This window comes from Pseudonocardia sp. ICBG601, from assembly GCF_020496245.1.
Genome location: NZ_JAHLJA010000148.1, coordinates 3,108,716 through 3,164,670, shown reverse-complemented (window position 1 = coordinate 3,164,670; position 55,955 = coordinate 3,108,716). Strand labels below are relative to the sequence as shown.

Genomic DNA, 55,955 nt, shown 5'->3' with positions numbered 1-55,955 from the left:
GGCGAGGTCGGAGACGCAGAGGTCCCCGGCGTGCTGCAGCGCGAGCAGCAGCGACAGGCGGTTGACCTCGCCCAGGACGTCCAGGACGGTTGCGACCTCGGCCACCTTGGTGGCGTCGGCGAGCACCGCGACGGCGTCGCAGACCTGGTCCGGGTCGATCACGCGTGCGCCGGCGAGCGCCTCCGGAACCTTGTGCACACCCGTGATGCTAGCCCTGCCGGCGGATCACTTCGCCGCAGCGGCCTTCTTCTCGCGCGCCGCGGCCTTGATCGCCTTCTTCGTGTCGCGCACCTCGAGCAGGGTCCGGGAATCGACGACGTCGGCCGCGGAGAGCCGGGTGCCGTCGGCGCCGTAGTCCCCGGCGGCCTCCCGCCAGCCGTCCGGGGTGACCCCGTACTGCTTGCCGAGGATCGCGACGAAGATCTTCGCCTTCTGCTCGCCGTAGCCGGGCAGCGCCTTGAGCCTGCGCAGCACCTCGCGCCCGTCGGGGTCGTCGCGGGTCCAGATCGCGGCCGGGTCCCCGTCCCAGTCCTCGACGATCGCGCGGCACATCTCCTGCACCCGCCGGGCCATCGAGCCGCCGTAGCGGTGGATGGCGGGCGGGGTGGTGGCCAGCGTCGCGAACTCCTCGGGGTCGTGGTCGGCGATGACGCGCACGTCGAGCCCGCCGAGGCGCTCGTGCAGCTTCAGCGGGCCGCGGAACGCGACCTCCATCTGGATCTGCTGGTCGAGCAGCATGCCGATCAGCAACGCGAGGGGCTCGCGTTCCAGCAGCGCGTCGGCCTCCGGTTCCTGGGCGATGCAGATCCCGCTCATGCCGCACAGGATGGCACGCGACAATGGCGGGGTGCTCCCCCATCTCGACGCCGGTGACACCGAACGCGTCCGCGGCTGTCTGCTCGACGCCGGCTACACCCCGGACGGCGTGCGCGCCCTGCTGGGCCGCTCCGCGCACGACGCGCTGACCCGCGGCGAGCCGGAGCCCGCCGCCCGTGCCAGCCGCGACGGCGGAGAGCTCGGCACCCTGGTGCGGCTGTTCCTGCTGGAGGACACCGAGCCCGAGCCGGCGGTGACCGCGGCGCTCGGCGACCTGGACCCGCTGCTGGAGGGCCGGATCCTGCGCCGCACCCCGGAGGGCATCCGGGCCGCGCTGGACGTGCGCCCCTACGGCGAGGGCCCCGGCGCGGAGGGCGAGCCGGGCACCGACTGGTGGGTGGTGTCCGACATCGACACCCCGGCCGCGCGGCAGGACCGCGAGCACGTCACCGGCGTCGGCGGGGCGTCGCTGACGCTGGCCGCGGCGACCGTCCGCCGTCCGGTCGGCACCCTGCTCGACCTGGGCACCGGCTGCGGGGTGCAGGCGCTGCACGGCTCCCGGCACGCGCTGCGGGTCACCGCGACCGACGTGCTGCCGCGCGCGCTGGCCCTGGCCCGGCTGTCGCTGGGGCTGTCCGGGGTGGAGGTCGACCTGCGGGAGGGCCCGTGGTTCGCCCCGGTGGCCGGGGAGCGCTTCGACCAGGTGGTGTCCAACCCGCCGTTCGTGCCGGGCCCGCCGCGGGTGGACTACGTCTACCGCGACTCCGGTGCGGCCGGGGACTCCGCGCTGGCCGGGCTGCTGGGTGAGCTGCCGGGCCTGCTCAACCCGGGCGGGGTCGCGCAGCTGCTGGGGTCGTGGCTGCACGTGCGCGGCGAGGACTGGCCGGACCGGGTGCGGTCCTGGCTGCCCGACGGCGTCGACGCCTGGGTCCTGCAGCGCGAGGTCGTCGACCCGGGCCTGCACGTCGGCACCTGGCAGCGCGACGCCGGGCTGGTCCCGACCTCCCGGGCGGCCCGCGAGCAGGCCGGTGCCTGGCTGGACTGGATGGCCGCCGAGCGGGTGGAGGGGGTCGGGTTCGGCTTCCTCATGCTGCGCCGCACCGACAGCGAGCCGACCGTCGTGGTCGAGGACCTGCCCGGCGAGCTGGGCGAGGGCCTGGGCCGGGAGATGACCGGCTGGCTCGACCGGGTGGACTGGTTGCGCGCCCACACCCGCGACGAGGACCTGCTCGGCGCACGGCTGCTGCTCGCCCCGGAGACGGTGCTGGAGTCGGCCTCGTCGGTCGACCCGGACGGCGGCTGGGCCGAGCTGTCGACGACCGTGCGCCGCTGGGGCGGACCCGGCTGGGAGCACCCCGTCGACGCCCCGGCCGCGGCGCTGCTGGCCGGCTGCCGCGGTGACCTGCCGCTGTCCGAGCTGCTCGCGCTGCTGTCCTACGCCCACGACCTGCCGGTCGACGCGCTGGTCGCGGCGACGCTGCCCGCGGTGCGGGAGTTCGTCCGGCACGGCCTGCTCCAGCCGGTCGACGGCTGGCCGCACCCGGTGCCCGCGCGGACCGCGGCCGCGTCGCCGTCGGGGCCGGTCGGGTGAGGGCCGTCGTCGCCCGCGTACGACGGGCGTCGGTGACGGTCGAGGCACCCGACGGCACACCGCTGCGGGTGTCCGGGGAGATCGGGCCCGGGCTGCTGGTGCTGCTCGGCGTGCACGCCGACGACGTCGGCACCGACCCCGCCGCGACCGCGCGGAAGGTCGACACGATGGCCCGCAAGCTGCACGAGCTGCGCATCCTGCGCGACGAGCTCTCGTGCGCGGACGCCGGCGCCCCGCTGCTCGTGGTCAGCCAGTTCACCCTGTACGGCGAGACCCGCAAGGGCCGGCGGCCGTCCTGGTCGGCGGCGGCCCGCCCGCAGGACGCCGAGCCGGTCGTCGACGCGGTGGTGGCCGCGCTGCGCGGGCGCGGCGCCACCGTCGGAACCGGGGAGTTCGGCGCGCAGATGGCCGTGGAGTCGGTCAACGACGGCCCGTTCACGGTCCTGGTCGAGGTCTGAGCCCGGTACCGGGCCCAGGTCTCAGCCGTCTCTCACCGGACTCTCAGCCGGAAAGGGGACGATGGAGACATGGTCGCCTACCTGCTGTCCTGGCTGTTGGGGCTGTTCCAGCTCGTGCTGGTCGCCCGGGTCGTCGTGGACTGGATCGACGTGCTCGGCTCCGGGCGCGGCGGCGCCGTGCTCGACACCGCCCGCCGCATCACCCACGGGCTGACCGAGCCGGTCGTCGCCCCGATCCGCCGTCGCGTCCAGCCGGTCCGGATGGGCGCGGTCGGGCTCGACCTGTCGGTGCTGATCGTGTTCGTGGCCGTGCTGCTGGCCCGGCTGGTCGTGGTGCCGCTGATCCCGTTCTGATCCTGTGAGCCCCGAGCCCGGGGTCAGGGGCGTGGCCCGAGCCGCAGCGCGGTGACCCGGCCGTCGTCGTCGAGGTCGGCCTCGGCCGACCCGTCGGTGACACCGCCGTCGCGGCGCACCCGCACGGCCCACTCCGCGGTGTCGCGGGCGACCTGCTTGCGGGTCGGGTCGACGGTGAACTCCCCGTCGAGCAGCTCGCCGAGGTGGGCGAGCAGCGGCACCGGGGACGGCCGCTCCCGGAACGGGGCGGTCGAGGTCAGGGTCGCGTCCGGGGTGACGGCGGCCGCGAGCGCGACCGGGTCGCCGTCGCGCACCGCCCGTTCGAAGGCCAGCGCGCCGAGGAACCGGTCGGCCGCGGCGGCGCCCCGGCGCTGCAGGTGGTCGAGGAACGCGACGTCGCGGTCGATCTTCGAGGCGGCACCGAGCAGCCGGGACCGCACCGTGCTGGCCGGCATCTCCAGCACCCGGACGGTCACCTGCCGGTAGCCCGAGTCCGGGCCGAGGCTCCCGTCGGCGAGCAGCCGGTCGATCGTCTCGATGAACCCGAGCTCCTGGTTGAGCGACAGGTTGCCGGCCAGTGCGTTGCGCCGGTCGGCGATCTCGATCGGGCTGCGCGGCTCGCTGTCGATCTCCGACGGGTTGATCTGCACGACCCACAGCTCGTCGGGGTCGGTGTCGAGCAGGTCGCGGGTGGGCGGGTTCTGCGAGAACAGCCCGTCCCAGTAGACGCCGCCCGCGGTGTGCACCGCGCGGAACAGGGTGGGGATCGCGGCCGAGGCGAGCACGGTCTCGGCGGTCAGGGTGTCGGTGCGGCTGGAGAACGCCCGGAACTCCCCCGTCAGCACGTCGACGGCGCCGAGCAGCAGCAGCGGCGCGGTGCCCGCCGGGTCCGGACCGATGGCGGCGAAGTCCACGTGCCGCGAGACCAGGTCGAGGAACTGGCGGGTGCCGTCGAACGGGCGCGGCACCAGGTACGGGGTGCCCGCCGGGACGAGCCCGAGCCCCTGCAGCGCGCCCGCCGTCACCACGCCCAGGTTGGTGAGGCGCTCCAGCGGGGTGCGGGCGGCGTTGTCGGCCCAGAACTCCTCCAGCGCCGTCGCCGCGGCCTCGCGCCGGTCGGGGGTCTGGCCCTCGCGCAGCCGGTCCCAGGCGACGAGTGCGCAGATCGCGCCGCCCGAGGTGCCCGAGATCGCGACGACCTCGGCCGGGTCCGCGGCGGAGCCGAGCGCGTCCGAGCGCAGCAGCCGGGCCAGGACGCCCGCGGTGAACGCGGTGTGACTGCCCCCGCCCTGGCAGGCGATCGCGATGCGGCGGGGCCGGGTGCGGGGGCTCATGGGGCCACCCTCGCGCGGACCGGCGGGTAGGGACAGCGCGACCCGGTCACACGACGACGGCCCCCACCCGGAGCCGGGTGGGGGCCGTCGTCGGGCGGGGTCACTTGCCGGCGGCGCTCCGGGTGGCGCGCGCGGTCTTCTCCGCGGCGGCCTCGGTGCTGCGCCCGGCGTGCTCGGTCACGGCCTCGGCGGCCTTGGTCGCCTGCTCGGTGACCTGGTCGAACACCGAGGTGCCCGCGCCGACGACGGTACGGGCGAACTCGCGCTGGTGGCCGAGCACCTGCTCGTAGAAGTCGAAGACGCGCTCGACGGCGGCACCCGCGTCGGGCAGCTGCGGGCGGTCACCGGCGCCGAACTGGCGGGCCAGGCCGCTCGCGGCCTCGGTCCACCCGCGGACGGACTCGGTGACCAGGTCCTGGCCTCGCTTGGCGATGTCGACGAACTGCTCGGTGGAGGCGGTCATCGGTGCTTCCCTCCCGGGAGACGTTTCTCGGCGTGGACGGGGCGCGGATGAGCACCCCGGCATGCCAAGAAAACTACGCACGACCGTTAAGTATGTCAAGCACGCCTGCTCAGTCCCGCTGCACGAAGCTCCGGTACACCCCCAGCAGGGCCGCCTTCTGCTCGCCGGACAGCCGCGCGTCGGCCTCGATCGCGGCCTCGACACCCGGCGGCGGCGTGGCCGCGGGGGCGGCCTCCTCGGCCGGGGCGGCGTCGCCCGCGGTGTCCGGGTCGCCGACCGACCAGCCGGCCCGGCTGAGCATCTGGTCGGTGTTGAGGTGCAGCGCGTCGGCGATCGAGCGCAGCACCTTCAGCGACGGCTGGTGCAGCCCCCGCTCGACCTGGCTGAGGTAGGCGTTGGACACCTTGGTCATCGCCGCCATCTCCCGCAGCGAGAGCTTGGCCATCTGGCGCTGCGCCCGGATGAACCCGCCCAGGGCGTTCACCTGCGCACTCCAGGCGTCCTCGGCGGCCCGGCGGCCGTTCTCGCGCAGCTCGTCGGCGGCGGTCTCCCCGGCGCTCCGCGGCCGGCGCCCGCCGTGCGTGCGGGTCTCCCCCGCGCGGCTCACGGCGTCCCCGCCCGGAGGGGCCCGCGCGGCGGTCGCCGGCGCGCGGGCACAGAACGTACGCGGTCCATGGCGACGCATTCTCCCCGCCGGACGGCGGTTGCGCACGCATCCGATGCAGTGTCGACAGTGGACAGTACGGATCACCGTCCATCGTGGACACGACGCCGCCCCGGTGACCAGCGGTGATCACCGGGGCGGCGGCGGGGTCCGGCCGGCGGCTCAGCCGCGCAGCACGTAACGGCCGGGAGCGGGCTCCAGCGGCGGGTGCGCGTCCGACCCGATCTTCTTCGGCGCCGCGACCTCCTTGCCCGCGCGCTCGGCGATCCACGGCGTCCAGTCCTCCCACCAGGAGGCCTTGCGCTCGGTGGCGTCGTCGCGCCAGTCCTCGGCGCGGGCCGGGAGGTCGTCGCTCTCGCCGAACCAGTGCCGCGACTTCGGCGACGGCGGGTTGACCACGCCGGCGATGTGCCCGGAGTTCGACAGCACGAACCGCACCGTGCCGCCGAGCTTCGACGCCCCGGTGTAGACCGACTTCCAGGGCGCGATGTGGTCGGACTCGGCGGTGACGATGTAGCTGTCGGGCCGGATGTCGGCCACGTCGAGCCGCTCCCCCGCCAGCTCCAGCTTGCCCTCGGCGAAGCGGTTCTCCATGTACAGCGTGCGCAGGTACTCGGTCTGCATCGCGGCCGGCATGCGGGTGGAGTCGGAGTTCCAGGTCAGCATGTCGAACGGCTTCGGGTCCTCACCGAGCATCCAGTCGTTGACGACGTAGTTCCAGACCAGGTCGGTGGACCGCAGCAGGTCGAAGGTCGTCTTCATGCTGGTGGCGGGCAGGTACCCGTCCTTGCGCATGCTCCGCTCGAGCCGGTTCACCGTCTTCTCGTCGGTGAACACGCCCAGCTGGCCCGGGCCGGAGTAGTCGAGCAGCGTGTTCATCAGGGTCAGCGAGTTGACGCGCTGGTCGCCCTTGGCCTCCAGCCACGCCGTCATCGCGGCGGACAGCGCGCCGCCCAGGCAGAGCCCGGCGACGTTCACCTTGTCCCGGCCGGTGATCTCGCGGACGACCTCCAGGGCCGTGACCGGGCCCTCCTGCAGGTAGTCGCTCATCGTCACGTCGGCCAGCGACGAGTCCGGGTTGCGGTAGCTGATCATGAAGACGGTGTGGCCGTGCTGCACCGCCCACTCCACCAGCGACTTCTGCGGCGCGAGGTCCATGATGTAGTACTTGTTGATCCACGGCGGGCTCATGAGCAGCGGGATCTCGTGGACCTTGTCGGTCTGCGGCTCGTACTGGATGAGCTCGATCAGCCGGTTGCGGAAGACCACGTGGCCCGGGGTGACCGCGAGGTCCTTGCCCACCTGGAAGGCGCCGGGGGTGACCTGGCGCGGCATCCCCTGGTTCTGCACGGCGTCGCGCAGCATGTTGCGCGCGCCCCGCACGATGTTCAGCCCGCCGGTCTCGACGATCTTCTTCGGCCAGGCCGGGTTGGTGACGACCGTGTTCGGCGGGGCCAGCGCCTCGACGATCTGGCCGACCAGCCAGTCCAGCTTGCGGCGCGCGGTCGGCGAGACGCGGGCGGCCTGCGACAGCTCGGTCAGCCGGTCGGCGAGCAGGGCGTGCTCCTGGCGGGCCAGGTAGTACCAGGCGTTGCCCTCCCAGGCCGGGTCGGCGTAGCGCTTGTCCTTCTCGGGCAGCGACGCCGGACCGGTGGTCGTCCCGCCGACGGCGCGCGCGGCCGCGGCGGACACGGCCTTGGCCGAGTCGACGCCGAAGCCCAGACCGGTGCGCAGCACCGCGCCGGGCCGGGTGACCAGCGAGCGGGCGGCCTCGCCGAGCGCCCCGCCGAAGCCGACCGGGTCGACCTTCGCGGCGAGCCCCTCGGGGCTGGCGAGCTCGCGCAGGTCCCGCACGAGACCCGCCGCCTGCCGTCGCAGCACCTCCGCGGCCTGGTTCGACGCGGCGGCGCTGCCGTTCTCGGACTCGGGCTGGGGTACGGGCTGCGTGGTCACTGTTCGTCACTCCTGACGGCCGGTTCGGTCTCCGTGCCTGGGTTCCCGCGCTCCCTCAGGGAACGGGAGGCGCAACGGGATGGACTCATGGTGACCGCGTACTCACCGGTAGGCAGCCCCGGATTGCTGTAAGGCCTCTCACCTGCGCTAAGCGAAGCAAGCACTACTCCGGAGTAGGCCAGCGCTTGCTTGACATACCGATCGCGTTTTACCGTTCGGTAACCCGGATAGCCCCCGGTCATCAGAGTTGATGGGAGAGGCCCATGAGCACGGCGATCACCCGACGGTCCGCACCCTCCAGGGAGCACGGACCGCGTGCCCTTCCCGACACCCCCGTGGCCGCGGCCACCGGGAGCGACGACCGGCCGGACCCCCTCCGGTACCTCGTGTCGTACAACACCCGGAACCTGACCAAGGTGGTGGCCGAGGTCGGCCGGGCCACCGGTGCCTACTGGATCGACGCGGTCCAGCGGATCGCCCGGCCCGGCGACGCCGCCCGCCGCGGGCTGCTGTGGATCTCGGCGATGGCCGACCGGCGCGAGCCGACCTGGCACCTGGCCAACGAGGTCGTGCTGTCGACGCCGTTCGCGTCGCTGCGCGACTTCACCGCCGCCGAGCACCGCGACGACGACGTGGTCCCCACCCTGGTGCTGCCGCCCCAGGCCGGGCACTCCTCGACCGTCGTGGACTACTCGCCGCAGCAGAGCCAGATCGCCATGATCCGCGCCTCGGGCCTGACGAGGGTCTACGCGCTGGACTGGCGGCCCGCCACGACCGCGACGAAGAACGTCACGATCACCGACTACCTCGAGGTGATCGACCGGTCCATCCGGCGGATGGGCGGGAAGGCGAACCTGGTGGGCGACTGCCAGGGCGGCTGGCTGGCGACGATCTACGCCGCGCTGCACCCGGACCGGGTGAACACCCTGACCCTGGCCGGGGCGCCGATCGACTTCCACGCCGGCGAGTCGGTGATCGCCGCCTCGACGCGGCTGATGGCGGGGACGATGGGGATGGCGCCGTACAAGGCGCTGGTCGCCGCGGGCGGCGGCAACATGCCGGGCTCGGCGGTCCTGTCGAACTTCATCTCGATCCAGCCGCAGTCGGAGATCTCGCGGCAGCTGCAGCTGCTGGAGAACATCGACGACCCCACCCACGTCGAGCGCTACCGGGTGTTCGAGGACTGGTTCAAGTACACCCAGGACATCCCCGGCGCGTTCTACCTGTGGCTGGTGGAGAACCTGTTCTGGAAGAACCGGCTGATCAAGGGCACGCTCACCGTCGACGGCCGGACCGTCGACATGGGGGCGATCGACTGCCCGCTGCTGCTGCTGGCGGGCTCCGCGGACCACATCACCCCGGCCCCGCAGCTGTTCGCCGCGGCGGAGAAGGTCGGGACCCCGGCCGCGGACGTCACCTACCGGACGGCGACCGCCGGCCACCTGGGGCTGTTCATGGGCCGCGACGCGCTGCGCCACGACTGGCCGGTGCTGATGGAGACCGTCTACGGCCACTCGGTGCCGTCGAAGAAGGACACCGGGGCCGGCAAGGCGTCGCGGCGGCGCAGCAGCGTCCGCGCCGTGGCCGACCCGCGGGACACCCCGCGGGTGCCCGCACCCTGACCGGCACGCCCGGCCGGGTCGCTCTCTAAGAGGACCCTGAGAGAACCGCAACTGCATGTGACCGACGACACGGCCCCGCAGGCACATTTCCCGGCCTGCGGGGCCGCGTCGTGGGAACGATCCCCGGAACGGATGCGTTGACCCCGTACAGGGCAAGCGGTGAGGCCCATCAATCGCCCGCCGCAGCCCGCGCAGGGGAGGAAATGCACATGACGGTGACCACGACCGCTCCGGCCGTACCCGGCCCGCGCCTCACGACCGAGGCCCCCGCTCGCGCCACCGTGTCGTCGTCCGGCGCGAAGCGGACCGCCCCCAAGGTCGCTCGCAGCTCCCGCCGTCGCACCGACGGCGACGGAGGCACCGCACTGGAAGCCACCGTACCCGGTGCCGCGGCCGCGGTGGCGGAGGATCTCGACGCCCAGAGCCCCGCCGCGGACCTGGTGCGCGTCTACCTCAACGGGATCGGCAAGACCGCACTGCTGACCGCGGCGCAGGAGGTCGAGCTGGCCCGGCGCATCGAGGCCGGCGTGTTCGCCCAGCACCGGCTGGACACCGCCGCCGCCGACGGAACGCTGGACGGGCTGGACCTGCAGTACCGCCGCGACCTGCGCGCGGTCGTCCGCGACGGGCTGCTGGCCAAGAACCACCTGCTGGAGGCGAACCTCCGGCTGGTGGTCTCGCTGGCCAAGCGCTACACCGGGCGCGGGATGCCGCTGCTGGACCTGATCCAGGAGGGCAACCTCGGCCTGATCCGCGCGGTGGAGAAGTTCGACTACACCAAGGGCTTCAAGTTCTCGACCTACGCGACCTGGTGGATCCGGCAGGCCATCACGCGGGGCATGGCCGACCAGGCCCGCACCATCCGGCTGCCCGTGCACCTGGTGGAGCAGGTCAACAAGCTGGCCCGGATCAAGCGGGACATGCACCAGCGTCAGGGCCGCGAGCCCAGCGACGCCGAGCTGTCGGCCGAGTCGGGCATCCCGGAGCACAAGATCCAGGACCTGCTCGACCACGCCCGCGACCCGGTGAGCCTGGACATGCCGGTCGGGTCCGAGGAGGAGGCGCCGCTCGGTGACTTCATCGAGGACGCCGAGGCGACCGACGCCGAGAACACCGTGATCTCGAGCCTGCTGCACGACGACCTCCGCCGGGTGCTGTCGACCCTGGAGGACCGCGAGCAGAAGGTCATCCGGATGCGCTTCGGCCTCGACGACGGCCAGCCGCACACGCTCGACCAGATCGGGCGCGCCTTCAAGCTCTCCCGCGAGCGGGTGCGCCAGATCGAGCGCGAGGTCATGTCGAAGCTGCGGGTCGGCGAGCGCGCCGACAAGCTGCGCGCCTACGCGAGCTGACCCGGGTCCGGCCGGGCGTCCCCCCACCCGGCCCCCGGTGAAGGACGGCCGGCGGAGCGATCGCTCCGCCGGCCGTTGCCGTCTCGGGCACCCCGGGGCTCCCCACGAGTTCGGGGTGCACGGCACGGGGAGTTCTACCGGATCGATTCCGCGACGGATACGGCGACACGGTGGAGGCGGCACCCCGGCCCGGGGTGTTCCCCACCACCCGGGACCGGATCATTGGCCGAGCGCACCTTCCCCGCCTAGGGTCGGGTCATGTCGCGTTCCCTCCCCGGCCCGGTCACCCCCACTGTGACCCCGGAGTCCATGCGCGACGCACTGGGCGCGTTCGCGTCCGGCGTCGTCGTCGTCACCGCGATCGGCCCGGACGGGCCCATCGGGTTCACCTGTCAGTCCTTCGCGTCGCTGTCGCTGGACCCGCCGCTGGTGAGCTTCGCGCCCTCCCGCGGGTCCTCGACCTGGCCGCGCATCCGCGAGGTGGGCCGGTTCTGCGTGAACGTGCTGGCCGCGGACCACGAGCACCACAGCGCCGGGTTCGCCCGCTCCGGGGTCGACAAGTTCGCCGGGGTGACCTGGGCGGCGGCGCCGTCCGGCTCGCCGGTCCTCGAGGGCGTCGGCGCCTGGGTCGACTGCACCCTGTGGAACGAGTACGACGGCGGCGACCACACGATCGTCGTCGCCCGGGTCGACGCGCTCGGCGCGGACCCGGAGCGGCTGCCGCTGCTGTTCCACCGCGGCACCTACGCCCTCACCCCGCGGGCCGGCTCGTGAGCGGCACCGCGGGCCGGATCATCGGGGTCGTCGCGGGCCCGGAGCCGGGCGGGCGCACGGCCGCCGCCGTCGCCGGGATCCTCGCCGGCACCGGGGCCGACACCGCCCTGATCGAGCTATCGCAGACCCCCGTCGCCGAGGTCACCGCGGCCTTCGCCGACGCCGACGCCGTCGTGTTCGGCAGCCCGGTCTACCGGGCCGGGCACACGGCGTCGCTGCGGGCGCTGCTGGAGGCCACCGAACGCGGGAAGTGGGGCGAGAAGACCGCCCCGCTCCAGGGCAAGGCGGCCGCGGTCGTGCTGACCGGCGCGAGCGGGCACCACTTCCTCGCCGTCGACGGGCTCCGGTCGGTGCTGGCCGGGTTCTTCGCCGTCCAGGTCCTCTCCCCCGGGCTCTACCTCGACCACTCCGGCTACGTGGACCGCAACACCCTCACCGAGCAGTCCGCGGAGCTCGCGGCGGCCCACGGGCGGGCGCTGGCCGACCTGACCACGGCGGTGCGCGGCTCCGAGGCGCTGCGGTCCATCACGCCCGTCGTCTGAGGCGGCACCGGCGCGTCACCGCCCGGCCAGGGCGGTGGCGATCCGGGCGCCCAGCGCCACGTTGTGCCGGTACACCGCGACGTTGACCTCCAGGCTGGCGTCGCCGGTCGCGGCGCGGACCCGCGCCAGCAGGAACGGGGTCGCGTCCTGCCCGCCGATCCCGGCGTCGTCGAGGGCGGCGAGGGCGTCGGCCAGTGCGGCGTCGTGGAGCGCGGGCGGGAGCTGCTCGGCGGCCGGGACCGGGTTCGCCACCAGCAGGGCCCCGGGCAGGCCGAGGTCGCGGGCGGCCCGCCAGGCCGTGGCGACCTGCTCCGGGGAGTCCAGCCGCTGCCCGACCCGGTGCCCGGAGTCGGCCACGTAGAAGCCGGGGAAGGCGTGCGTGCGGTACCCGGCGACGGTCACGCCGAGGGTCTCCAGCCGCTCCAGGGTGGCCGGGACGTCGAGCACCGACTTCACCCCGGCGCTGACCACGACCAGCGGCAGCGCGGCGAGCGCGGGCAGGTCGGCCGACTCGTCGAAGGTGCGCGCGGCACCGCGGTGCACCCCGCCGAGCCCGCCGGTGGCGAACACCCGGATGCCGGCCCGGTGTGCGAGGTACGCGGTCGCGGCGACCGTCGTGCCCCCGCTCGCGCCGGTGGCGACGGCGACCGGGAGGTCCCGGGCGGACAGCTTCACCACGTCCGGGGCGGTCGCCAGCCGGGCCAGCTCGTCGTCGGTCAGCCCGACGACGACCTCGCCGTCGAGCACCCCGATGGTCGCCGGGACGACCCCGAGCGAGGCCACGAGCTCCTCGGCCTCCCGGGCGACGGCGAGGTTGCGCGGCGCGGGCAGGCCGTGGGTGACGATCGTCGACTCGCACGCCAGCACCGGGCGGCCGCCGGCCAGGGCGTCGGCGACCCGCTCCCCCACCCTCACGCGGAGGCCAGCGCGCGCAGGGCGGCCTTGGCGCCGTCGACGGGTGAGGTGCCGAACGCGATCACCGAGCCGGGCGCGTGCCGGTGCACCAGGTTCACCACCCGCTCGAACAGCTCCAGGCACTCCGGGGGCGTGCGGAGCCCACCGCCGACGAGCACGCAGTCGTAGCGGCGGGCGGTCAGCGCCGCGGTGATCCGCGGCAGCTCGCCGTCCGGGCCGACGAGGACCTCGGTCGCCTCGATCCCGGCCGCGCGGTAGCCGTCGCGGCCCCGTTCCAGGGCGGCGAGCACGGGCGCCGGATCGTACCCGGGGATCCGCGCCGGGTCGAAGCCGATCACCAGCAGGGTCGTCACGTCCCCGCACGCTGCTCGCCGCGGCACCGGCCGTCAACCCTGCGGCGCCGGCACCGGGGTGCGGGCGGCCGAGCGGGCACAGGCCAGCGCGACGAGGGCGCCGAGCAGGGTGAACCCGGTCGCGACCAGCACGGCGACGTGCCAGCCCGCCAGCAGCACCGGCACCGGCTCGTCGCCCGCCGGTGAGGTCAGCACCGAGGTCAGCGTGACGCCGACGGCGGCGCCCAGGTAGCGGGTGGTGTTGTTGATGCCGCTGCCGGTGCCCGCCCGGTCCGGTGGCACCGAGGCGACCGCCTCGCGGCCGAGCGTCGCGTTCACGACCCCGGTGCCGACGCCGACGACGACGAGCGCGGCCAGGACCGCCCCGGGGCCGGAGCCGGTCGCGAGCAGCCCGAGCTGGCCGGCCGTCATGACGAGCAGGCCGACGCCGAGGCGGACCCCGCCGGTGACCCGTTCGCTGATCCGGCGGGTGAGCAGCGCGGTCACGATGCTGGTGCCCGACCAGCCGAGCAGCAGCAGAGCCGCCGTCGCGGGGGCGGTGCCGTGCACCGGGGCGAGCAGCGCGGGCAGGTAGGAGCTCAGCGAGATGATGCCGAGCCCGGTGGCCAGGCTCGCGACCGTCGCCGCGACCAGCCCGGGGTGGCGGAACAGCTCCGGCCCCGCCATCGGGTGCGCGACGACGAACTGGACGACGACGAACCCCGCCAGCAGCACCGCCCCGGCGACCAGCAGCACGACGGTCGTGGTGGTGACCGGCAGCCGCCGGGCCTCGGTGAGGCCGGCGAGCAGCACCGCCAGCCCGGCGGCGAGCAGCACCATCCCGGCGACGTCGACCGGGCGCGGGCGCCCGGCGGTGGACTCGGTGAGCAGCGTGCGCCCGGCGACGGCGAGCGCCAGCCCGGCGACCGCGACGGCGAGGTAGAGCACCCGCCACGGCAGCAGGCCCGCGAGCAGCGGGCCCGCCGCGATCCCGGCGGCCAGCGCCGCGCCCCACAGCCCGGTCGCGGCCGAGCGGCGCGGGCCCGGCGGCAGCGCGTGCCCGATCAGCGCGAGGCTGCAGGCGACGACCGCGGCCGCCCCGACGCCCTGCCCGATCCGGCCGGCGACGAACCCGGCGGTGCCGGTGGCCAACGCCCCGCCCGCCGAGGCCAGGGCCAGCACGACCGCGCCGGTCGTGAACACCGCGCGCCGCCCCAGCCGGTCGGCCAGGGTCCCCGCGGTCAGCAGCACCGCGGTGAGCCCCAGGCTCATCGAGCTGAGGATCCAGGAGCGCCCCGACGGCGAGGAGCCCAGGTCGGCCGCGATCGGGGCCAGGGTGGCCAGCGGCGCGGTGTAGCTGACCAGGGCCAGCGTCGTGCCGAGCGACGCCACCGCCACCGTGCGTCGGGCCACGCCGCCACCCCCGTCGTCACCGCGGACCGGTCAAGATCGGGACGGACGCTACGCCGTGCGGGCTCAGCTGGGGAGGCCGAGCAGCGCGGGCAGGTCCGCGACCGAGTCGATGACGGCGTCGGCGCCCGCCGCGCGCAGCCGCGGCTCGCCGTGCGCCCCGCCCCGCACCCCGACGGCGAGCCCCGCCCCCGCCCGGACGGCGGCGTCGATGTCGGCGGTCGCGTCACCGGCCACCGCGACCTGGGAGGGCTCGGTCCCGGCCCGCCGGGCCGCGGCGTGGAGCAGGTCGGGCTCGGGCAGGCCGCGGCCGTCGACGTCGGCGGGCGACAGGACCATGTCCGCCCGCTCGGTGAACCCCAGCGCCGACACCAGCCGGTCCCGCAGCTCGGGATCGAACCCGCAGGTCAGGGCCACGCTCAGGCCGGCGTCGCGGAGCGCGTCGAGGGTCTGCGCGGCGCCGGGGACCGGGCGTACGCGGCCCGCGTCCAGCGCGGCGTGCAGGTGGTCGGCGAACGCGGAGTGCGCGCGGCGGGCCCGGTACATGTCGCCGTCGAGGAGCTCACCGAGCACCGTCATGACCGGGCGGTCCATCGTCGCGCGGGCCTGCCGGTCCAGCGCCGGGTAGCAGGGACCGTCGACGCGGACCCCGGCGGCGCGCAGGCCGGCCCGCAGCCCGGCGAGCACGAGCCCGTCGTCGGCCATCGTCGTACCCGCCAGGTCGAGCACCGCCAGTTGCACGGGTGAACTCCACCGGCGCCGGATGACGATCACCCGACTCCTGGCCGACATCCGGGTGAACCGGCCGCGTCACTCCGGGGCCGGCGTCCCGGGCGTCACCACAGCTCGCCGTCGCGCCAGTCGCAGACCAGCGCGCGGGCCGGGTCGAGCGGCGCGTCGACGGGCAGGACGTGCACGGCGCCGCGCTCGTCGGGGGTGTCGACGACGCCGTCCGGGGTGAGCGCGGCGAGCGGGCCGCACCACGGTTCCCAGCCGTGCCTGCGGTAGAGCCGCGCGGCGCGGGCGGCCGCGCCGAGCGCGCCGAGCCGGTACCCGCCGCGCACGATCCGGTCCACCTCGGCCATGAGCAGCCCGCCGAGCCCGCCGCCCTGGCTCCCGGGCCGCACGGCCACGGCCTCGACGTAGCCGGTGCGCAGCGCGACGCCGTCGTGCAGCAGCCGGCGGCCCACGACGGCCGCGTGCCCGACCGGGTCGTGCAGCGGACCGGCGAGCACGTGCACCCCGCCGAGCGCGTGGTCGAACGAGGCGTCGTCGAACCCGCCGGACCCGTCGGCGTCGGCGGGGAACGCGGCGTCGAGCAGGGCGCGCAGGGCCCGGAGCCCGTCGCGCCCGAGATCGGCGGTGGGCAGGACGGTCAGGCGCACCCGGGCGATCCTTCCGCAGCGCCCGGCGGTGTGCGTCAGAAGGTCGGGAGCATCCATCCGAGCACCGGGGTCGACTGCAGGAACACCAGCACGCACAACACCGCGAGCAGCCCGACGCTCCACAGGATCGTCCGCCGGAACAGCTCGGACTCCCGGCCCGCGATGCCCACGGCCGTCGCCGCGATGGTGAGGTTCTGCGGACTGATCATCTTCCCGACGACGCCGCCGGAGGTGTTCGCCGCGACCATCAGGTGCGGGTCCAGGCCCGCCTGCTCGGCCGCGGTCTGCTGCAGCGTCGCGAACAGGGCGTTGGCCGAGGTGTCCGAGCCGGTGACCGCGGTGCCGAGCCAGCCGAGGATCGGCGAGAGGAACGCGAACGCCGCGCCGGTCCCGGCGATCCAGGTGCCGATGGAGATCGTCTGCCCGGACAGGTTCATCACGTAGGCCAGCGCGAGGACGGTGGCCACGGTGAGGAAGGCGAACCGCAGCTTGTACGCGGTGGCGGCGAACTCCCGGACCGCCGTCGCGGGCGTGAGCCGGTACATCACCGCGACGCCGATGCCGCAGATCAGCAGCAGCGAGCCGGGCGAGGACAGCCACTGGAAGCTGTAGGTCGTGGTCGACACCGGGTCCCCGGACGCGCCGAGGACCTGTCCGTCGAGCCCCGGCCAGCCGATCTTGAGGTCGGTGCCGGTCAGGAAGGTCGACACCGGGCCGACCAGCTTCGCCACCGAGAACACCACGATGATCAGCAGGTACGGCGCGAAGGCCATGAACAGCCTGCCGACCGACAGCGCCTGCGAGCGCTCGGCGAGGGTGCGCTGCTCGGTCGCGACGGACCCGCCGCCGTCGCCGCCCGGGTCCTCGACGGGTGCGTCGGCGGTGCGCTCGATGCGCAGCGTCTCCATCGCCTCGGCGCCCCCGCGCGGCTGCCAGAAGCGCAGCAGGACCACGCCGGCCGCCAGCCCGGCCAGCGAGGCGACGATGTCGGTGAGCTCGACCGAGAGGTAGGTCGCGGCCAGCCACTGGGCGACGGCGAACGCGAGACCGATGACGAGCGCGACCGGCCAGACCTGGCGCACCCCGCGCTTCCCGTCGACGAGCAGCACCAGCAGCGTCGGGACGATGAACGCGAGCACCGGGGTCTGGTGTCCGACGACGGCGCCGATCTCGTTGTACGGGATCCCGGTGAGGGTGCCCGCGGTGATGATCGGGGTGCCGACCGCGCCGAACGCGACGGGGGCGGTGTTGGCCAGCAGCACGACGACCGCCGCCCGGACCGGGGAGAACCCGAGCGCCATCAGCATGACGCCGGTGATCGCCACCGGGGCTCCGAACCCGGCCAGCGCCTCGAGCAGCCCGCCGAAGCAGAACGCGATGATGATCGCCTGCACCCGGGGGTCGTCGGAGATCAGCCCGAAGGCGGCGCGCAGGTCCTCGAACCGGCCCGCGGCGACGGTGAGCTGGTAGAGCCAGATCGCGGTGAAGACGATCCACATGATCGGGAAGAGGCCGAACACCGCCCCCTCGGTGGCCGACAGCAGGGCCAGGTGCACCGGCATCCCGAAGGCCGCCACCGCGACCACGACCGCGACGACGAGCGCGGCCAGCCCGGCCCAGTGCGCCTTCCAGCGCAGGGCACCCAGCGTCACGAAGATCGCCACCAGCGGGAGGAGCGCGACGAGTGCGGACAGCCAGAGACTGCCGAGCGGTTCGGGATCTTGCTGGAACACAGGGCGCCCCCGGGCTGTCGTCGTCGTCGATGACGGTCGCAGCCTGTCACGGTTCGCCCGGTTTCACCGGTTCGGCGGTCATCCGGGGCGTACCGGACAGGCGACGCGAAACGAGAGCACACTGTCGTTTGAGCGGTTACCGTGGACTGCGACGCGCCCGCCGACCCTCCGGAGGCCAGCACCATGACCGACACCGCCACGGACTTCACGCTCCCGCTGCACATGCGCCGCGACCGGTTCCTGCCCGACGCCGAGCTGGAGCGCATCCGCGACTCCGGCGACATCCCACGGGTACGGACCGCCTTCGGCGCCGAGGCCTACCTCGTCACCCGCTACGACGACGTGCGGCACGTGCTCGGCGACGCCGCGACCTACTCCAACGCCGGGAGCGCCGAGCTGACCCGCCCGGACGCACCGCCGCTGTCCCAGCGCGAGCAGGAGCAGATGCGGGCCGGCCAGCTGCTGCTGCAGGACCCGCCGGAGCACACCCGGCTGCGCCGCTTCCTCACCCGCGAGTTCACCCAGCGCCGGATGGCCCGCCTGGAGCCGCGCATCACCGAGATCGTCGACGAGCACCTCGACGCGCTGGAGGCCGCCGGGCCGGGTGCCGACCTGGTCTCCCTGTTCGCCCTGCCGGTGCCGTCGATGGTCATCTGCGAGCTGCTCGGGGTGCCCTACACCGACCGCGACGAGTTCACCGCCCGCTCGACGCGCCTGCTCGACGTCTCCCTGCCCGCCGAGGAGCGGCTGGCCGTGGGCCGGGAGAACCGCGCCTACATGACCCGGCTCGTCGACGCGGCGCTGGCCGACCCGGGCGAGGACATCCTCGGCATGCTGATCCGCGAGCACGGCGAGGAGATCAGCCACGACGAGCTGGTCGGGATCGCGTCGCTGCTGCTGATCGCCGGGCACGAGACGACGTCGAACATGCTGTCGCTGGGCACCCTGGCGCTGCTGGAGGACCCGGAGCAGGCCGCGCTGCTGCGCAGCGACCCCGAGCTGGCCCGGCCCGCCGTGGAGGAGCTGCTCCGGTGGCTGTCGATCGTGCACACCGGGGTGGTCCGGGTGACGACGACCGACACCGTCCTGCGCGACACCCCGATCCCGGCGCGGTCGCTGGTGATGTGCTCCCTGCCCACCGCCAACCGCGACACCGGGTCCGGGTTCGACGACCCCGCCCGGCTCGACCTCACCCGCGGCGCGGCCGGGCACGTCGCGTTCGGGCACGGCGTGCACCACTGCCTGGGCGCCCCGCTGGCCCGGATGGAGATGGCGACGGCGTTCCCCGCCCTGCTCCGCCGCTTCCCCACGCTCGCACCGGCCGGACCGGTCCCGCCCGAGGCCTTCCGGGCCTACCACTTCGTCTACGGCATGCACACGCTGCCGGTGACCTGGTGAGGCCGGGCGATACCGTGCAGTGATGACCGCTTCGTCGCTCGACGGCTCCCCGGCGGGCCGTCCGCTGCGCGCCGACGCCGCCCGCAACCACCGCCGGATCGTCGACACGGCGGCCGCGGCGTTCGAGTCCGACGGAGCGGACGTCCCGCTGGAGGAGATCGCGCGCCGGGCCGGGGTCGGCGTCGCGACGCTGTACCGCCGGTTCCGGACCCGCGACGTGCTGGTGCGGGCGGTGCTGGACCAGGTGTTCGTCGCGGAGATCGAGCCGACCGCGGCCGCCGGGGACGGCGACCCCTGGGCCGACCTGGCCGGGTCCCTGGGCCGGGCGGTGGAGGCGATCGCCGGACGGCGGACGATCCTGCAGCTGGCCCGCGAAACCGGCGCGTTCGACGTCGAGTCCGCCGAGCGCTACGGCCGGACGCTGACCCGGCTGCTGGACCGGGCACGCGACGCGGGCGCGGTGCGCCCGGAGCTCACCCCGCGGGACCTGTCGGCGGTGCTGGTCATGGCGCTGGCCGTCGCCGAGGGGTCGGACGCGGCGGAGACGGCGTCGGGCGAGGACCGCGCCCGCTACCTGGCGCTGCTCCTCGACGGGCTGCGCCCGGGCAACCCGCCGCTGCCCCCGGGCTCGGAGGAGCCCTAGCAACGATCGGGGCACGGTCGCTGTCGCGGGCGGCGCGGACCCGCTACGGTTCCGGTCGTCCGCTCGGCAACGGCGCCGGGCGGATCCGCACTCCTCCCCCGACCCGCCCGCCGCCGGGACTCAGCCGCCGAACCGGTCGGGGTGCAGCCGCCGGGCGAGCGTCGCGACCGCGTCGGCGTTGCGGATGCCGGGGCTGATCTCGGCGAAGGTCGTGGTGAACACCTTGCCGTCGCGGACCGCGGGGACCGTCGCGAGCGCCGGGTCGTTACGCAGCCGCTCGGCCAGCGGCTCCGCACCCTCCGGGCCGACGTCGCGCCCGCAGCAGGCCGGGATCACGATCACGTCCGGGCTCGCCGCGACGATGCCCTCCAAGGACACGGTGCGCTGCCGGCCGGCGAGGGTGTCGAACGCCTGCCGCCCGCCCGCGGCCTCGATGATCGTCGTCGCGACGTCGCCGGTGCCGAAGACCCGCAGCTCACCGGTGCTGCCCGGGGAGTTCAGCATCGCCACCCGCGGACGGTCGGTGACGCCGTCGAGCCGGCCGGCGACGTCGGCGAGGGTGCTGCGCATGCCGGCGACGACCTGCGCGGCCCGGTCCTCGGCGCCCAGCAGCCGCCCGAGGTCGGTGAGGTCGTGCTCGACCCCGGCGAAGGACACGTCGTTGTCGCCGATGCTCTGCTGGTTGCCGCCGTCGGCGGTCGGGCAGTAGGCGCTGAACAGGAAGGTCTCCGTGCCGGTGGCGCCGAGCTCGGCGCGGGTGCCGAGGCCCTCCCGGGTGAAGGCGCCGGTGAAGCCGGAGACGACGAGGTCCGGGGCGACCCGCAGCACCTCCTCGCGCGACGGGTACTCCTCGGGCCAGTAGTCCTGCGGCCGGAAGTCCGGGTCGAGCTGCGCCGGCAGCGGGTTGTCCAGGTAGGCCGCGCCGACCAGGCGGTCCCCCGCCCCGAGCGCGAGGACGGCCTCGATGCCGTTCTGGAACATCGCGACGACCCGCTCCGGGCGCTGCACGGGCACGTCGAGGCCGCAGTTGACGACCGCGTCCGCCGCGGGATCCGTGCCGTGGTCGCCGTGCCCGGCCGGTGCCGTGACCGGGTCACCCGCGCCGCACCCCGCGAGGAGCACCAGTCCGGCGAGCAGCGGCGCCCAGCGGCGCGGGTTCCCGATCACCGCGACAGCATAGCCACGACATCTGAGTGGTTCTTCAGATGTGCGGCTCTCGTCACGGCACGGTCCCCGCGCCGCCCCGCGTCAGAGCGCGTGCTGCAGGCGCTCCGCGAGCAGCCCCACAAACCGGGACGGGTCGGCGAGCTCGCCGCCCTCGGCCAGCAGCGCCATGCCGTGCAGCAGCTCGACGGTCCCGCTCTCGTCCTTCCCCGCGGCGCGGGCGTCGCGCAGCCCGGTGACCAGCGGGTGCGACGGGTTGAGCTCGAGGATCCGCTTGACCTTCGGCGGCTCCTGCCCCATCGCCCGGTACATCTTCTCCAGGGTCGGGGTCATGTCGAACTCGTCGCCGACGAGGACGGCCGGGGAGGTGGTGAGCCGGGTGGAGAGCCGCACCTCCTTGACGTCGGAGGTCAGGACCTCGGCCATCCAGGTGCAGAGGTCGGCGAACTCGGTCTGCTTCGCCGCAGCCTCCTCCTTCTCCTCGTCGGTCTGCAGGTCCACCTGGCCCTTGGCGATGGAGCGCAGCGGGGTGCCGTCGAACCCGTCGACGGCGTCGACCCACACCTCGTCGACCGGGTCGGTCAGCAGCAGGACCTCGTAGCCCTTGTCCCGGAACGCCTCCATGTGCGGGGAGGCCTCGATCGCGGTCCGCGAGTCCCCGGTCATGTAGTAGATCGCGTCCTGGCCCTCGCGCATCCGCTCCGTGTAGGCGGCGAGCGAGGTCGGCGCGTCCGCGTCGTGGGTGGTCGCGAACGCCGAGACCCCGAGGATGGTGTCGCGGTTGTCGGCGTCGGACAGCAGGCCCTCCTTGAGCGCCCGGCCGCACTGCTCCCAGAAGGTCGCGTACTTCTCCGGCTCGTTGTCGCGCAGCGAGCCGAGCACCGACAGCACCTTCTTCACCAGGCGCCTGCGGATCGCCGAGATCTGGCGGTCCTGCTGCAGGATCTCCCGCGACACGTTCAGCGAGAGGTCCGCGGCGTCGACGACGCCCTTGACAAACCGCAGGTACTCGGGGACGAGCGCCTCGCAGTCGTCCATGATGAACACGCGCCGGACGTAGAGCTGCACGCCGCGGCGGGCGTCGCGCATGTAGAGGTCCATCGGCGCGACCTTGGGCAGGAACAGCAGCGCCTGGTACTCGAAGGTGCCCTCGGCGGCGAGCCGGATCGTCTCCAGCGGTTCCTGCCAGTCGTGGCTGACGTGCCGGTAGAACTCGGCGTACTCCTCCTCCGTCACGTCCTTCTGCGGGCGGGCCCACAACGCCTTCATCGAGTTCAGCGTCTCGGGGCCGGTCCCGGATTCCGGCTCCGACCCGGACTCCGGTTCCGCCGCCTCGGCCGCCATGCGGACCGGCCAGGTGATGAAGTCGGAGTAGGTCTTCACGATGCGGCGCAGCACCGCGGGGTCGGCGTAGTCGTGCAGCTGGTCCTCGGCGTCGGACGCCTTGAGGTGCAGGGTGACCGCGGTGCCCTGCGGGGCGTCGGCGACCGGCTCGATCGTGTAGGTGCCCTCGCCGTCGGAGGTCCAGCGCACGCCCTCGCCCGCGCCGGCCTTGCGGGTCACGAGCTCGACGCGGTCGGCGACCATGAACGAGGAGTAGAAGCCGACGCCGAACTGGCCGATCAGCTCCTGGCGGGCGTCGTCGCCGGCCTCCCGGAGCGTCGCGAGGAGCTCCGCGGTGCCCGACCGCGCGATGGTGCCGATCAGGTCGACGACCTCGTCGCGGGTCATGCCGATGCCGTTGTCGCGGACGGTGAGGGTGCGCGCCCCGGCGTCCGGCACGAGCTCGACGTGCAGGTCCTCGGTGTCGGCGCCCAGGTCCTTGTCCTGGTAGGCGGCGAGGCGGAGCTTGTCCAGCGCGTCGGAGGCGTTGGAGATCAGCTCGCGCAGGAAGACGTCCTTGTTCGAGTAGATCGAGTGGATCATCAACCGCAGCAGCTGCCGGGCCTCGGCTTGGAACTCGATCGTCTCCCCGCCCGTCGTCTCGGAGTCGATCTTCTCGCTGGTCGACGGATCCGTGCTCACGTCAGTCGTCCTCTCGGGGTCGTCACGCTGGTGCGGTCGCGATTGTGCCGAACGGCGAACGGCCGCGCGCCCGGTGCCCGACCCCTGCGGCGGCCCGGTGGTCGAGGTGACCGGTACCGTCGCCGCAGGAAACCCCCCGAACCGGACGGATCACCCTCGTGCGCACGACCCGCAGCCCGGCCCGCCGCCTCGTCGCGGTGCTGCTGCTGTCGCTGGTCGCGGCGCTCGCCCCGATCGCCGGGTCGCTGACCGCCGAGGCCGTCCCGGCCACGGCCGCGGCCTCGGTCGGGCAGGACGTCGCGCCCGCCGAGGCACCCCGGCCCGCGCTGCTGGGGCGCTCCGCGCACGACGGTCCGGTCGCCCCGGACGCGACCGGCCACCCCGGGCCCGCCCTGGACGTGCTGGTCCTCGACGCCGCCGGGCTCGGGCACGACGCGCCCGCGCCCGTCGACGACCGGACGACGGCCGCCGCCCCGGAGCCCGGGACCGGCGCGGACATCGGGTCGCGGGGACCGCCGCGGGCCTGACCGGACGACCCCGCCGGTCGCCACCGCCCGCCACTCCCCCGCACCACCCCGCCGTGCCCCGGTCCCGACCGGGGCGCCCGCCGCCGAGGATCCCTGTGAAGCCACGCCCCGTGCTCTGGCGGGCGCTCATCGCGCTCGCCGTGCTCGCCCTGTCCTCCGTCGTCGCGCTCACCACCGCCCCCACGCTGGGGCTGGACCTGCGCGGCGGCACCCAGATCGTCCTGGAGACCCGCGACACCCCCGAGGTCGCCGCCGACGGCGAGGCCACCGACCGCGTGCTGGAGGTGCTGCGCGGGCGCATCGACGGGCTCGGTGTCGCCGAGCCCAGCCTGGCCCGGTCCGGGGAGAACCGGATCATCGTCGAGCTCCCCGGGCTGACCGACCCCGCCGAGGCCGCCGAGACCCTCGGCCGCACCGCGCAGCTCACGATGCACCCGGTGCTCGGGATCGGTGACCCCGCCGCCGGGGGCGCCCCCGGCACCGACGAGCAGGGCCAGCCGCTGCAGCTCGGCCCACCGGCGCTGACCGGCGACATGGTGGGCTCGGCGATGTCCTCGCCCAACCCGCAGGGCGTCGGGCACATCGTGAACATCAGCTTCGACGGCGACGGCCCCGCCCGCTGGCAGGCCCTCACCGGCCAGGCCGCGTGCGCGCCGCCCGGCGACCCGCAGCGCCGGGTCGCGATCGTGCTCGACCAGCAGGTCATCTCCTCCCCGCAGGTCGTCGAGAACATCCCGTGCAACGTCGGCATGCTCGGCGGGCAGACCCAGATCACCGGCAACTTCTCCCCCGAGCAGGCCTCCGAGCTGGCCGTGCTGATCGAGGGCGGCGCCCTCCCGCTGCCGGTCGAGATCATCGAGCAGCGGACCGTCGGCCCGACCCTGGGTGCGGACGCGATCTCCGCGAGCGCCTGGGCCGCGATCATCGGCTCCGCGCTGGCCGGGGCGTTCCTCATCGTGGTGTACCGGCTCGTCGGGCTCGTGGCCGTCGTCGCGCTCGGCGGGTACGCGCTCGTCGCCTACTCGGTGCAGACCGGGCTCGGGGCCACGCTGACGCTGCCCGGCCTGGCCGCGTTCGTCCTGGCGGTCGGCATGGCCGTCGACGCGAACGTGCTGATCGCCGAACGCTCGCGTGAGGAGTACGCGGCGAAGCCACGCCTGGAACGCGCCTCGGAGATGGGCTACGCGAACTCGCTGTCCGCGGTCGGCGACGTCGCCGTGACCTCGCTGCTCGCCGCCGTGCTGCTGTTCGGGCTCGCCTCGGGCCCGGTCCGCGGGTTCGGCGTCACGCTGGTCATCGGTGTGGTCGTGTCGCTGTTCTCCGCGCTGGTGCTGTCCCGGCTGCTCACCCTCGCCGTCCTGAAGATCCCCGCGGTGAAGCGCAGGCCGAGGATCACCGGTATCACCGAGATCGGCCCGGTCCGGCGCAGGCTCGAGGCGAGCGACCCCGGGTTCCTGCGGCGCCCGGCGCGCTACCTCGCCGTCGCCGGGGTCGTCGTGGTCGTGATGGTGTCCGGGCTGTTCGTGCGCGGCCTGGAGCTCGGTGTCGAGTTCACCGGCGGCCGGCTGGTCGAGTTCACGACGTCGAACCCGGTGAGCGTGGAGCAGGTCCGCGACGCTGTCGGCGCCACCGGCATCGGCGGGCTCACCGTCACCGAGACCGGCGACGGCGCGGTCGCGCTGCGCTCCGGCGAGCTCACCGACGCCCAGGTCGGACAGCTGCGCGAGGTCGTCGGCGCGGCGGGCGGCGGCGCGAAGGTGCTGCGCGACGAGCTCATCGGCCCCAGCCTCGGTGCCGAGCTGGCCCGCGGCGGCATCATCGCGCTGGGTGTCGCGCTCGCCGCGCAGTTCCTCTACCTGGCGTTCCGGTTCCGCTGGACGCTCGGCGCCGGTGCGGTCGCGGCGCTGCTGACCAACGTGCTCGTGGTGGTCGGGGTGTTCGCCTGGACCGGGCGCACCGCCGACGGCGTGTTCCTCGCGGCGCTGCTCACCGTCATCGGCTACTCGGTCAACGACACCGTGGTCGTGTTCGACCGCGTGCGCGAGCACTGGGCACGCAACGCGAAGGTGCCGTTCCACAACGTCGTGGGGTCGGCGGTGCTCTCGACGCTGCCGCGGACGGTGAACACCGGCATCTCGACGCTGACGATCCTGGTCATGCTGCTGTTCCTCGGCGGGGCGACCCTCGGGGACTTCGCGCTGGCGCTGATCGTGGGCATCGTGGTCGGGACGGTGTCGACGATCGTCGTCGCCGGGCCGGTGGCGATCCTGCTGCAGCAGCGCTGGACCGGGCCCGCGCCGCGGACGTCCGGAGCGAAGCAGCCGGTCGGCAAGGCGGGACGACGGCACCCGTCGAAGGCCGACCGGGCACGGCGCCGCGCCGGCGACGGCGCGGTCGTCTGAGTGCGGCTCCCTCACGTGCGGTCCCCGAGGTCGAGGCGTTCGCCGCAGCGGTCGATCCCGGCGCGGATCATCGCGCCGTAGCCGTCGTCGGGCAGCGCCCCCACCCGGTCCCGGGCCCGGGTCAGGTGGTGGCGCGCCCGGTCGTCGTCGCCGAGGCGGCGGTTCACGTCGGCGAGGTTCAGGTGCAGCGACGGCAGGAACCCCCCGACGCTCAGCGACGCGTGGTGGCGCTGCGCCCGCTCGTCGGTCAGCTCGTCGGCGGCGGCCAGGGCGCGCTCGTCCCACAGCAGCTCGGCGTGCGGGTCGTCCTGGACGTCGGCGGCGTAGTGGGCCAGCGTGCACCGGTGGAAGGGGTCGCCGTCGGCGGTCACCTGCTCCCACAGGGCGTCGAACCGGGCGCGGGCCCCGGCCCGGTCACCGGCACGGCCCGCCCCGACGGCGGCGCCGACGGCGTCCATGACGGGGTCGGCGGTGACGGGCTGGTCCACGGGGGCCTCCGGGTGCTCGGGGGTGGGTCGGGACGCATGCTGCACCGGACCCCCGACAGTTCCGCTCAGCCGCGGGGCAGCTCCCGCCAGCGCGCCTCGACCGCGCGCCACTCGCGGTCCAGCCGTCCCGCCGCCCGTGCGCGGCCGGCGACGCCGGCGGCCGTGTACACCGCGACCAGGCCGGACCCGCCGACGCCCAGCACCGTCGCCGAGCGCAGGATCCCGGCCGTCCGGACCTCGGTCGGGTGCTCCGGGGCGGCCGGGACACCGTCGGGGCCGATCCACAGCCCGAGCGACCGGCCGGGCGCGACCCGCCCGCCGACGGTCACCGTGGCGGTCCGCACGACGCCGCGGCCGTCGGTCCAGCCGACGTCGACGGGCCCCGGTCCCGCGGTCGTCCCGAGCACGGTCGCGCTCACCCGGGTGGTCCCGGCCGCCTCGGCGGCGGCGGTCTCGGCGGCGTCGCCGACCGCGATCGCCAGCAGCAGGAGCAGCCCGGCCGCGACGGGCACGACGACCCGCCGCAGCCCGGTCAGGGCCCGTTCGACACCGTCGGGCTCGTCGGAGGGGTTCATGGGTCGAGGGTCGGCCCGTCCGGCTCACCGGACAATGCGGAAGTTCCGCTCTCAGCCTTCGGCTGTGACAGAGACAGCGTGGATGTGGTCCGCGAGTGCCAGCACCGCGGGCCATCCCGGCGAGCTCGGCTCCAGGGCCGCGCCCCAGCACAGCGACAGCCCGCGCCGGGCCCACTGCTCCCCCAGCGCGACCACCTGCAGACGCCTGGCACGGGCCGGGACGGCGGCCGCGCGACGGGGCACGACGGCGATCCCGGCCCCCGCCTCGGCCAGCGCGACCACCGTGCCCAGGTCCGCGGCGCGGGTGCGGTACCGCGGCGCGAGCCCGGCGTCGGCCGCCTGCGCGTCGAGCGAGAGCTGCAGCGGCGACGACGCGGCCAGCCCCACCATCGGGTGCTCGGCCGCCTCGGCGAACGCGATCACGTCGCGACCGTCGAGCACACCGTGCCCGGCGCCGACGACGACCAGCGAGTCGTCGCACAGCGGCTCTGCGGACAGCCCGTGGTCCGCCGCCACGTGGTCCAGGACGATCCCGAGGTCCGCACCGCCGTCGACCAGGGTCCGGGCGGTCTCGACGCTGCGCCGCAGCGTCACGTCGACGTCGGAGTGCGGCCGGGCCAGCAGGAACGCCGTCACCGCCCGCGGCACGAGGTCGTGCATCGCCGAGCTCCCGGCCAGCAGCGACAGCCGCGCGCTCGCCGGCCGGGAGTAGGAGGCGATCGCGCCGTCGAGGCGCGCCGCCCGGTCGAGGACCTCGCGGGCGTGCCGGGCCAGTGCCCGCCCGGCCGGGGTGGTGCGGACCCCGCGCCGCTCCCGGACCAGCAGCTCGACCCCCGCGTGGCGTTCCAGGGCCCGGACCCGTGCGCTCGCCGACGGCAGGCTCAGGTTGGCCCGCGCGGCACCGCCGGTGATGGAGCCCTCGGCGACGACGTGCAGGAACAGCCGCAGGTCGGTGAAGTCGTACTGCACCCGCAGAGCCTATGGCAGCTCCGTACCCTGGGTCGACACGTCCGATGCGGACGGGCGCTGTCCGCGTCGGGGGCCAGGATCGTCGCCGTGACCCCGACCCTGCAGATCGCGTTCGACGCCGCCGACCCGCACGCCCTCGCGCGGTTCTGGGCGGCCGCCCTCGGCTACGAGGTGGAGGACCACACCGCGGTCGTCGACGGCCTGCTGGCCGCCGGCCACCTCGGCGAGGCCGACGTGCTCGTCGACGGCGACCGCCGCGGGTTCCGCGACGTCGCCACCGCCCGCGGGCCGGGTCCGCGGCTGTTCGTGCAGCGGGTGCCGGAGCCGAAGTCGGCCAAGAACCGGGTGCACCTGGACCTGCAGGTCGGCCCGCAGGAGGCTCCCGCGGAGGTGGAGCGCCTGGTCGCGCTCGGCGCCCGGGTGCTGTGGACGACGGCCGACCGCGGGCCGCTCACCACCACCCTGTGCGACCCCGAGGGCAACGAGTTCTGCGTGACCTGAGTCGCCGCGACCGGCTCAGCCAGGCTCGAAGTCGTAGGTCCGCCCGCCGACCCGGAGCAGGTCGACGGCCGAGACCAGCCCGGCGTCGCCGCCGCCCTGGTTGAACCCGGCGGCGTAGGCGGTCATGTCCGGGTACGCGGCCATGATGTCGGACAGCGTGCGCTGCTCGCCGCCGTCGCGGCACTGCCGGTAGGCGTCGACCCGGCCGATCTGCTGTGTCGTGCAGTAGGTGCCGGACCCGACGTCGTAGCGGGTCCAGGTGCCGGCCGGGGCCCGGTCGGGCAGGTAGGTGAGGACGTACAGGTCGCCCGGCTCCAGGGTGCCGCCGTTCACGTCGACGGCGATCGCGAACGACGGCATCGCCCCGCTCGACGACGCCGGGTCGCGGTACGCCCAGTAGCTCGCGTCGGTGAACCGGGACAACGGGCCGGCGACCTCGTCGGTGACGTACTGGCGCTTGTCCCCGTCGCCCGGGGTGCGCAGCTCGAGGGCGCCGCTGCCGCCGTCGGGCGGGGCGCCGTGGCGGGCGGTGAACTCGCGGCTGCCGGAACCCTCGTCGAGGGTCCCGGCGAACTGGTTCGACGCCGCCGGGGTGACGGTCACCCGCCCCGAGGGGCCGAACGGGCCGATCGCGACGGCGGGCTGCAGCGACGCGAGCCCCACCAGCGCGACGACGGCCGCGGCCGTGGCGATCAGTCCGTTTCGTCGTCCTCGACGCATCCGTCCTCCCCCGAGCCGATCGTGGAGATCAACGACCGGGGACGCCCGGGGATACCGCCGGGCTCAGGCCAGCAGGGTGCCCGGCGCCGCCTCGTAGGGCTGGAAGAAGTCGTTGGCGGGCGCCCCGGCGAGGGTGAGCACCAGCGCGGGCACCGCGACGCCGTCGATCTGCTCGCGGAGGATGTCGGCGTGCCCCGCGTGCCGGGCGAACTCCTCGACCAGGTGCACCAGGTAGAAGCGGGCGTGGATCGGCCGCGCGTCGTAGATCCCGTCCCAGGGGGTGGGCGGGGCGGTCGAGTCGCCTGCCGGGTCGGTCTTCGCGACGGTGGCGAGCAGCTCGGCCCGGACCCGGTCGAACTCCTCGACGGTCGCGGCGACGGTCTCGTCGTCGCCGACGGTGAAGCTGCCGGTGAACCGGGCGAACGCGGCCGCGTCCAGCGGCTGCTCGGTGACGTCGCCGGTCAGCCGCTCCAGCGCGCCGCGCATGCAGTAGGCGGCGTGCTTGACCAGGCCACCGACGGACAGCGCGCTGCGGCACGGGGTCGCGCGCGCCTGGTCCTCGGTGAGGCCGAGGAGCGCGGAGCGGATCGCCGTGAGCTGCTGGTCGATGTAGTTGAGGAGACCGGTGATCTCGTCGTGGCGGGCGGGTGCGTACATGGGGTCCTCCGGGGTGCTCGGGAGCGGTTCGAGGACGACTGTGCCGCCCCATGCGGTCAGGTCCGGTCCTCGACGGCGGAGGAGCGCCGACGGATCCGTTACCGGGACGGGCCGATCCACGCCAACCACGCCGGCATCGCGAGCCGGGCGAGGCGGTCGTAGCCGTCGGCACCGGGGTGGGCGCCGTCGCCGTCGCGGACCCCGGTCGTCCACACCTCGTCGGCCGACAGCGCGTCGACCACGTCGACGAAGGGCACCCCGGCGGTGTCGCACACCCCGTGGAACCGCGCGGTCAGGTCCCGCACCCGCCGGTTCACCGCGGCGTCGGCGACCGGCGGGGGTCCGACGACGAAGGCCGGCAGGCCCGCAACATCGGCCCCGGCGAGCAACCGGGTCAGGTTCGCGACGGTGACGTCCGGCTCCACCCGGCACCGGCCGTCCTCCTCGACGCCGTCGTTCACGCCGAAGGACAGGACCAGGCGTTCGTCGCACCCGGGGGCACGGCGTGCGCCCGTCTCGCGCTCCCAGCGGGCGAGGACGTCGCTGCTGGTGTCGCGGCGGATCCCCAGATTGTAGGCGGTCGTCGGGACGCCCTGGCGGCCGACCGCCGCCACGAGGCGGCCGAACCACCCCCGGCAGTCGGGGTCGCCGACACCGGCGACGAAGGAGTCCCCCAGCGCGACGACGCGGAGGTCGCGGGTGCTGCTCACCGGCAGATCGTCACACGAACCCGGAGCGACGCAGCACACGTGGGAATCCACTGGTCCGCGGGCCGTCGCCGTGTTTCGCTCTCGATCACGAGCCATTCGGTGAGGAGCCGCCGTGATCGAACCGTCCGCAGCCCTGGGTGTCGTCGTGATCGCCCTCGGCATGGTCCTCACCCCGGGGCCGAACATGGTGTACCTGACCTCCCGGGCGATCTCGCAGGGCCGGCGCGCCGGACTCGTGTCGCTCGCCGGTACCGCGGTCGGCTTCCTCTGCTACCTCCTCGCCGCGACGGCCGGGCTCTCGGCGCTGTTCGTCGCCGTCCCCGCCGCCTACACCGCGGTCAAGATCGCGGGGGCGCTCTACCTCGCCTGGCTCGCCTGGGGCATGCTGCGCCCCGGCGGACGGTCGCCGTTCGAGGCCCGCGACCTCGCGCCTGAGCGCGACCGGCGCCTGTTCGGCATGGGGCTACTCACGAACCTGCTGAACCCGAAGATCGCGCTGATGTACGCCGCGCTGCTGCCCCAGTTCGTCGACCCCGCCGACGGCGCCACCGGGAGCCAGCTCCTGCAGCTCGGGTCGGTCCAGATCGTCGTCGCGGTGACCGTGAACGCGCTGATCGTCCTCACCGCCGCGTCCGTCTCCGGGTTCCTGGCCGCACGGCCGCGGGCGATGACGGTCCAGCGGTGGGTGGCCGGCACCGTGCTCGGCGGGTTCGCCGTCAGGACCGCGATGAGCCCCGGCCCGGCGACGAGCTGACCCGACCCACGCGGACCACGGGAGTCAGTCCATCCCGGTCCTCCCCGGCGCCCAGAACGGCTTGGTGACGACGTCGCGCCGGTGCCAGCCCCGGTCGCGGACCAGGTGCTCGCGCACCATCTGCACGGTCCCCGCCTCACCCGCCAGGTAGGCCGTCCCCGGTGTCTCCGGCAGGTCGAGGTTCGCCACCGCCGCGACGAGATCGGCGGACTTGACGGCCGATCGGCCGTGGCGGTGGATCCAGGTGACCTCGCCGGGGATCGGCAGCCGGTCCTCCTCGGTGTCGACCTCGATCGCCGCGTGCACCGGGGCGCCGTCGTCCAGCCCGCGGATCATCGCCCCGAACGCGACCGCGGCGGTCTCGTCCCCGGCGAAGAGGTGGTAGTCACTGGGCCGGCTGACGAACGAGCCCTCCGGCCCGAACACGCTGACCTCCTCGCCCGGACGGACCCGCCGGGCCCACTGCGCGCCCGGCCCCTCGCCGTGGTCGAGGATCCGCAGCTCCATGCGGGTCCCGTCGTACTCCCAGATCGAGTAGGTCCGCAGCGCGCCGACGAGCAGGTCGACGACCGGGTTGACCGCCCCGACCTGCACGCGGATCTGCTGACCGGGCTTCACCTCGAGGTCGCAGATCCCGGCGCCGGTCAGGGTGACCGCGCGGAAGCGGCCCGCGAGGGGCTCGACGCGCTCGACCGTCGCCGTCCGGAGCAGGGTGTCGAGGAGCCGTCTCATGCGGGCACCCCGACGTGCGCACGGGCCCGCCCGGCCTGGTGCGGCACCTGTTCGACGACGGCGGCGGGCACACTGGAAACTTCGAGCATGGTGAGCCTTCCCTGTTCTGTATCATCGCAGGTGAAAGCCCTATTCTAAGTAAATGCTCACTTTATGAGCTACTCGCTTTCGACGCGAGCACCCGGGAGGGACATGACCCCGCAGCAGCGCCGGATCGCCCCACGTCGGCGGCCGCGTCAGGTCCGGGCGGAACTCACCCGCGAGCGGATCCTCACCGCGGCTGCTCACGTTTTCGCCACGTACGGCTACGCCGCGGGCACCACGAACCGGATCGCCGACGAGGCCCGGTGCTCGATCGGCTCGCTGTACCAGTACTTCCCGAACAAGGACGCGATCCTGGCCGAGCTCCTAACCCGGCACCTGGACCAGGGCGCCGCGACTCTGCCGCCCGGCGAGGAGGCCGGTGATCAGCCACTGGAGGAGCTCGTGCGGGCGATGGTGCGCACCGCGATCACGAACCACCGCGACGACCCGCGGCTGCTGCGGCTGTTCATGGAGGAGGCGCCCCGCGAGGGCGCCGTCATGACGAAGATCGAGGTGTACCAGCGCGACCGGCTGCGCAGGTTCCGGGACTTCCTGGTCCGGCATCCCGACGCGGGCGTCGAGGACACGGAGGCCGCCGCGCAGATCGTCACGATCACCCTGGAGCTCGTGGTCCACGCGCTGTCGGCGGCGCCGGACCGGGTCCCCGCGCGACGGCTGGAGAACGAGCTGACCGCGATGATCAGCACCTATCTCAAGGGGCGGTAGTCGGCTCGTCGACGGGGGGTGCGGGAGCCCCGGCCGTCCGGCCGGGGCTCGACCGTCAGGTCGGGGAAGAGGTGCGGACGAGTCGGTCTGTAAGCCGGATCCTGTTCCCGGGCACCTCACGGTGCTCCGTTCGGCGACCATCCATCTCGGCCTGCCGTCGCCGGCAGGCTCCAGCGGTCCACCCGCAGGCTCGGGCGGGCAGCCCTCGAACGCCTGCGCAGCCGTACACGTACGGCCTCTCGACCTTGCTCCGGGTGGGGTTTACCGAGCCACCCCGGTCACCCGGGGTGCTGGTGGTCTCTTACACCACCGTTTCACCCTTACCCCGCGGCTCCGGGGAGCCGCGTGGCGGTCTGTTCTCTGTGGCACTGTCCCGCGGGTCGCCCCGGGTTGCCGTTGACAACCACCCTGCCCTGTGGAGTCCGGACTTTCCTCGGCGGAACCCGGAGGTCCCGCCGCGGCCGCCCGACCGACTCGTCCGCACTCACGAGGGTAGTCAGGACGCGGCGGTGCGCTGCAGCAGGGTGGCCAACTCCTCGCGGGTCGGCCCGGCGGCGGGAGCGGGGCGCCAGCCACCGGCGTAGACGGCGTGGGCGAGCGGCTCGACCTCGTCGAGGCTCGCCGGGCCCGCCAGCATCGCGAGGTAGGGCCCGAGCGCGGCCCCGATCCGGCCGTCGACCTCGGCGGCCGCCATGATCAGGGTCGACGGCAACGGGCCGGTGAGGTCCACGTCGCCACCCGCCCAGGCCCGGCGGGCGTGGTCGTCGGACCGCACGTGGTCCTCCACCCAGGGCCGCATCTCGGCGTCGCACCAGGCCCCGAAACCGCCGACCTCGCCGGTGTCGATGCGTCCCAGCAGGTCGCGGCACTGCATCATCGTGGTGGCGAGGCCGCGGCCGAACATCGGCGTCGTGGTGCAGACGGCGTCGCCGACGAGCACCAGCCCGTCGACGTCGGGCTGGGAGCGGTAGTGGTTGTACAGCCGCCCGCCGGGCAGCACCGGGGTGATCGGGGCGGCCCGCCCGGAGTCGGTCCACTCGTGCAGCCCGGGGATCGCCCGGCAGGCCGCGTCGAACACGGCCTCGTGCCGCAGCTCCCGCAGGGTGCCGGCCGGCCGGACCAGCAGCACCGAGAACACACCGGCCTCGTGCCGGAAGACGATGACCTGGTAGCCGTCGAGGTCGGCCTGCCAGGCCAGCGGGCTGGTCATCGGGCCGGGGTCGGCCGGGTCGCGCAGCCGGTACTGGCGGCTGACGTAGGCCGCACCGGTATCGCCCTCCACGGCCGGGCCGCCGGTGAGGTCGCGGGTGGACCGTCCGGACCGTCCGGAGGCGTCGACCACCAGGTCCGCCGGCTCGCCCACCCCGTCGACGACGAGTCCGCGGGCCCGGCCGCCGGAGACGACCACGCCGTCGACGTGTCCGCGGCGGATCTCCAGGCCCGGCTCGCGGGTCGCGACCTCGCGCAGTGCCCGTTCGAACGTCGCGCGGCGCGACCGCATCCCGCCCGCCATCCGCCGGCCGTCCGGGAGGACGAACACGATCGGTTCCGCGCCGGCGGCGACCCATGCCGCGTGGGCCTCGGGCAACTCGGCGAGCAGCCCCTCCCCCACCTGGGGACGGACCCCGTGCGGGTGGTGGAACTGCATCACCGCGCGGCGTGCCCACGTCCCGTCGGGGTCCGGGCCGGTGTCCCGGTCCACGGCGAGGACCGCGTGCCCGCGACGCGCGAGCGTCGCGCCGAGGAACAGCCCGGCCGGGCCCGCGCCGATGATGCCGATCCGCATGGTGGCCTCCGCACGCCGACAGCGCCGCCCAGGGTGCACCCGGAGCCGGGCGGAGTCCATCGCCCGGATGCCGGGGTCACGTCCCGCAGAACGTCGTGAACGGCGGCGAGTCCGGCCCCGCGGGCTGGGCGTAGCGCTCGTAGCCCTCGCGCTCGGTGAACGGGTCCGCGAGGACCTGCAGCAGCCACTGCACCGGCTCCAGGTCCCCCTCGACGGCGGCGCCCAGCGCCTCCTCGACCAGGTGGTTGCGCGGCACGTAGACCGGGTTGACCCGGTCCATCGCGTCGGCGTCCGGACCGGCGGCCCGCCAGGACTCCAGCCACGGGTCCAGCGCGGCCGGGTCGGAGAGCAGGGCGCGGACCGGCCCGGCGTCGCCCCGGGCGGCCTCGGACAGCCGTCGGAAGAACAGGGTGTGGTCGGGCTTCTGGTCCTCGATCACCGCGAACAGGTCGGCGAGCAGCTCCGGGGTCCCGACGCCGATCTTGGCGAGGTAGCCGCGGTCACGGGCGGCGAGGTAGGCGTCGGCGAAGCCCGCCAGCTCCTCGGTCGCGAGGCGCACCGCCTCCTCCTGGGAGTCGGCGAACAGCCCCAGCAGCGACTCGCCGAGCCTGGCGAGGTTCCACTGGGCGATGCCGGGCTGGTTGCCGTAGGCGTAGCGGCCACCGGAGTCGATCGAGGAGTACCAGGTCGCCGGGTCGTGGGCGTCGAGGAAGGCGCACGGGCCGTAGTCGATGGTCTCGCCGGAGATCGTCATGTTGTCGGTGTTCATGACGCCGTGCACGAACCCGATCTGCATCCAGCGCGCGACGAGCTCGGCCTGGACGGCGATCACCGCGCGGTAGAGCTCCAGCGGCGAGGACGCCTGCGGGTGGTGCCGGGCGATCGCGTACTCCGCGAGCCGGCGCAGCACGTCGGCCTCCCCCGTGGCGGCCGCGAACTGGAAGGTCCCCACCCGCAGGTGGCTGGCCGCGGTGCGGGCGAGCACGGCGCCCGGCTCCGGGCCGCGGTCGCGCAGCACGGGCTCACCGGTGGCGACGACGGCCAGCGACCGCGTGGTGGGCACCCCGAGCGCGTGCATCGCCTCGGAGATCACGTACTCGCGCAGCATCGGGCCGAGCGGCGCCTTCCCGTCGCCGCCGCGGGCGAACGGGGTGCGTCCGGACCCCTTGAGGTGCAGGTCGCGGCGGGCGCCGTCGGGGGTGACGAGCTCACCGACGAGCAGCGCCCGGCCGTCGCCGAGCCGCGGCGAGTAGTTGCCGAACTGGTGCCCGGCATAGGCCTGCGCGACGGTCGTCGCCGAGTCGGGCACGGTCGTGCCGGTGAGCAGCGCGACGCCCTCGGGGGTGCGCAGCTGCGCCGGGTCGAGGCCCAGCTCACCGGCCAGGGACTCGTTGAGCAGCACCAGCCGCGCGTCCGGCGCCGGGGCGGCCTGCCAGGGCAGGTAGAGCCCGTCCAGGTCGCGGACGAAGGTGTTCTCGAACGCGATCTCGGTGGCAGCGGTCATGGGTTCCAGGCTACGGACCCGCACGGTCGGCTGCCGGGGAGGACCGCGGCGTTGCACCGGGATACCGTCCGGTGGTGATCGACCTCTCCCAGCCGTGGGCGCTGGTGTTCCTGCTGGTGGCCGGGCTGCTCGCGGGTGCGGTGAACGCCGTCGCGGGCGGCGGGTCGCTGCTGGTGTTCCCGGCGCTGCTCGGGGTGGGGTTCCCGCCGCTGGCGGCGAACGTCACCAACTCGGTCGCCCAGTGGCCGGGCTACGCCGGGCTGGTGCTCGGGGCCCGCCGCGAGCTGCCCGGGCAGGGCAGGCGGATCGCGGTCACCGCGGTCGCCGCGGCGCTGGGCAGCGGGGTCGGCTGCACCCTGCTGCTGGTGCTGCCCAGCAGCGTGTTCGACGCCGTCGTGCCCGTCCTGGTGATCCTGGCCAGCCTGACGATGGCGGTCGGGCCGTGGCTCAAGCGCCGGATCGGCGACCCGGCCGCCCGGGGGCGGGACCGCACCCCGGCGCTGCTGGTCGCGGTGTTCCTCGCCGCGGTCTACGGCGGCTACTTCGGCGGCGCCCTGGGCGTGGTGCTGATCTCGACGCTGTCACTGTTCGCCCACGACGAGCTGCGCAGGCTCAACGCGCTCAAGGGCGTGCTGTCGCTGGTCGTCGCGACGGTGACGGTCGTCGTGTTCGCCCTCGGCGCCCCGGTCGACTGGCTCGCCGTCGCGCTGCTCGCCCCGACCACGCTGGTCGGCGGCTACGTCGGCGCCCTGGTCGCGCGGCGGATGCCGGAGACCCTGCTGCGCTGGGCGGTGGTCCTGCTGGGCCTGGCCGTCGGCGTCGCGCTGCTGTTCACGTGAGCCTCCTGCTGGCGGTCGCACTGCTGGCCGCGGTCCTGGCCGCCGCGACGCTGCGCCCGTTCGGGCTGCCCGAGGCCGTGGTCGCGGTCCCGGCGGCGCTGGTCGCCGTCGTCGCCGGGCTGGTGACCCCGGCGGGGGCGTGGACCGAGATCGGCGAGCTCGCCCCGACCGTCGGGTTCCTCGCCGCGATCCTGCTGCTCGGGCACCTCGCCGACGCCGAGGGCGTGTTCCGCTGGCTGGGCGCGCGGCTGGCGACGGCGTCGGCCGGGTCCCCGCGACGGCTGCTGGTCGCCGTCTTCGCCGCGGCGGCCGGGACGACCGCGGTGCTGAGCCTGGACGCGACGGTGGTCCTGCTGACCCCGGTGGTGCTGGCGACGGCGGCCCGGCTGGGGGTGGCGTCGCGGCCGCACTCGTTCGCCTGCGCGCACCTGTCGAACTCGGCGTCGGGGCTGCTGCCGGTGTCGAACCTGACGAACCTGCTGGCGTTCTCGGCGTCGGGGGTGGGGTTCCTGACCTTCGCCGGGCTGATGGTCGGACCGTGGGTGGCGGTGATCGTCGTCGAGTACCTGGTGCTGCGGTGGGTGTTCCGGCGCGACCTCGCCGCGGCGCCGGAGCCGGCCCCGGCCGATCCCGCGGTGCCCGCTCCGGCGGCGCCGGTCGTCGCGCTGGCGGTGCTCGGGCTGACCCTGGCCGGGTTCGCGGTGGCCTCGCCGCTGGGCGTCGAACCGGGCTGGGTCGCCGCGGCCGGGGCCGCGGTGCTGGCGGTGCGGGCGCTGGTGCGGCGCGAGACCGGGCCGCTGCGCCTGGTCGCCGCGGCCTCCCCCGGGTTCTGCCTGTTCGTGCTGGCCCTGGGCGTGGTCGTCGCCGGGCTCAGTGCGCAGGGGCTGTCCGGCTGGATCGGTGCGCTGCTGCCCGCCACCCCGGACCTGACCGGGCTGCTGGTCACCGCGGCCGTCGCGGCGGTGCTCGCGAACCTGGTGAACAACCTGCCCGCGACGCTGGTGCTGCTCACCGCGCTCGGCCCGGCCGCGCACCCCGGGCTGGTGCTGGCGATGCTGCTGGGCGTCAACATCGGGCCGAACCTGACCTACGCCGGGTCGCTGGCGACGCTGCTGTGGCGGCGCATCGCCACCGGCTACGGCGACCCGCCGCAGCTCGGCACGTTCCTGCGGCTGGGGGCGCTCACCGTCCCGCTGGGCCTGCTCGCCGCGACGACCGCGCTCTGGGCCGCGCTCGCGGTGCTGCCGCAGTAGCGGCACGGCCCGGACAGCACGACGGCCCCGCCCGGAAGGGGCGGGGCCGGTCGCGGACGGTGGGCAGGGATCAGAACTCGTGGGCCATGTCGTGGCCGAGGTCGGTGTCCGGGTCCATCTCGCGGGCCGGGACACCCATCGGGCGTGAGCTGCCGCGCCGCTGCTGCGGCAGCCGCGCGATCACCTTCATCTCGTGTGCCAGGTCGTAGCCGTAGTCGTGCTCGTGGATCTGCGACATCGCTGTCCTCACCGTCTCCCTGTTCCCCGCCGACACCGAGACTGTCGTTCACGCTCCGTAGGTTGACCACCCCGTACGGTGCACGCGAAGCATCGCTCAGGTGAGGAATGGGGACAACTGTCCGGAGTCGACACCGCCCGAACGGGTCAGGACGGTATCGATCCAGCAGGCGGTGACGGCCCGGTGACTACCGGAGGTCGTCCAGGTAGGACGTCTCGTTGACCAGACGCACCGAGGCGCCCCCGTCGGGGTAGAAGTCGGCGATGTTGAGGCAGGCCAGGTCCAGGTGCATGCGGTAGAGCACCTCGTCGCCGGCGCCGAGCGCGGTGCGCAGCAGCATCTTGATCGGCGTGACGTGGCTGACCAGGACCACCGTCCGGCCGGCGAACTCCTCGACGATCCGGGCCCGCTCGGCCTCGACCCGCTCCCCCACCGCGCGGAAGCTCTCCCCGCCCGGCGGTTCGACGTCGGCGGAGCCGATCCAGCGGCCGTGCAGCTCGGGGTCGCGCTCGCGGGCCTCGGTGAAGGTGAGGCCCTCCCAGCCGCCGAAGTCGGTCTCGATCAGGCCGTCGCGGACCTCCAGGTCCGCCCCGGTCGTCTCGGCGACGGCGGCCGCGGTCTGGCGGGCCCGGCGCAGCGGCGAGGACAGCACCACGGCCGGCTCGACGCCCTGGCCCGACAGCCGCGTCGCCAGCGCGCGGGCCGCGGCGGCGGCCTGCTTCTGGCCCAGCTCGGTCAGCTCCGGGTCGCCGTGTCCGGAGTAGCGGCGCTCGACCGACAGCTCGGTCTGGCCGTGGCGCAGCAGGATCAGCCGCGTCGGGGAGCCCGTCTGCCCGGTCCACGCGGCCGCGGCGGCCGCGGAGTCCGTCGACGCGGTCGCGCCCGCGGGCGGCTTCGGCGCCGGTCCCGCCGCCCCGGACGGGTCCAGGGTGGGGTTCGACTCCCCGTCCATCGCGCGGTTGGCGAGCGCGTCGGCGCGGGCGTTGTCCTTGCGCGGGATCCACACGAAGGTGACCGCGTCGAAGTCCGCGGCCAGCTCGCGGGCGGTGTCGGCGAGCTCCTGCAGCGGCGGGTGCTTGATCTTCCAGCGCCCGCTCATCTGCTCGACGACGAGCTTGGAGTCCATCCGCGCCTCGACCTCGGTGGCCCCCAGGTCGCGGGCGGCGGTCAACCCGGCGATCAGGCCGCGGTACTCGGCGACGTTGTTGGTGGTGGTACCGAGGCCGTCGTAGACCTCACCGAGCACCTGGCGGGCGCCGGCGTCGAGCACGACCGCGCCGTAGCCGGCGGGCCCGGGGTTGCCGCGGGAGCCGCCGTCCGCCTCGACGACCAGCTTCACCTGCCACGCACCAGGATCGCGCCGCACTCCTCGCAGTGGACGACCTCGTCGGCGGCCGCCGTGCGGACCTGCCCGAGGAAGGTCCGGTCGAGCTCGAGCCGGCAGGCGCCGCAGCGGGACTCGCGCAGCTGCCCGGCCGCGACCCGGCCGCCGGCGCGGATGCGCTCGTAGTCGGCGAGCAGGTCCGCGGGCAGCGCGGCGACGACCTCGGTGCGGGCACGGTCGCGCCCGGCGCGGGTGGCGTCGATGTCGCCCTCGGCGGACTCGCGCTTCGCGGTCACCTCGCCGACCGCGGTCTCGGCCTCGGACAGCTCGCCCCGGGCGTGGTCGAGCTCGATGCCGACGGCCTCGCGCTCCTCCATGATCCCCAGCTGCTCGTCCTCCAGGACGCCCTGGCGGCGGGCGAGGGTGTCGAGCTCGTGCTGCAGCTCGGTGGCCTGCTTCGCGGAGATGCCCGAGCCGGCGAGCAGGGTGTGGTCGCGCTCGGTGCGGGCACGGACACCGTCGATGTCGCGTTCGAGCCGGGCGATGTCGCGGTCGAGGTCACCGGCGCGGGTCTCGGCGCGGACCAGGGCGTCGCGCGCCGCACGGACCCGCTGCTCGGCCTCGTCCAGCTGCGCCAGCTCGGGCAGCGTCGAGCGCCGGTGGGTGAGCCGGCCGATCTCGGCGTCCACCTCGGCCAGCGTCACCAGCTTCGCCTGCGCGGTGGGATCGGCCTTCATGCACTCGCCTCCGGTTGTCCTGCTGTCGTGTCGGATCCGCTGCCCGGGGCGGCGGTGGTCCAGGGGTCGGTACGGGCCCGCGAGACCGCGACCGAGACGCTACCTGCGAGGGCCTCGGCCACGACCCCGGCCGCCTGCCCGCACCACGGCCACTCCGAGGCCCAGTGGGCGACGTCGACCAGCGCGGGGGTCGGGCCGCCGGGGCCGGTCCCGGCGAGCGCGTGCTCGGAGGCGGGGTGGTGGCGCAGGTCGGCGGTGACGAACGCGTCGACACCGGCCCGGGCGGCGGAGTCCAGTGCCGAGTCCCCGGCGCCGCCGCAGACCGCGACCCGGCGGATCGGGCGGTCCGGGTCCCCGGCACCGCGCACCCCCCATGCGGTGGCGGGCAGCGCCGCGGCGACCCGGCGGGTGAACGCCGCGAACGGCTCGGCGCCGGGGAGCTCGCCGACCCGGCCCAGCCCCAGCGACGACGGCAGCGGCGCCATCTCCAGCAGGTCGAAGGCCGGTTCCTCGTAGGGGTGCGCGGCCCGCAGCGCGGCGACGACGTCGCGGCGCCGCGACCGGGGCAGCACCATCTCCAGCCGGGTCTCCGCGACGCGCTCCAGGCGCCCGACCGACCCGATGACCGGGGCGGCGCCGTCGAGGGGAAGGAACTGGCCGGTCCCGGCGGTGGCGAACGAGCAGTGCGAGTAGTTGCCGATCGCGCCGGCACCGGCGTCGGACAGCGCGGTGTGCACGGCGGCGATCGACGGGCCGACCGGCACGAAGGTGACGATCTTGTCCAGGGCCGGGCCGGGTTCCGGTTCCAGCGGGCCGGACACGGTCAGCCCGAGGGCGGCGGCGAGCGCGTCGGAGACGCCCGGGTCGGCGACGTCGGCGTTGGTGTGCGCGGTGAACAGCGCGACCCCGGCCCGGATCAGCCGGTGCAGCAGGGCGCCCTTGGGGGTGTCGGCACCGACGCCGTGCACCCCGCGCAGCAGCAGCGGGTGGTGGGTGACCAGCAGCTGGGCGCCGGAGGAGATCGCCTCGTCGACGGTCTCCGGGGTGGGGTCGACGGCGAACAGCACCCGGGAGACGGTGTCGTCGGGGTCGCCGCAGACCAGGCCGACCGCGTCCCAGTCCATGGCGAGCCGGGGCGGGTAGGCGGCGTCGAGGGCGGCGATCACCTCGCGCAGCGTGCTCACGCCGACACCGCCAGCCGGCGCAGCGCCGCGTCGAGGGACTCGACGAGGCGGCGGACCGTCTCCGGCGGGCGGACCGCGACGCGCAGGTGGTCGGGCCCGAGACCGGGGAAGGTGTCGCCGCGGCGCACCGCGATCCCGGCCTCGCGCAGCAGGCGCCGCACCGCCTCGCCGGTGCCGTCGGGCAGGTGCAGCAGCAGGTACGGGGCGGGCCCCGCCGACACGCCGACGCCGTCGAGGCCCGACAGCGCCGCGGCCATCGAGACGCGGTGTGCGGCGAGCTCGCGGGCCTTCCGGTCCGCGGCGGAGACCGCATCGGGCTCGCAGCAGGCGATGACCGCCTCCAGGGCGGGGGTGGAGACCGGCCACAGTGGGCGGGTCGCGGCGAGCCGGGCCAGCAGCTCGGGGGCGCCGAGCGCGTAGCCGGCGCGCAGCCCGGCCAGCGCCCAGGTCTTGGTCAGCGAGCGGAACACCAGCAGGCCGGGCACGCCCGCGTCGCCGGCGAGTGTCTCCGGCTCGCCGGGGACGGCGTCGGCGAACGCCTCGTCGACGAGCAGGACCCTGTCCGGGCGGGCCAGTGCGCGCAGCGTGTCGGCCGGGTGCAGCACCCCGGTGGGGTTCGTCGGGTTCCCGACGACGACGAGGTCGGCCTCCTCGGGCACCGCGGACGGATCGAGCGCGTGCCCGGTCGCGGCGTCGGTCAGCACCCGCACCACGTCCACCCCGCCGCCGCGCAGCGCGGCCTCCGGCTCGGTGAACCCGGGGTGCACGACGGCAGCGAGCCGGGGGCGCAGCGTCGGGAGCAGCGCGAAGCCCTCCGCGCTGCCCGCGAGCACCAGCACCTCGTCCGCGTCGCGACCGTGCCGCGCCGCGACGGTGGCGCGGGCGCGGGCGTCGTGGTCGGCGCGCGGGTAGCGGCCGAGTCCGTCCAGGGTCGCGACGAGCCGGTCCCGCAGCCAGGGCGGGGGGCCGTCGCCGATCACGTTGACGGCGAAGTCGACGAGCCCGTCGGCGGCCTCGGCGTCGCCGTGGTGCCGCAGGTCGTGCCCGCCCGCGTGATCCGTCCCGGCCGCATGGTGATCGAACGGCATCAGGCCACCCTACGGCGCGCACCGGTGCGCGGTGGACAATGGCCCGGCCACCCCACCCGAGGCGTCAGGGTCGACGTCGGTACCCCCGCTCCCCGGAGGAACGTCGCAGTGAACGTCGTCTTCGTCTGTACCGGCAACATCTGCCGGTCCCCGATCGCCGAGAAGATCCTGGCCGCCGAGGTCGAGGCCGCCGGGCTGGCCGACCGGGTGCGCGTGACCAGCGCCGGGACCGGTCACTGGCACATCGGGCAGCCGATGGATGAGCGCGCCGCCCAGGTGCTGGCCGAGCACGGCTACGACACCGCCCACAGCGCCCGCCAGGTCGACTCGGAGATCCTCTCCGCGGACCTGCTGGTGGCGCTGGACATGGGGCACCTGCGGACCCTCGAGCAGTCGGTGCCCGATCCCAAGCGGGTCCGGCTGCTGCGCTCGTTCGACCCGGCGGCCCCCGCGGGCGCCGAGGTGCCCGACCCCTACTACGGCGGCCCGGACGGGTTCGCCGAGGTCCACGCCATGATCGTCGCGGCGGTGCCCGGCCTGGTCGAGTACGTCACCCGGAACGCATGAGGGACCGCGTCGCCCGGCTGACCGGCCGCGTGGTGCGGGACGGACCGGCCGGGCACCCGCCGCGCGCGACCCTGGACGACGGCACCGTCGTCGTGGTCAAGGACTCCTCGGCCGACCCGGGCGCGGCCACGGCCGAGGCCGCCGGGCTGCGCTGGATCGCGGTGCCGGGCGGGCCGCCGGTCCCGCGCGTGCTGGGCGCCGACGACGCGCTCCTGGTCACCGGGCTCGTCGCCCCCGGCCGGGCGACGCCGGCCGCCGCGGAGCGGTTCGGCCGGGGGCTGGCGACGCTGCACGCCGCCGGGGCCGACGCGTTCGGTGCCGCGCCGCCGGGCGGGCCGGCGCGGGCGTGGATCGGGCACACGCGGATGGAGAACCGTCCGCACGACGGCCCGTGGAGCGACTGGTTCGCCGCCGACCGCGTGCTGCCCTACCTGCGGGCCGCCCGGGACCGCGGCGCCCTCGACCCGGCCGGGGCCGCCGCCGTCGACGACGTGTGCGGGCGGATCGGCGCCCTGGCCGGTCCGGACGAGCCACCGGCCCGGCTGCACGGCGACCTGTGGTCGGGCAACGTTCTCTGGTCGGGCGACGGGGACGGCGACGGAGACGGGGCTGCGTGGCTGATCGACCCGGCCGCGCACGGCGGGCACCGCGAGTCCGACCTCGCGATGCTGGACCTGTTCGGGCTGCCGCACCTCGACGTCGTCCTCGCCGCCTACGACGAGCACTCCCCGCTCGCCGACGGGTGGCGCGAGCGGGTCGACCTGCACCAGCTGTTCCCGCTGCTGGTGCACGCCGTGCTGTTCGGGGGCGGGTACGGCGCGCAGGCCGTCGCGGCCGCGCGCCGTCTCCGCTGATCCCCCGGTCTCAGTACGCCCCGTGCTCCCCGCGCAGCGGGAACCCGGCGGCGCCGCCGTCGGCGAGCTTCACGCCCAGCACCTGGTGGAGCTGGATGTTGTTCAGATCGAAGCCCAGCCGGCACGCGGCCATGTAGAGCCGCCACACCCGGGCCCGGCCGACGCCGACCTCGGCGACGGCGTCGGTCCAGTTGCGCTCCAGGTTCGCGCCCCAGTCCCGCAGCGTCATGGCGTAGTGCTCGCGCAGGTTCTCCTCGTGCCGGATCTCGAACCCGGCCTCGTTCATCGCGTCCACCAGCGCCGCGACCGGCTCCAGCTCCCCGTCGGGGAACACGTAGCGGTGGATGAACGGGTCGGTGTGGCGGTGGTCGGGCCGGTGCGGCTGGGTGATGCAGTGGTTCAGCATCCGCCCGCCCGGCCGGAGCTTGGCGTACATCGACGCGAAGTAGGAGTCCAGGTTGGCCTTGCCGATGTGCTCGGTGAGGCCGATGGAGGACACCGCGTCGTAGACGCCGTCGGGGACGTCGCGGTAGTCGAGGTGGCGGACCTCGGCCAGGTCGGACAGCCCCTCGCGGGCGATCGCCTCCTGCGCCCAGGCGGCCTGCTCCTTCGACAGGGTCACCCCGAGCGCGCGGACGCCGTGCTCGCGGGCGGCGTGGCGGACCATGCCGCCCCAGCCGCAGCCGACGTCGAGCAGGCGCATCCCCGGCTTCAGGTCCAGCTTGGCCGCGACCAGTGAGTACTTGGTGGCCTGCGCGGTCTCCAGCGACGCGTCGGCGTCGGGGTAGGCCGCACAGGTGTAGGTCATCGACGGTCCGAGCACGAACTCGTAGAACCGGTTGGACACGTCGTAGTGGTGCGAGATGGCCTGCGAGTCGCGCCGCTTGGAGTGCAGCAGCCCCTTGGGACGGGCCTCCAGGTCGGGCGGCGGCATCCGGTGCTCGCGCCAGTAGGGCAGCAGCCGTCGCGCGAGCCACAGCTGCTCGCGGCGCGGGATCGAGTGCAGCGTGACCTCCGACATCGCGCGCAGCGCGGTGTAGAGGTCCCCGTCGACGTCGATCTCCTCGGTGACGTAGGCCCGGGCCAGCCCGAGCGATCCGGGGGCGCTCACCAGCCGGGCCAGTGCCCGGGGCGAGTTCACCCGCAATGTGACCGGGGCGTCGTCGGGTCCCGTCCGTGACCCGTCGAACGCCTCCACCCGCAGCTCACGCGTGGAGCCCAGGACGTGGGACAGGATCCCCGCCACCGGCTCGATCGTCGTGGTCCGCCGTTCCAGCACTCCTGTCATCGCCGATCCCTCCCCTGTCGATCCCCGCGGTGCCCCTCAGCGGCCGGTGACCTTCCGGAACAGGTCGGCTGCCCGACCGTCCGGGTCGTACCGCTGTTTCACCGCCCGGTAGGCCGCACCGTTGTAGTGCGACCAGAACTCGTCCTCGCCGTAGTGCACGGTCGAGTACAGCGACTTGTGCCCGCCCAGGTCGGCGACGCACTCCTCGATCAGCCGGTTGTGTGCCCACCGGTCACCCGGTTTCTCCGCCACCGACGACCAGAACCCGACGTTGACGTAGAGCCGGCCCGGCTCCATCGGGTACAGCGGCCAGGTCCGCTCGCCCCGCAGCTGCAGCGGGCACAGCCACACCGGCTCGATCGGGATCTCCCGGTGGAAGAACTCCAGGAACTCCGCGAGCCGCTCGACGGGGATCTCGACGTCCTGCACGACCATCTCCTCGGCCGTCCCGCCGAGGGCCTCGCGGACCCGGTTGGACGCGCCGTGGCGCTGGTCGAGGGCGACGAGGCGGCGGTAGACGTCCGAGCGGCGCCAGCGGGCCGGCCAGAACCGGCGCACCACCGGGTGCTGCACGCCGAACGCCCGCGAGCACCAGAACCAGTCGGTGTCCCAGCGCCAGATGTAGTCGTGCACGGTGAGGTGGTCGACCGGGCGACGCTGCAGCGACCGGTAGAACACCTCCTGGCCGGTGTAGTCGGAGATGCGCGCGCCCGGCATCGGGGCGTCGACGAACTCACCGGTGGTCAGGTACTGCTCGTCGGGTCCGAACACGACGCCGTCGAGGAAGTCGACCTCCCCCGCGGCGACGAACCGCTCGATCGCCGCCGACGCGGCGGACGCGCTCGCGTACCGGTGGTGGGTGAGCTTGACGAACGGCTTCACCGGGGCCAGCTCGACGACCAGGCGGACGGCGTAGCCGAGCGTCCCGTAGGAGTTGGGGAAGGCCGCGAACAGGTCGGCGTGCTCGCCGTCGGGGGTGACGTGCAGCAGCTCCCCGGCCGGGGTGAGCACGTCCATCTCGAGCACCGACTCGTGCGGCAGCCCGGCGCGGAACGACGTCGACTCGACCCCGAGCCCGGTGACCGCTCCCCCGAGGGTGATGGTCTTGAGCTGCGGGACGACCAGCGGCATCAGCCCGTGGACGAGGGTGGCGTCCACGATGGTCTCGTAGGTCGCCATCCCCTGGACCTCGGCGGTCCGCCGGTCCGGGTCCACACCGAGCACACCGTCCAGTGCGGAGGTGTCGAGGCGGCGCGCGGCGGCGCCGGTGTCGCGGTCGCCGAACCGGAACAGGTTCGACGACGGCTTCCCCAGCTGGACGGCGCCGGCTCCGGCGCGCGCCCGGCGCAGGTTCTCCACCGCGGCGTCGTGCGCGGTTCGGGTGGCGGTCCCGGCGAGCATGGCGGTGACGATAGACCCATATCGTTTGCGACGCTCATGATTAACGGAGGGTCCTCCGTCACACGGTGCAACGATCTTCCCGGCGGGCGGCACCGGCACCGTCGTGATGTCATCGCGCGCGTGGCACACACCAACGAGAACCCCGCGCAGAACGTCACCTTCCCCTCCGGCGGCGGCACCGCGCACGGCTACCTGGCCGTCCCCGAGTCCGGGCCCGGACCCGGCCTGATCGTCATCCAGGAGTGGTGGGGCCTGACCGACCACATCGTGGACATCACGAACCGGTTCGCCGCCGAGGGCTTCGTCGCGCTGGCGCCCGACCTCTACGGCGGGCGCACCACCCACGACTCCGACGAGGCCGGCAAGCTCATGGGCGAGCTGCCCGTGAACGGCGCGGCGACCGACCTGGCCGGGGCCGTGGAGTTCCTGCTCGGGCGCGACGACGTCACCTCCTCCGCCGTCGGCGCGGTCGGCTTCTGCATGGGCGGCGGCTTCGTGCTGGTCCTCGCCGCGCAGCAGGGTGACAAGGTCGCGGCCGCGGTGCCGTTCTACGGCGTGCTCAAGGAGGACTACCCGTCGTTCGCGGACCTGACCGCGGCCGTGCAGGGCCACTTCGGGTCCGAGGACACCATGGCCCCGCCGGACGCGGTGGAGGCGCTCGCCGACCGCATCCAGGCCGAGTCCGGAACCCGTCCCGAGTTCCTGCAGTACCCGGCCGGGCACGCCTTCTTCAACGACGAGAACCACATGGGGACCTACGACGCCGAGCAGGCGGAGATCGCGTGGGCCCGCGCGACGCAGTTCCTGCGCGAGCACGTCAAGTAGCGGCTCAGCGGGAGCGCAGCAGCTCCCGGGCCACGGCGGGCAGCGTGGCGGGTCCGGTGCGCAGCCGGACCCGCTGCGCGGCCGCGGTGAGACCGACGTACTCGTCGGAGGTCAGCACGATGTCCGCCGCGGCCACGTTGGACTCCAGCTGCGCCACGCTCGACGCACCGGGGATCGCCACCGTGTTCGGGTGGTACACCACCCACGCCAGCGCGACCTGCGACGGCGTCGCGTCGTGTGCGGAGGCGACGTCGCGCAGGGCGTCGGTGAGCGGGGCCAGCGCGGCCAGGTTCTCCGGCAGCCACTCCGGCTTGCTGCGGCGCACCGCGTTCGTGGGCCGGTGACCGGCGTCGTAGCGGCCGGTGAGCAGGCCCTGGGCCAGCGGGCTGTAGGCCATCACGATGCGGCCGTGCGCGGCGGCGTGCGGGACGAGGGCCGCGACGGGCCGGCGGCGCAGCAGGCTGAACTCGACCTGGTTGGACAGCACGGGTCCGCCCAGCGCCTCCTCCGCGGCCCGCCAGCGCTCCAGCGTGTACGACGAGACGCCGGCGTCGCGGACCAGCCCGGTCCGCTGCAGCTCGGCCATCCCGCGCATCGCCGAGGAGTCGCCGACCAGCGGGTGCGGCTTGTGCACCTGGTAGAGGTCGATCTCGGTCACCCCGAGCCGGGCGGCGGAGGCGGCCGCGCGGTGCCGCAGCACCGGGCCCAGGGGCAGGACCGGGAAGAACTTCGTCGCGATCACGACGTCGTCGCGCCACCCGGGGCCGCCGCAGGCGCGCAGCGCGTCGCCGAGGATCCGTTCGCTGCGCAGCGGGCCGTAGAGCTCCGCGGTGTCGAACACGGTGACGCCCAGCTCGCGGGCGCGGGCGACGATCCGCCCGGCCTCCAGCGCGTCGCCGTAGCCCCACTCGCTCGTGCCGAACTGCCAGGTGCCCAGGCCGATCACCGACCAGCGTCGTGGACCGGGACCGGGGCCGTCGAGGTAGCGCACCTGCGCCAGTGTCCCCGACCGCCCCGGTCCCCGCCCCGCGTCCGTCCCCTCAGCGGACCGGGGCCCCCGGGCCCAGCGGGATCCCCAGTGCCCACCAGGCGAAGAACAGCAGCGTCCAGACCGCCGTCATGGCGACGGCAAGCGGCAGCGTGTACGACGCGAGCGTCCCGATGCCCGCGTCCTTGCGGTAGCGCTGCAGGAACCCCAGCGCCATCACGAAGTACGGGCTCATCGGGGTGATCGCCGTCGAGCCGGAGTCGGCGATCCGGAACAGCGCCTGGGTGGTCTCCGGCGGCACCTCGACCAGCATCAGCATCGGCACGATCACCGGCGCCGCGATCGACCACATCGCCGTCCCGCTGGTGACCATCACGTTCACCACGGTGAGCACGGCCAGCACCATCAGGAACACGACCGGAATCGGGACGCCGGTGGTGCGCAGCGCGTCCGCGGCGACGACCGCGAGCACGTCCCCGACGTGGGTCCAGTCGAAGTAGGCCAGGAACTGGGCGATCGCGAAGAACAGCGCCAGCACGGGCGCCATCTGCCGGATCCCGTCGGCCATCAGCTTCGGGACGTCGGCGGCGGTGGTGATCGTCCCGACGGCGCGGCCGAAGACGGTGCCGAGCAGGCCGAACAGCAGCGCGATGACCGCGCCGATGCCCTCGACCAGCGGGGACTCGACGACCGAGCCGTTCTCGCCGCGCAGCGGGGACCACTCCGGGGCCATGACCGCGACGAGCAGGACGGCGCAGCCGAGCAGGACCCAGCCGGCGCGGCGCAGGCCGGTCCGCTCGGCCGGCGACAGGCTCAGCCCGGCGACGTCGTCGTCCGGGGCGTCGGGGTCGGGGTCCAGGTCGGGCCGCTTGGCCAGGACGACCCGGGTGACCAGCGTGATCACCAGGGCGAGCACGACCGACGAGGCGATGTTGAAGAACCAGTTGCCGACCGGGGTCACCACGACCGCCGGGTCGACGATCCGGGCCGCCGCGGTGGTGATGCCGGCGAAGATCGCGTCGTTCGGGGTGGGGACCGGGCTGGCGTCGTAGCCGGAGGCGATGGCGGTGTAGGCGACGACGATCCCGAGGATCGGCGAGCGCCCGACCGCGCGGAACGCGAGCCCGCCCAGCGGCACCAGGATCACGTACGCCGCGGCGGACGCGACGTGCGCGACGGTCCCGGCGAACGCGACCGCGAACACCACCAGCGACGCGGGCACCCGGGCGACCCCGGCCCGCATGGCCGCGGCGAGCAGCCCGCTGCGCTCGGCGACCGCGACGCCCATGATCACCGTGACGATGGTGGCCATCGGCGGGAACTGCGCGAAGTTGTCGATCATCGACGAGACGGCCATCGCGAGGCCGTCGCCGGAGAGCAGGTTCCGCACCGCGACGGGCTCGCCGTCGGGTGCGACGACCGCGACGCCCGCCGCCGCCAGCCCGGCGCTGACCACGGCGAGGATCGCCGACAGCACCCAGAACAGCCAGAACGGGTGCGGCAGCGCGTTCCCGACCCGTTCGACGACGGCCATCGCCCGCACCAGCCGGGGCAGCTCCCGGTCCTGGGTGGCGGCGGGCGTGCTCACCGCGGTCCCCCGAGGCCGAAGAAGTCCCCGACCAGCGCGGTGGCGCGGACCGTCTGCGTGGTGGCGCCGCCGCCGGAGTAGGCGGTCGCGCCCGGCCAGGTGTGGCCGCCGCCGTCGACGGCGACGTGCTGCACCCGGGCCCCGTCGCGGCAGCCGCGCCAGGTCGCGATGGTCACGTCGGGCTCGATCCGGCGGGTCTGCGGGCGGGCCCGGCAGCCGTCGCGGGCGACCCACTCGGCGACCTTCGCCGGGATCGCGGGCAAGCCCCGGTCGGCGTCGCCGGTGTAGGGGATGGTCGCGTCGCCGGCGCCGTGCACGAACAGCGCCGGGACCGGACGGCCGGGCCGGCACGGCGGTTCGCCGTCGCGGTAGTAGGCGCCCGCGACCGGGGCGATCGCGGCGATCCGGTCGGACATCCGGCAGGCCAGGATCTCGGTGAAGCCGCCGCCGTTGGACTTGCCGGTGGCGAAGACCCGGCCGGGGTCGACGCAGAGGCCGGCCTCGAGGTCGTCGAGGAGGTCACCGGTGAAGGCGACGTCGTCGACGCCCGGCGCCGAGTACGGGGCGCCCTGCCAGGAGCGCTTGCCCTCGCCGCCGGGGACCCCGTCGGGGTAGGCGACGACCGCGGGCAGCCCGGACAGGCCGGAGAAGTCCTCGGTGGTGGCGCCGTCGTTGCCGCGGCCGTGGAAGACCAGGACGACCGGGGTGGGCCGGTCGGGGCGGTAGCCGTCGGGCAGGTGGACGCGCACGGTGCGGGCCAGGCCGCCGCTGTCCACGGTGCGGACGGCGGTGGTGCCCGGTGCCTGCGGCGGGGTGACGCCGCAGCCGGGGCTCCGCGCTCCGGCCGGGCCGCCCGCCGGTCCGGCGGCCGCTTCGGGGCCGGCGGGTGCGACGGAACCGGCGGGTCCGGCCGGCGCCCCGGACGCGGTGGGGACCACGGCGGCGTCGGATGGTGTCGGGGCGACGGCGGCGCCGGTGGTCAGGGCGGCCGCGGCCAGGCAGGCCGCCGCCACGGCACGCAGTCGGCGTCCCCCGGGACGGCGCGTCGGGCCCACGGTCGGGCGTCCCGGAACGGACGGTGTCGCTGCGGACGGTCTCGGTGCGGACATGGGGTTCCCTTCGGACGGCGTCGTCGACGGCCGGTGCTGTGGCCCCGCCCGGGTCGCGGGCAGGGTCGTGCGACGGGGGCACCGGGTGGTGCCACCGCGGGAGTGCTGTGGGTCCGTGCGGGTCGGAGGGGGCGTCAGGCCTTGAGCCAGGCCGTGACGAAGTCGGTGATCCGGTCGGCGATCGCGGCGACGATCGCCTCGCCGTGCTCCGGATCGGCCCGGCGGGGGTCGCCGAGGACCCCGTTGCCGGACAGGCGGTCGTAGGGCGCGGTGAGCGTCGGACCACCGCGCCGCCGGGCCAGTGCGCCGAAGGAGTCGAGCTCGGCGAGCCGGGTGGTCCCGGCCGCGAGCCGGTCGGTGTGCACCAGGTGCGGTGCGACGGCGAGCATCTGCGCCGTCTCGGCCTGCCCGCTGTGCCCGCTGACCTCGGGCGGCCCGGCCGCGGCGACGACGTCGGCGGCCAGCGGGGTGAGCGGGCTCCAGGCGAACTGCAGGTCCGGACGGGCCGCGAGCAGGTCCTGCGCGACCGTCGCGAGGGTGGCGTCGTTCCCGCCGTGCCCCGTGACCACGCAGATCCGGCGCCAGCCGTGCCGGTACAGGCCGTCGACGTACTCGCGCACGAGCGTGGCGAACGTCGTGGTGGTCAGGCTGACCGTGCCGGCGAAGGCCAGGTGGTGCGGCGACACCCCGACCGGCAACGACGGTCCGACGACCGCGGTGCCGCCCAGTGCCTCCGCGACCCGGTCGCAGACCGCCTCGGCGCGGATCAGGTCCGTCGCGAGCGGCAGCCCCGGCCCGTGCTGTTCGAAGGCCCCGGCCGGCAGCAGCACGACCGGGCTGTCGACGACGGCGGCCGCGGCCTCGACCGTCGTCATCTCCCCCAGGCGCCGGGTGCTCACGCGCCCACCGCCGCGGCGATCGAGGCGAGGTGCTCGCGACACAGCCGCTCCGCCAGGTCCGGGTCGCCCCCGCGGACGGCGTCGAGCAGTGCGACGTGCTCGGCGTGGTCGCGCTCGCGGTCGTCGTAGCGGTGCCGGATCTCGACCTGGTCGCGTGCTCGGATGTGCAGCAGCGCCTCCACCGTCTCCCGGAGCAGCGCGTTGCCGCTGGTCGCGGCCAGTGCGACGTGGAAGTGCACCGCCGGACGGAGGTCACCGACCGGCGGGTGCAGGGCGTTGGTGACGCTCTCCGCGAGCATCGCCAGCCCCGCGGTGTCGCGCTCCCGGGCCGCGGCGGCCGCGATCGGCGGCTCCAGGACGAGCCGGGCGCGGATCAGCTCGTGCACGCCGTCGGGGGTCCGGGACGGCCGGTGCGGGTTGGCGAGCAGCCGCCGCCCGACCCCGGCGCCGACGTAGGTGCCCGAGCCGTGCCGGAACTCCACCGCACCGGTGGCCTCCAGGCGTCGCAGCGCCTCGCGGACGGTCGGGGTGGTGACCTCGAACCGTCGCGCCAGGTCGCGGGAGGACGCGAGCTGGTCCCCCGGGCCGAGGTTCCCGGTCCGGATGATGTCCATGATGTCGTCGGCCAGGCGCTCCGACAGCGTCTCCCCCGCGGTCATAAAGTGACTAAATCACTTAGAGACCTGACCGGTCAACCCTCCCCCGTCGCCCCAGCCCGCCGCCTCCGGACGCTGGTGATCGCGAATCCGCGCGCTGATCCGCTGGACGCGCGCGTCCGGACGCACGCGGACCGCGGATCACCGCGCGAACTCCGGATCTTCGTGCGGGCGGGCCGCGGACGGACCGGGGACGGTCAGGCCCCGGCGGCGGCGGACGGACCGGGCCGCGCAGGCGGCAGCGGTCGGGGCGGGCCGGTCAGGCCCCGGCGGCGGCGGTCGGGCCGTCGGCGTCGTCGGGGGTGTCCGCGGCGGCGTCCCAGTCGGCCAGGGCCCGGTCGAGCTCGGGCCAGGTCGTGTCCCGGGCCCGGCGCCCGGTCAGCACGCCCAGGTGCCCGCCCGGCGAGGTCGTGAACCGCACCTCCGGGCTGCCGGTCAGCAGCGGCACGCCGGCGCGCACCGCCCGCAGCGGGGCGATGACGTCGTCCCGCCCGGCGACGACGAGCACCGGCACCCCGACGTCGGACAGCTCCACGTCGCGCCCGCCCAGGCGCAGTCCGCCGTTGGCGAGGTCGTTGCTGCGCAGCAGCAGGTGGAAGATCTGCCCGAACACCCGGCCCGGGTAGCCGTGCATGTTGCTCATCAGGTGGTCGACGGCCTCGATCTGGGCCAGGCAGTCCCGGTCGTCGATCCGCGACGCGATCGCCAGCGGCTTGGTGACGAGCTTGTCCACCGCGGTCAGCTGGAACGCCCAGCTCACCATCGGCGCCGGGAAGCTGCCGACGCCCCGGTAGATCGAGGAGATCAGCCGGCCACCGGTGATCTGCGCGAGCGGCCGGATCGGCGCCACCAGCGGCACCCGGGAGATGTCGACCGGGGTGCCGATCGCGGCGACCGAGCGCACCGGCAGCGGGTCGCGGGCCTGCACCGCGGCGGCGACGGTGAGCAGGGCGAAGATCCCGCCGAGCGACCAGGCGACGAGGTGCACCTCGTCGTCGGTCTCCTCGGCGACCCGGCGGATCGTGTCGGGCAGCAGCTCGTCGACCCAGCTCTCGATGCCCAGGGTCCGGTCGGAGAACGACTTGGGGCCGTAGTCGATCAGGTAGACGGTCCGGCCCTGCTGCAGCAGGTGCTCCACCAGCGAGCAGCCGCGACGCAGGTCGTAGGCGAAGTCCGGGGCGCCCAGCGGCGGCACGAGCAGCACCGGTGCACCGCCTGCGGGGTCCACACCGGACAGCGGGCGGTACCGGAACAGGATGCCCTGCGGCGAGCCGACCACCGCGTCGCGCGGCATCCGTCGCAGATCGGCGAGGTGACCGACCACGGCCCGGTCCCACACGTTGGCGACGGCGTCCACGAGATCCACGGCCGCACCCTACCGGCACGCGCGGGTCACCGACGGCCCGTGAGGACGACCGGAGTTACCGGCGGGTATGTGAGACTGCCGGACATGCAGCGCGAGATCTTCGACGACGAACACGACGCGTTCCGTGACCTGTGCCGGACCTTCATCGCGAAGGAGGTCACCCCGCACCACGAGCAGTGGGAGGAGGACGGCCAGGTCGACCGGGCGGTATGGACCGCGGCCGGGGCGGCGGGCCTGCTCGGCACCGCGGTCCCCGAGGAGTACGGCGGCGGCGGGGTCGACGACTTCCGCTACAACGCGATCCTGGCCGAGGAGATCGTCGCCGCCGGGGCCAGCGGGATCGGCTTCCCGCTGCACAACGACGTGGTGCAGCCCTACCTGCTGCGGCTGTGCACCGAGGAGCAGAAGAAGCGCTGGCTGCCCGGGTTCTGCAGTGGCGAGCTGATCACCGCGATCGCCATGACCGAGCCCGGCACCGGGTCGGACCTGCAGGGCATCGCCACCAACGCCAAGCAGGACGCGAACGGCGACTGGATCCTCAACGGCTCCAAGACCTTCATCACCAACGGCATCCTCGCCGACCTGGTGGTCGTCGTCGCCAAGACCGACCCCGACGCCAAGCACCTCGGCTTCACCCTGTTCGTGGTGGAGCGCGGGATGGAGGGCTTCGAGCGCGGCCGCCGCCTGAAGAAGGTCGGCATGAAGGCCCAGGACACCGCAGAGCTGAGCTTCACCGACGTCCGGGTGCCCGACGCGAACCGGCTCGGCGAGGTCGGCCAGGGCTTCATCTACCTCATGCAGAACCTCGCCCAGGAGCGGCTGTCGATCGCCGTCGCCTCGGTGGCCGGCGCCGAGGCCGCGGTGAAGATGACGCTGGAGTACACCAAGGAGCGCAAAGCGTTCGGCCGCCCGGTGGCGAACTTCCAGAACACCCGCTTCGAGCTCGCCGAGATGGACACCGAGGTCTCCATCGCGCGGGTCTTCGTGGACCGCTGCATCACCGAGCACAACGGCGAGGGCGAGCTGTCGGTGCCCGACGCGGCCAAGGCCAAGTGGTGGTGCTCGGACCTGCAGAACCGGGTCGTCGACCGCTGCGTGCAGCTGCACGGCGGCTACGGCTACATGCTCGAGTACCCGATCGCCCGCGCGTTCGTGGACTCCCGCGTGCAGGCGATCTACGGCGGCACGAACGAGATCATGAAGGAGATCGTCGGCCGGTCGCTCATCGGCTGACGGGGGCCCCCGCATCGTCCAGGGCCCGCGCGATGTCGGCGACGAGATCGCGCGGGTCCTCCAGCCCCACCGACAGGCGCAGGTGCCCGAGACGGCGGAACTCCGGCGGGAAGTGCGCCGCCCGGCCGTCGCCACCGGCCCCGACGTGCACGATCAGCGACTCGTCGTGGCCCAGCGACACCGCCGAGGTGATCACCCGCAGGCCTGCGACGAAGCGGTTCTGCCGCTCCGGCGGCCCGTCGAGGGCGAAGGCGAGCATGCCGCCGTACCCGCCGTCGAGGGTGCGGGTCGCGAGCGCGTGCTGCGGGTGCGACGCCAGCCCCGGGTAGGCGACGTACGCGACCTCCGGGCGGGACTCCAGGTACTCCGCGACCTGCTGCGCGCCGGCGCAGTGCGCGCGCATCCGCATCGGCAGGGTCACCGCGCCGCGGGCGATCAGCCAGGCGTTGAACGGG

At 74.7% G+C, this 55,955-nt stretch carries 57 protein-coding genes and 1 other RNA gene (2 of these 58 running past the window's edge); 20 read left to right on the top strand and 38 right to left on the bottom strand.

What is annotated here, in order from left to right:
- Together KPL57_RS44485 and KPL57_RS44480 are read right to left on the bottom strand one after the other, a co-directional pair.
- Positions 1-198 carry the start of a helix-turn-helix transcriptional regulator gene (locus KPL57_RS44485; protein WP_100880326.1) on the bottom strand. Its footprint begins 210 nt before the window's first position, so only the first 198 of its 408 coding nucleotides appear in the window; it begins with the start codon at positions 196-198; its stop codon lies beyond the left edge, outside the window.
- Between the two features lie 27 nt (positions 199-225).
- The gene (locus KPL57_RS44480) at positions 226-816 is read right to left on the bottom strand and encodes an HhH-GPD-type base excision DNA repair protein (protein WP_226356383.1); all 591 of its coding nucleotides are present in this window, start codon (positions 814-816) and stop codon (positions 226-228) included.
- Between the two features lie 10 nt (positions 817-826).
- Between KPL57_RS44480 and KPL57_RS44475 the strand changes: the two genes are divergently transcribed.
- The 3 genes from KPL57_RS44475 (at position 827) to KPL57_RS44465 (ending at position 3,219) form a co-directional block, all read left to right on the top strand.
- A complete protein-coding gene (locus tag KPL57_RS44475) occupies positions 827-2,407 on the top strand; it encodes a methyltransferase (protein WP_226356382.1) in 1,581 nt (526 codons plus the stop codon).
- Complete coding sequence (dtd, locus tag KPL57_RS44470; protein WP_226356381.1) at positions 2,404-2,865, top strand: D-aminoacyl-tRNA deacylase; 462 nt, start codon at positions 2,404-2,406, stop codon at positions 2,863-2,865. The genes KPL57_RS44475 and dtd overlap by 4 nt, the downstream gene beginning before the upstream one ends.
- A 69-nt stretch (positions 2,866-2,934) precedes the next feature.
- The gene (locus tag KPL57_RS44465; protein WP_062402520.1) at positions 2,935-3,219 is read left to right on the top strand and encodes a YggT family protein; all 285 of its coding nucleotides are present in this window, start codon (positions 2,935-2,937) and stop codon (positions 3,217-3,219) included.
- A 23-nt stretch (positions 3,220-3,242) separates the two neighbouring features.
- Here the strand turns inward: KPL57_RS44465 and KPL57_RS44460 are convergent, their stop codons facing one another.
- The 4 genes from KPL57_RS44460 to KPL57_RS44445 all read right to left on the bottom strand — a co-directional run bounded on the left by KPL57_RS44460 (position 3,243) and on the right by KPL57_RS44445 (position 7,633).
- Positions 3,243-4,553, bottom strand: a complete 1,311-nt coding sequence (locus tag KPL57_RS44460) for a patatin-like phospholipase family protein (protein WP_226356380.1) — start codon at positions 4,551-4,553, stop codon at positions 3,243-3,245.
- A gap of 100 nt (positions 4,554-4,653) precedes the next feature.
- Entirely contained in the window at positions 4,654-5,016 is a 363-nt protein-coding gene (locus KPL57_RS44455; protein WP_062402515.1) for a hypothetical protein, read from the bottom strand.
- Between the two features lie 109 nt (positions 5,017-5,125).
- Entirely contained in the window at positions 5,126-5,623 is a 498-nt protein-coding gene (locus KPL57_RS44450; RefSeq protein WP_226356379.1) for a helix-turn-helix domain-containing protein, read from the bottom strand.
- A 219-nt stretch (positions 5,624-5,842) separates the two neighbouring features.
- The gene (locus KPL57_RS44445; RefSeq protein WP_226356378.1) at positions 5,843-7,633 is read right to left on the bottom strand and encodes an alpha/beta hydrolase; all 1,791 of its coding nucleotides are present in this window, start codon (positions 7,631-7,633) and stop codon (positions 5,843-5,845) included.
- Between the two features lie 263 nt (positions 7,634-7,896).
- Between KPL57_RS44445 and KPL57_RS44440 the strand changes: the two genes are divergently transcribed.
- The 4 genes from KPL57_RS44440 to KPL57_RS44425 all read left to right on the top strand — a co-directional run bounded on the left by KPL57_RS44440 (position 7,897) and on the right by KPL57_RS44425 (position 11,923).
- Entirely contained in the window at positions 7,897-9,255 is a 1,359-nt protein-coding gene (locus tag KPL57_RS44440) for an alpha/beta fold hydrolase (protein WP_226356377.1), read from the top strand.
- 203 nt (positions 9,256-9,458) lie between these two features.
- Positions 9,459-10,607, top strand: coding sequence for a sigma-70 family RNA polymerase sigma factor (locus KPL57_RS44435; RefSeq protein WP_226356376.1), 1,149 nt, complete (start codon positions 9,459-9,461; stop codon positions 10,605-10,607).
- A gap of 258 nt (positions 10,608-10,865) precedes the next feature.
- The gene (locus tag KPL57_RS44430; protein ID WP_226356375.1) at positions 10,866-11,381 is read left to right on the top strand and encodes a flavin reductase family protein; all 516 of its coding nucleotides are present in this window, start codon (positions 10,866-10,868) and stop codon (positions 11,379-11,381) included.
- The gene (locus tag KPL57_RS44425) at positions 11,378-11,923 is read left to right on the top strand and encodes an NAD(P)H-dependent oxidoreductase (RefSeq protein ID WP_226356374.1); all 546 of its coding nucleotides are present in this window, start codon (positions 11,378-11,380) and stop codon (positions 11,921-11,923) included. The genes KPL57_RS44430 and KPL57_RS44425 overlap by 4 nt, the downstream gene beginning before the upstream one ends.
- A 15-nt stretch (positions 11,924-11,938) precedes the next feature.
- On the opposite strand, the gene KPL57_RS44420 is transcribed toward KPL57_RS44425, so the two are convergent.
- The 6 genes from KPL57_RS44420 to KPL57_RS44395 form a co-directional block, all read right to left on the bottom strand.
- Positions 11,939-12,838: a pseudouridine-5'-phosphate glycosidase gene (locus tag KPL57_RS44420; RefSeq protein WP_226356373.1), complete on the bottom strand. Its 900-nt coding sequence runs from the start codon at positions 12,836-12,838 to the stop codon at positions 11,939-11,941.
- Positions 12,835-13,191 carry a hypothetical protein gene (locus KPL57_RS44415; protein ID WP_226356372.1) on the bottom strand — a complete coding sequence of 119 codons (357 nt, stop codon included), beginning with the start codon at positions 13,189-13,191 and terminating at the stop codon, positions 12,835-12,837. Before KPL57_RS44415 ends, KPL57_RS44420 begins: the two co-directional genes overlap by 4 nt.
- A gap of 33 nt (positions 13,192-13,224) precedes the next feature.
- Positions 13,225-14,583, bottom strand: a complete 1,359-nt coding sequence (locus KPL57_RS44410) for an MFS transporter (protein ID WP_226356371.1) — start codon at positions 14,581-14,583, stop codon at positions 13,225-13,227.
- 63 nt (positions 14,584-14,646) lie between these two features.
- Entirely contained in the window at positions 14,647-15,321 is a 675-nt protein-coding gene (locus tag KPL57_RS44405; RefSeq protein WP_226356370.1) for an HAD family hydrolase, read from the bottom strand.
- Positions 15,322-15,416: 95 nt separating this feature from the next.
- Positions 15,417-15,965 (bottom strand): GNAT family N-acetyltransferase, encoded by a 549-nt coding sequence (locus KPL57_RS44400; RefSeq protein ID WP_224402818.1) that lies wholly within the window; start codon positions 15,963-15,965, stop codon positions 15,417-15,419.
- Between the two features lie 35 nt (positions 15,966-16,000).
- A complete protein-coding gene (locus KPL57_RS44395) occupies positions 16,001-17,698 on the bottom strand; it encodes an L-lactate permease (protein ID WP_226356369.1) in 1,698 nt (565 codons plus the stop codon).
- A gap of 183 nt (positions 17,699-17,881) precedes the next feature.
- Between KPL57_RS44395 and KPL57_RS44390 the strand changes: the two genes are divergently transcribed.
- Positions 17,882-19,096, top strand: a complete 1,215-nt coding sequence (locus KPL57_RS44390) for a cytochrome P450 (RefSeq protein ID WP_226356368.1) — start codon at positions 17,882-17,884, stop codon at positions 19,094-19,096.
- A gap of 22 nt (positions 19,097-19,118) precedes the next feature.
- Positions 19,119-19,739 carry a TetR/AcrR family transcriptional regulator gene (locus tag KPL57_RS44385; protein WP_226356367.1) on the top strand — a complete coding sequence of 207 codons (621 nt, stop codon included), beginning with the start codon at positions 19,119-19,121 and terminating at the stop codon, positions 19,737-19,739.
- Positions 19,740-19,859: 120 nt separating this feature from the next.
- Here the strand turns inward: KPL57_RS44385 and KPL57_RS44380 are convergent, their stop codons facing one another.
- Positions 19,860-20,906, bottom strand: a complete 1,047-nt coding sequence (locus KPL57_RS44380) for an ABC transporter substrate-binding protein (RefSeq protein WP_226356366.1) — start codon at positions 20,904-20,906, stop codon at positions 19,860-19,862.
- A gap of 81 nt (positions 20,907-20,987) precedes the next feature.
- Entirely contained in the window at positions 20,988-22,928 is a 1,941-nt protein-coding gene (htpG, locus tag KPL57_RS44375; RefSeq protein WP_226356365.1) for a molecular chaperone HtpG, read from the bottom strand.
- A gap of 158 nt (positions 22,929-23,086) precedes the next feature.
- On the opposite strand from htpG, the gene KPL57_RS44370 reads away from it, so the two are divergent.
- The gene (locus KPL57_RS44370) at positions 23,087-23,455 is read left to right on the top strand and encodes a hypothetical protein (RefSeq protein ID WP_226356364.1); all 369 of its coding nucleotides are present in this window, start codon (positions 23,087-23,089) and stop codon (positions 23,453-23,455) included.
- Positions 23,456-23,550: 95 nt separating this feature from the next.
- Positions 23,551-25,857 (top strand): protein translocase subunit SecD, encoded by a 2,307-nt coding sequence (gene secD, locus KPL57_RS44365; RefSeq protein WP_226356363.1) that lies wholly within the window; start codon positions 23,551-23,553, stop codon positions 25,855-25,857.
- 11 nt (positions 25,858-25,868) lie between these two features.
- On the opposite strand, the gene KPL57_RS44360 is transcribed toward secD, so the two are convergent.
- From KPL57_RS44360 to KPL57_RS44350, 3 genes are all read right to left on the bottom strand, one after another.
- Positions 25,869-26,345, bottom strand: a complete 477-nt coding sequence (locus KPL57_RS44360) for a hypothetical protein (RefSeq protein WP_374203848.1) — start codon at positions 26,343-26,345, stop codon at positions 25,869-25,871.
- Positions 26,346-26,410: 65 nt separating this feature from the next.
- Positions 26,411-26,920 carry a hypothetical protein gene (locus KPL57_RS44355; protein ID WP_226356362.1) on the bottom strand — a complete coding sequence of 170 codons (510 nt, stop codon included), beginning with the start codon at positions 26,918-26,920 and terminating at the stop codon, positions 26,411-26,413.
- Between the two features lie 51 nt (positions 26,921-26,971).
- Positions 26,972-27,889: a LysR family transcriptional regulator gene (locus KPL57_RS44350; RefSeq protein WP_226356361.1), complete on the bottom strand. Its 918-nt coding sequence runs from the start codon at positions 27,887-27,889 to the stop codon at positions 26,972-26,974.
- Positions 27,890-27,976: 87 nt separating this feature from the next.
- Between KPL57_RS44350 and KPL57_RS44345 the strand changes: the two genes are divergently transcribed.
- On the top strand, positions 27,977-28,390 hold the full coding sequence (locus KPL57_RS44345) for a VOC family protein (RefSeq protein WP_226356360.1): 414 nt from the start codon (positions 27,977-27,979) through the stop codon (positions 28,388-28,390).
- Positions 28,391-28,405: 15 nt separating this feature from the next.
- Here the strand turns inward: KPL57_RS44345 and KPL57_RS44340 are convergent, their stop codons facing one another.
- The 3 genes from KPL57_RS44340 to KPL57_RS44330 form a co-directional block, all read right to left on the bottom strand.
- Entirely contained in the window at positions 28,406-29,110 is a 705-nt protein-coding gene (locus KPL57_RS44340) for a hypothetical protein (RefSeq protein ID WP_226356359.1), read from the bottom strand.
- 63 nt (positions 29,111-29,173) lie between these two features.
- On the bottom strand, positions 29,174-29,767 hold the full coding sequence (locus tag KPL57_RS44335; protein ID WP_226356358.1) for a DinB family protein: 594 nt from the start codon (positions 29,765-29,767) through the stop codon (positions 29,174-29,176).
- A 98-nt stretch (positions 29,768-29,865) separates the two neighbouring features.
- Positions 29,866-30,477 (bottom strand): GDSL-type esterase/lipase family protein, encoded by a 612-nt coding sequence (locus KPL57_RS44330; protein WP_226356357.1) that lies wholly within the window; start codon positions 30,475-30,477, stop codon positions 29,866-29,868.
- A 112-nt stretch (positions 30,478-30,589) separates the two neighbouring features.
- Between KPL57_RS44330 and KPL57_RS44325 the strand changes: the two genes are divergently transcribed.
- On the top strand, positions 30,590-31,231 hold the full coding sequence (locus KPL57_RS44325) for a LysE family translocator (protein WP_226356356.1): 642 nt from the start codon (positions 30,590-30,592) through the stop codon (positions 31,229-31,231).
- A 24-nt stretch (positions 31,232-31,255) separates the two neighbouring features.
- Here KPL57_RS44325 and KPL57_RS44320 read toward each other — a convergent pair whose 3' ends face one another.
- A complete protein-coding gene (locus KPL57_RS44320; RefSeq protein ID WP_226356355.1) occupies positions 31,256-31,963 on the bottom strand; it encodes a siderophore-interacting protein in 708 nt (235 codons plus the stop codon).
- Positions 31,964-32,155: 192 nt separating this feature from the next.
- Between KPL57_RS44320 and KPL57_RS44315 the strand changes: the two genes are divergently transcribed.
- Positions 32,156-32,773 (top strand): TetR/AcrR family transcriptional regulator, encoded by a 618-nt coding sequence (locus KPL57_RS44315; protein ID WP_226356354.1) that lies wholly within the window; start codon positions 32,156-32,158, stop codon positions 32,771-32,773.
- 74 nt (positions 32,774-32,847) lie between these two features.
- Here the strand turns inward: KPL57_RS44315 and rnpB are convergent.
- The 3 genes from rnpB to KPL57_RS44300 form a co-directional block, all read right to left on the bottom strand.
- An RNA gene (gene rnpB, locus KPL57_RS44310) (RNase P RNA component class A) lies at positions 32,848-33,250 on the bottom strand.
- Positions 33,251-33,269: 19 nt separating this feature from the next.
- Entirely contained in the window at positions 33,270-34,559 is a 1,290-nt protein-coding gene (locus KPL57_RS44305; RefSeq protein ID WP_226356353.1) for an NAD(P)/FAD-dependent oxidoreductase, read from the bottom strand.
- A 76-nt stretch (positions 34,560-34,635) separates the two neighbouring features.
- Positions 34,636-36,063, bottom strand: a complete 1,428-nt coding sequence (locus tag KPL57_RS44300) for a YdiU family protein (RefSeq protein WP_226356352.1) — start codon at positions 36,061-36,063, stop codon at positions 34,636-34,638.
- A 74-nt stretch (positions 36,064-36,137) separates the two neighbouring features.
- Between KPL57_RS44300 and KPL57_RS44295 the strand changes: the two genes are divergently transcribed.
- Both KPL57_RS44295 and KPL57_RS44290 read left to right on the top strand, forming a co-directional pair.
- Positions 36,138-36,902 (top strand): sulfite exporter TauE/SafE family protein, encoded by a 765-nt coding sequence (locus KPL57_RS44295; RefSeq protein ID WP_226356351.1) that lies wholly within the window; start codon positions 36,138-36,140, stop codon positions 36,900-36,902.
- Positions 36,899-38,155 carry an SLC13 family permease gene (locus KPL57_RS44290; RefSeq protein WP_226356350.1) on the top strand — a complete coding sequence of 419 codons (1,257 nt, stop codon included), beginning with the start codon at positions 36,899-36,901 and terminating at the stop codon, positions 38,153-38,155. The genes KPL57_RS44295 and KPL57_RS44290 overlap by 4 nt, the downstream gene beginning before the upstream one ends.
- Positions 38,156-38,225: 70 nt before the next feature.
- Here KPL57_RS44290 and KPL57_RS44285 read toward each other — a convergent pair whose 3' ends face one another.
- The 5 genes from KPL57_RS44285 to cobC all read right to left on the bottom strand — a co-directional run bounded on the left by KPL57_RS44285 (position 38,226) and on the right by cobC (position 42,726).
- Positions 38,226-38,393, bottom strand: coding sequence for a hypothetical protein (locus tag KPL57_RS44285; RefSeq protein WP_020622575.1), 168 nt, complete (start codon positions 38,391-38,393; stop codon positions 38,226-38,228).
- A gap of 187 nt (positions 38,394-38,580) precedes the next feature.
- The gene (locus tag KPL57_RS44280; protein WP_226356715.1) at positions 38,581-39,726 is read right to left on the bottom strand and encodes a bifunctional RNase H/acid phosphatase; all 1,146 of its coding nucleotides are present in this window, start codon (positions 39,724-39,726) and stop codon (positions 38,581-38,583) included.
- A gap of 2 nt (positions 39,727-39,728) precedes the next feature.
- Entirely contained in the window at positions 39,729-40,454 is a 726-nt protein-coding gene (locus tag KPL57_RS44275; protein WP_178375155.1) for a zinc ribbon domain-containing protein, read from the bottom strand.
- Positions 40,451-41,638: a Nif3-like dinuclear metal center hexameric protein gene (locus KPL57_RS44270; protein ID WP_226356349.1), complete on the bottom strand. Its 1,188-nt coding sequence runs from the start codon at positions 41,636-41,638 to the stop codon at positions 40,451-40,453. The genes KPL57_RS44275 and KPL57_RS44270 overlap by 4 nt, the downstream gene beginning before the upstream one ends.
- Positions 41,635-42,726, bottom strand: a complete 1,092-nt coding sequence (cobC, locus tag KPL57_RS44265) for an Rv2231c family pyridoxal phosphate-dependent protein CobC (protein ID WP_226356348.1) — start codon at positions 42,724-42,726, stop codon at positions 41,635-41,637. The genes KPL57_RS44270 and cobC overlap by 4 nt, the downstream gene beginning before the upstream one ends.
- Positions 42,727-42,834: 108 nt before the next feature.
- Between cobC and KPL57_RS44260 the strand changes: the two genes are divergently transcribed.
- Positions 42,835-43,293: a low molecular weight protein-tyrosine-phosphatase gene (locus tag KPL57_RS44260; protein ID WP_226356347.1), complete on the top strand. Its 459-nt coding sequence runs from the start codon at positions 42,835-42,837 to the stop codon at positions 43,291-43,293.
- The gene (locus KPL57_RS44255) at positions 43,290-44,147 is read left to right on the top strand and encodes a fructosamine kinase family protein (RefSeq protein ID WP_226356346.1); all 858 of its coding nucleotides are present in this window, start codon (positions 43,290-43,292) and stop codon (positions 44,145-44,147) included. Before KPL57_RS44260 ends, KPL57_RS44255 begins: the two co-directional genes overlap by 4 nt.
- Before the next feature lie 10 nt (positions 44,148-44,157).
- On the opposite strand, the gene KPL57_RS44250 is transcribed toward KPL57_RS44255, so the two are convergent.
- Together KPL57_RS44250 and KPL57_RS44245 are read right to left on the bottom strand one after the other, a co-directional pair.
- Positions 44,158-45,435 carry a cyclopropane-fatty-acyl-phospholipid synthase family protein gene (locus KPL57_RS44250; protein WP_226356345.1) on the bottom strand — a complete coding sequence of 426 codons (1,278 nt, stop codon included), beginning with the start codon at positions 45,433-45,435 and terminating at the stop codon, positions 44,158-44,160.
- 36 nt (positions 45,436-45,471) lie between these two features.
- Positions 45,472-46,836, bottom strand: a complete 1,365-nt coding sequence (locus KPL57_RS44245; RefSeq protein ID WP_226356344.1) for an FAD-binding oxidoreductase — start codon at positions 46,834-46,836, stop codon at positions 45,472-45,474.
- A gap of 120 nt (positions 46,837-46,956) precedes the next feature.
- Here KPL57_RS44245 and KPL57_RS44240 point away from each other — a divergent pair, with 120 nt between their 5' ends.
- Complete coding sequence (locus tag KPL57_RS44240; RefSeq protein ID WP_226356343.1) at positions 46,957-47,661, top strand: dienelactone hydrolase family protein; 705 nt, start codon at positions 46,957-46,959, stop codon at positions 47,659-47,661.
- 4 nt (positions 47,662-47,665) lie between these two features.
- Here KPL57_RS44240 and KPL57_RS44235 read toward each other — a convergent pair whose 3' ends face one another.
- From KPL57_RS44235 to KPL57_RS44210, 6 genes are all read right to left on the bottom strand, one after another.
- Positions 47,666-48,652: an aldo/keto reductase gene (locus KPL57_RS44235; protein ID WP_226356342.1), complete on the bottom strand. Its 987-nt coding sequence runs from the start codon at positions 48,650-48,652 to the stop codon at positions 47,666-47,668.
- 49 nt (positions 48,653-48,701) lie between these two features.
- Positions 48,702-50,183 carry an AbgT family transporter gene (locus KPL57_RS44230; RefSeq protein ID WP_226356714.1) on the bottom strand — a complete coding sequence of 494 codons (1,482 nt, stop codon included), beginning with the start codon at positions 50,181-50,183 and terminating at the stop codon, positions 48,702-48,704.
- A gap of 50 nt (positions 50,184-50,233) precedes the next feature.
- Positions 50,234-51,250 (bottom strand): PHB depolymerase family esterase, encoded by a 1,017-nt coding sequence (locus tag KPL57_RS44225; RefSeq protein ID WP_226356341.1) that lies wholly within the window; start codon positions 51,248-51,250, stop codon positions 50,234-50,236.
- A 230-nt stretch (positions 51,251-51,480) separates the two neighbouring features.
- Entirely contained in the window at positions 51,481-52,245 is a 765-nt protein-coding gene (locus KPL57_RS44220; protein WP_226356340.1) for a creatininase family protein, read from the bottom strand.
- The gene (locus KPL57_RS44215) at positions 52,242-52,904 is read right to left on the bottom strand and encodes a FadR/GntR family transcriptional regulator (RefSeq protein WP_226356339.1); all 663 of its coding nucleotides are present in this window, start codon (positions 52,902-52,904) and stop codon (positions 52,242-52,244) included. Before KPL57_RS44215 ends, KPL57_RS44220 begins: the two co-directional genes overlap by 4 nt.
- Before the next feature lie 256 nt (positions 52,905-53,160).
- The gene (locus KPL57_RS44210) at positions 53,161-54,267 is read right to left on the bottom strand and encodes an alpha/beta hydrolase (RefSeq protein WP_226356338.1); all 1,107 of its coding nucleotides are present in this window, start codon (positions 54,265-54,267) and stop codon (positions 53,161-53,163) included.
- Between the two features lie 84 nt (positions 54,268-54,351).
- On the opposite strand from KPL57_RS44210, the gene KPL57_RS44205 reads away from it, so the two are divergent.
- Positions 54,352-55,500: an acyl-CoA dehydrogenase family protein gene (locus KPL57_RS44205; protein ID WP_226356713.1), complete on the top strand. Its 1,149-nt coding sequence runs from the start codon at positions 54,352-54,354 to the stop codon at positions 55,498-55,500.
- On the opposite strand, the gene KPL57_RS44200 is transcribed toward KPL57_RS44205, so the two are convergent.
- Positions 55,490-55,955, bottom strand: partial view of an aminotransferase class I/II-fold pyridoxal phosphate-dependent enzyme gene (locus tag KPL57_RS44200; RefSeq protein ID WP_226356337.1) — the 3' portion only. It continues 758 nt past the right edge of the window; the window shows 466 of its 1,224 coding nt (coding positions 759-1,224); its start codon lies beyond the right edge, outside the window; it ends in the stop codon at positions 55,490-55,492. The genes KPL57_RS44205 and KPL57_RS44200 overlap by 11 nt on opposite strands.

Excerpts from the sequence above, each read along its gene's own strand:
- KPL57_RS44465 (WP_062402520.1), top strand. The coding sequence starts at position 2,935 with ATGGTCGCCTACCTGCTGTCCTGGCTGTTGGGGCTGTTCCAGCTCGTG.
- KPL57_RS44455 (WP_062402515.1), bottom strand. The coding sequence starts at position 5,016 with ATGACCGCCTCCACCGAGCAGTTCGTCGACATCGCCAAGCGAGGCCAG.
- KPL57_RS44320 (WP_226356355.1), bottom strand. The coding sequence starts at position 31,963 with ATGAGACGGCTCCTCGACACCCTGCTCCGGACGGCGACGGTCGAGCGC.
- KPL57_RS44215 (WP_226356339.1), bottom strand. The coding sequence starts at position 52,904 with ATGACCGCGGGGGAGACGCTGTCGGAGCGCCTGGCCGACGACATCATG.
- KPL57_RS44390 (WP_226356368.1), top strand. The coding sequence starts at position 17,882 with ATGACCGACACCGCCACGGACTTCACGCTCCCGCTGCACATGCGCCGC.
- KPL57_RS44475 (WP_226356382.1), top strand. The coding sequence starts at position 827 with ATGGCACGCGACAATGGCGGGGTGCTCCCCCATCTCGACGCCGGTGAC.
- KPL57_RS44245 (WP_226356344.1), bottom strand. The coding sequence starts at position 46,836 with ATGCTCGCCGGGACCGCCACCCGAACCGCGCACGACGCCGCGGTGGAG.
- KPL57_RS44430 (WP_226356375.1), top strand. The coding sequence starts at position 10,866 with ATGTCGCGTTCCCTCCCCGGCCCGGTCACCCCCACTGTGACCCCGGAG.
- KPL57_RS44275 (WP_178375155.1), bottom strand. The coding sequence starts at position 40,454 with ATGAAGGCCGATCCCACCGCGCAGGCGAAGCTGGTGACGCTGGCCGAG.
- cobC (WP_226356348.1), bottom strand. The coding sequence starts at position 42,726 with ATGCCGTTCGATCACCATGCGGCCGGGACGGATCACGCGGGCGGGCAC.
- KPL57_RS44335 (WP_226356358.1), bottom strand. The coding sequence starts at position 29,767 with ATGTACGCACCCGCCCGCCACGACGAGATCACCGGTCTCCTCAACTAC.
- KPL57_RS44435 (WP_226356376.1), top strand. The coding sequence starts at position 9,459 with ATGCACATGACGGTGACCACGACCGCTCCGGCCGTACCCGGCCCGCGC.
- KPL57_RS44480 (WP_226356383.1), bottom strand. The coding sequence starts at position 816 with ATGAGCGGGATCTGCATCGCCCAGGAACCGGAGGCCGACGCGCTGCTG.
- KPL57_RS44440 (WP_226356377.1), top strand. The coding sequence starts at position 7,897 with ATGAGCACGGCGATCACCCGACGGTCCGCACCCTCCAGGGAGCACGGA.
- KPL57_RS44230 (WP_226356714.1), bottom strand. The coding sequence starts at position 50,183 with ATGGCCGTCGTCGAACGGGTCGGGAACGCGCTGCCGCACCCGTTCTGG.
- KPL57_RS44305 (WP_226356353.1), bottom strand. The coding sequence starts at position 34,559 with ATGCGGATCGGCATCATCGGCGCGGGCCCGGCCGGGCTGTTCCTCGGC.
- KPL57_RS44340 (WP_226356359.1), bottom strand. The coding sequence starts at position 29,110 with ATGCGTCGAGGACGACGAAACGGACTGATCGCCACGGCCGCGGCCGTC.
- KPL57_RS44315 (WP_226356354.1), top strand. The coding sequence starts at position 32,156 with ATGACCCCGCAGCAGCGCCGGATCGCCCCACGTCGGCGGCCGCGTCAG.
- KPL57_RS44460 (WP_226356380.1), bottom strand. The coding sequence starts at position 4,553 with ATGAGCCCCCGCACCCGGCCCCGCCGCATCGCGATCGCCTGCCAGGGC.
- KPL57_RS44255 (WP_226356346.1), top strand. The coding sequence starts at position 43,290 with ATGAGGGACCGCGTCGCCCGGCTGACCGGCCGCGTGGTGCGGGACGGA.
- KPL57_RS44300 (WP_226356352.1), bottom strand. The coding sequence starts at position 36,063 with ATGACCGCTGCCACCGAGATCGCGTTCGAGAACACCTTCGTCCGCGAC.
- KPL57_RS44250 (WP_226356345.1), bottom strand. The coding sequence starts at position 45,435 with ATGACAGGAGTGCTGGAACGGCGGACCACGACGATCGAGCCGGTGGCG.
- KPL57_RS44285 (WP_020622575.1), bottom strand. The coding sequence starts at position 38,393 with ATGTCGCAGATCCACGAGCACGACTACGGCTACGACCTGGCACACGAG.
- KPL57_RS44205 (WP_226356713.1), top strand. The coding sequence starts at position 54,352 with ATGCAGCGCGAGATCTTCGACGACGAACACGACGCGTTCCGTGACCTG.
- KPL57_RS44385 (WP_226356367.1), top strand. The coding sequence starts at position 19,119 with ATGACCGCTTCGTCGCTCGACGGCTCCCCGGCGGGCCGTCCGCTGCGC.
- KPL57_RS44355 (WP_226356362.1), bottom strand. The coding sequence starts at position 26,920 with ATGAACCCCTCCGACGAGCCCGACGGTGTCGAACGGGCCCTGACCGGG.